The sequence below is a fragment of the Escherichia sp. MOD1-EC6842 genome (genome assembly GCF_002965705.1).
In the GTDB taxonomy this organism is placed as follows: Bacteria; Pseudomonadota; Gammaproteobacteria; order Enterobacterales; family Enterobacteriaceae; genus Escherichia; species Escherichia ruysiae.
Genome location: NZ_PTRF01000002.1, coordinates 1 through 57,671 on the forward strand (window position 1 = coordinate 1; position 57,671 = coordinate 57,671).

Consider the following 57,671-nt stretch of genomic DNA (forward strand, 5'->3'; position numbering starts at 1 on the left):
GTAATGAACGTTTCACCACTTTTGAGGTGGCGGAACTGGTTATGCCGCGCGTTGTAAAAAGCAACGACGTGCGCGAACCGTTTAATGAAGAGAAATTGCGCAGCGGAATGTTGCGGGCGCTGGAAAAACGTCCGGTAAGTTCCGACGACGTCGAAATGGCGATCAACCATATAAAGTCACAGCTACGTGCCACCGGTGAGCGTGAAGTGCCGAGCAAGATGATTGGCAATCTGGTGATGGAACAATTGAAAAAACTCGATAAAGTCGCCTATATCCGTTTTGCCTCTGTCTATCGCAGTTTCGAAGATATCAAAGAATTTGGCGAAGAGATCGCGCGCCTGGAGGATTAAACCGTGCAGGACGAGTATTACATGGCGCGGGCGCTAAAGCTGGCGCAACGAGGACGTTTCACTACTCACCCAAACCCAAATGTTGGGTGTGTCATTGTGAAAGATGGTGAAATTGTCGGCGAAGGTTACCATCACCGTGCGGGTGAACCACATGCCGAAGTACACGCGTTGCGTATGGCGGGTGAAAAAGCCAAAGGTGCGACCGCCTATGTCACACTCGAACCTTGCAGTCATCATGGTCGAACGCCGCCGTGCTGTGACGCACTCATCGCCGCTGGCGTAGCGCGCGTGGTCGCTGCGATGCAGGATCCGAACCCGCAGGTCGCTGGACGTGGACTTTACCGTCTGCAACAGGCTGGCATTGACGTCAGCCACGGGCTGATGATGAGTGAAGCCGAGCAATTGAATAAAGGCTTTCTCAAGCGGATGCGCACTGGCTTTCCTTATATCCAGTTAAAACTTGGCGCATCGCTTGATGGTCGCACGGCGATGGCGAGCGGTGAGAGCCAGTGGATCACTTCGCCTCAGGCGCGGCGCGATGTACAACGTCTGCGTGCGCAAAGTCATGCCATTTTAACCAGTAGCGCCACGGTGCTGGCGGACGATCCGGCCTTAACGGTGCGTTGGTCTGAACTGGATGAACAAACTCAGGCGCTCTATCCGCAACAAAATCTCCGCCAGCCGGTACGCATCGTCATTGACAGTCAGAATCGCGTGACGCCGGAACACCGCATCGTGCAGCAGCCAGGCGAGACCTGGTTTGCCCGAACGCAGGATGACACCCGCGAGTGGCCGGAAACAGTGCGCACTTTGCTGATCCCGGAACATAAAGGTTATCTGGATTTGGTTGTGCTGATGATGCAACTGGGCAAGCAACAAATTAATAGTGTGTGGGTAGAGGCGGGGCCAACGCTCGCTGGCGCATTGCTGCAGGCGGGTTTAGTCGATGAGCTGATTGTCTATATCGCACCTAAACTATTAGGCAGCGACGCCCGTGGATTATGCTCGCTGCCAGGGCTTGAGAAATTAGCTGACGCCCCCCAATTTAAATTCAAAGAGATACGTCATGTAGGCCCGGATGTTTGCCTGCATTTAGTGGGTGCATGATCTCCCGGCTCGAAAGGGAAGCAGCGCACGAAATATTATGCTAAAATCCGCCCCCCTGCGGGGCCATACTCGAACCCGAAGGAAAAAAATGAACATTATTGAAGCTAACGTTGCTACCCCGGACGCTCGCGTCGCCATCACCATTGCGCGTTTCAACAACTTTATCAATGACAGCCTGCTGGAAGGTGCGATTGACGCACTGAAACGTATTGGTCAGGTAAAAGATGAAAACATTACCGTTGTTTGGGTGCCAGGTGCCTATGAGCTGCCGCTGGCGGCTGGTGCACTGGCTAAAACCGGTAAATACGATGCGGTGATCGCGCTGGGTACGGTTATTCGTGGTGGCACTGCCCACTTTGAATACGTCGCTGGTGGTGCAAGCAACGGCCTGGCGCATGTTGCCCAGGACAGCGAAATTCCGGTTGCTTTTGGGGTTCTGACCACTGAAAGCATTGAACAAGCGATCGAACGTGCTGGCACCAAAGCTGGTAACAAAGGTGCAGAAGCTGCACTGACCGCGCTTGAAATGATTAATGTATTGAAAGCCATCAAGGCCTGAAATTAGTAAGGGGAAATCCGTGAAACCTGCTGCTCGTCGCCGCGCTCGTGAGTGTGCCGTCCAGGCGCTCTACTCCTGGCAGTTGTCCCAGAACGACATCGCTGATGTTGAATACCAGTTCCTGGCTGAACAGGATGTAAAAGACGTTGACGTCCTGTACTTCCGTGAGCTACTGGCCGGGGTGGCGACTAACACCGCATACCTCGACGGACTGATGAAGCCATATCTTTCGCGCCTGCTGGAAGAGCTGGGCCAGGTAGAAAAAGCAGTACTACGCATTGCGCTGTACGAGCTGTCTAAACGTAGCGATGTGCCGTATAAAGTGGCCATTAACGAAGCGATCGAACTGGCGAAATCGTTCGGCGCAGAAGACAGCCATAAGTTCGTCAACGGCGTACTCGATAAAGCAGCACCAGTGATTCGCCCTAACAAAAAGTGATATCCAGGCCGGCAGAGTAACGGAAAGCATTTCCGTACTCTCCGGCCTTTTCTTTTTTACCTGCTGAGGCATAACGTATGGCATGTGGCGAGTTCTCCCTGATTGCCCGTTATTTTGACCGTGTAAGAAGCTCTCGTCTTGATGTCGAACTTGGCATCGGTGACGATTGTGCACTTCTCAATATCCCCGAGAAACAGACCCTGGCGATCAGTACTGATACGCTGGTGGCGGGCAACCACTTCCTCCCTGATATCGATCCTGCGGATCTGGCGTATAAAGCACTGGCAGTAAACTTAAGCGATCTGGCGGCGATGGGCGCTGATCCGGCCTGGTTGACGCTGGCATTGACTTTACCGAACGTAGACGAAGCGTGGCTTGAATCTTTCAGCGACAGTCTTTTCGATCTGCTTAATTATTACGATATGCAACTCATTGGCGGCGATACCACGCGTGGGCCATTATCAATGACGTTGGGTATCCACGGCTTTGTTCCGATGGGTCGAGCCTTAACTCGCTCTGGGGCGAAACCGGGTGACTGGATCTATGTGACCGGTACGCCGGGCGATAGCGCCGCCGGGCTGGCGATTTTGCAAAATCGTTTGCAGGTTGCCGATGCTAAAGATGCGGAGTATTTAATCAAACGTCATCTCCGTCCGTCGCCGCGTATTTTACAGGGGCAGGCACTGCGCGATCTGGCAAATTCAGCTATCGATCTCTCTGACGGTCTGATTTCCGATCTCGGGCATATCGTGAAAGCCAGCGACTGCGGCGCACGTATTGACCTGGCATTGCTGCCGTTTTCTGATGCGCTTTCTCACCATGTTGAACCTGAACAGGCGCTGCGTTGGGCGCTGTCTGGCGGTGAAGATTACGAGTTGTGTTTCACTGTACCAGAACTTAACCGAGGCGCGCTGGATGTGGCTTTGGGACATCTTGGCGTACCGTTTACCTGTATCGGGCAAATGACCGCCGATATCGAAGGGCTTTGTTTTGTTCGTGACGGCGAACCTGTCACGTTAGACTGGAAAGGATATGACCATTTTGCCACGCCATAAAGATGTCGCGAAAAGTCGCCTGAAAATGAGTAACCCGTGGCACTTATTGGCTACGGGGTTCGGGAGTGGGTTAAGTCCGATTGTCCCTGGTACGATGGGCTCGCTGGCGGCGATTCCGTTCTGGTATCTGATGACCTTTTTGCCCTGGCAGCTCTATTCGCTGGTGGTGATGCTGGGGATCTGTATCGGTGTCTATCTTTGCCATCAGACGGCGAAAGATATGGGCGTGCACGATCACGGCAGTATCGTCTGGGACGAATTTATTGGCATGTGGATTACCCTGATGGCGCTGCCGACCAATGACTGGCAGTGGGTTGCCGCCGGGTTTGTGATTTTCCGTATTCTGGATATGTGGAAACCGTGGCCGATCCGCTGGTTTGATCGCAATGTGCATGGCGGCATGGGGATCATGATCGATGATATTGTCGCTGGGGTGATTTCCGCTGGAATACTCTATTTTATCGGCCATCACTGGCCGATGGGTATTCTGTCGTAGGCCGAATAAGGCGTTCACGCCGCATCCGGCGGTTGCGCACCGATGCCTGATACGACGTGAACGCCTTATCAGGCCTGGATATCTATTTAAATCCTACTATCGGATGGGGTTTATACGGCGTTTCCAGTTCGGCAATCTGCTCTGGTTTTAGCGTGATATCCACCGCGTTCAGCAACTCATCAAGCTGTTCTTCCCGCGAAGTTCCGATAATCGGCGCGGCAATGCCCGGTTTGCTCAATAGCCACGCCAGCGCCACTTGTGCTCGCGTAGCCCCCAATTCTTCACTCACGCCCGTTAATCGTTCTGCAATCTGCGCGTCATTTTCGTCGCTTTCGTTGTAGAGATTTTTTCCTACTTCATCGGAAACTAATCGTGCGGTGGTTTCTCCCCACGGACGAGTCAGACGTCCCCGCGCCAGCGGGCTCCACGGGATCACCGCGACGCCCTCCTGATAACATAGCGGCAGCATCTCGCGTTCTTCTTCGCGATAAATCAGATTGTAGTGATCCTGCATACTGACAAACTGCGCCCAGCCGTGCTGTTTTTGCAGCTCCAGAGCCTGAGCAAACTGCGAGGCGTGCATGGATGACGCACCGATATAACGCGCTTTCCCGGCTTTTACCACATCGTTCAGGGCTTCAAGAGTCTCTTCGATCGGCGTGTTGTAATCCCAGCGATGAATTTGCAGGATATCAACATAATCCATGCCGAGACGGCGCAGGCTGTCGTCAATAGAGCGCAGAATTTGCGCACGAGATAAACCTTCCGGTAAATCACCAACGCGATGGAACACTTTGGTGGCAACGACCACGTCTTCACGACGGGCGAAATCCCGTAGTGCGCGACCGACGATCTCTTCGCTGCTGCCGTCAGAATAGCTGTTGGCGGTATCAAAGAAATTTATGCCGCCTTCCAGCGCACGTTTGATGATTGGACGGCTGCTCTCTTCCGGCAGTGTCCATGCGTGATTACCGCGATCTGGCTCGCCAAAGGTCATACAGCCAAGGCAAAGTCGGGAAACGCGAAGGTCGGTTTTTCCTAAGGGGTTGTATTGCATGCTGCCACTCCTGCCATGAATAATTTCTTAAGCATAGCAGGAGTGGAGTAGGGATTATGCCAGCCAGGCCTTGATTTTGGCTTCCATTCCGGCGGCATCGAGGCCGAGCTCGGCGCGCATTTCTTCCTGAGTTCCTTGCGGAATAAAGAAGTCCGGCAGGCCAATGTTCAGTACCGGCACCGGTTTACGATGAGCCATCAGCACTTCGTTCACGCCACTGCCCGCGCCGCCCATAATGGCGTTTTCTTCAACGGTGACCAGCGCCTCATGGCTGGCGGCCATTTCCAGAATTAACGCTTCATCAAGCGGCTTCACAAAACGCATATCGACCAGCGTAGCGTTCAGCGATTCGGCGACTTTCGCCGCTTCTGGCATTAGCGTACCAAAGTTGAGGATCGCTAGCTTTTCACCACGACGCTTCACGATGCCTTTGCCAATCGGCAGTTTTTCCAGCGGCGTCAGCTCCACGCCGACGGCATTGCCGCGCGGGTAGCGCACCGCTGACGGCCCCTCGTTATAGTGATAGCCGGTATGGAGCATTTGGCGACATTCGTTTTCATCGCTCGGGGTCATAATGACCATTTCCGGTATGCAGCGCAGGTAAGAGAGATCAAAAGCGCCCTGGTGGGTTTGACCGTCAGCACCAACAATGCCCGCGCGGTCGATGGCGAACAGGACCGGAAGCTTTTGAATTGCCACGTCATGCAGCACCTGATCATAGGCGCGTTGCAGGAAGGTGGAGTAGATCGCGACAATGGGTTTGTACCCCCCAATCGCCAGACCCGCAGCAAAGGTCACTGCGTGTTGCTCAGCGATTGCCACATCAAAATAGCGATCCGGGAATTTACGTGAGAATTCGACCATGCCAGAACCTTCACGCATCGCCGGAGTAATCGCCATCAGCTTGTTGTCTTTCGCTGCGGTTTCGCACAACCAGTCGCCAAAGATTTTTGAATAGCTCGGCAAACCGCCGCTACTTTTCGGCAAACAACCGCTGGAGGGATCAAATTTAGGCACGGCGTGGAAGGTGATAGGGTCTTTTTCTGCCGGTTCATAACCACGACCTTTTTTAGTCATGATATGCAGGAACTGTGGGCCTTTCAGGTCGCGCATGTTCTTAAGCGTAGTGATTAGCCCCAGCACATCGTGACCGTCAACCGGGCCGATGTAGTTAAAGCCCAGCTCTTCAAACAACGTGCCAGGCACTACCATGCCTTTAATATGTTCTTCGGTACGTTTGAGCAGCTCTTTAATGGGTGGCACGCCAGAGAAAACTTTTTTCCCGCCTTCGCGCAGTGAAGAGTAAAGCTTACCGGAAAGCAGCTGCGCCAGATGGTTGTTGAGCGCGCCGACATTTTCGGAAATCGACATTTCATTGTCGTTAAGGACAACCAGCATATCAGGACGGATATCACCCGCATGGTTCATTGCTTCAAACGCCATGCCAGCGGTAATCGCGCCATCGCCAATGACACAGACGGTGCGGCGATTTTTGCCTTCTTTCTCGGCAGCAACCGCAATACCAATTCCGGCACTGATGGAGGTTGATGAATGCCCGACGCTTAATACGTCATATTCGCTTTCGCCGCGCCACGGGAACGGATGCAGGCCGCCTTTCTGACGGATGGTGCCGATTTTGTCGCGGCGTCCGGTCAAAATTTTATGCGGATAAGCCTGATGCCCCACATCCCAAATCAATTGGTCAAAAGGAGTGTTGTAGACATAGTGCAGCGCCACGGTCAGTTCGACCGTGCCCAGCCCGGAGGCGAAGTGCCCGCTGGAACGGCTCACGCTGTCGAGTAAATAGCGGCGCAGTTCGTCGCAGAGTTTCGGTAAACTCTCTTTCGGCAACAGTCGTAACTCCTGGGTGGAGTCGACCAGTGCCAGGGTCGGGTATTTGGCAATATCAAAACTCATCAGGGGCCTATTAATACTTATTGTTTATTTATTACGCTGGATGATGTAGTCCGCTAGCGCTTCCAGTGCCGAGGTATCGAGTGACTGTTCAGCCAGTTGTTTCAGCGACTGACGGGCATCGTCGATCAGATCCCGGGCTTTCTTCCGGGCTTGCTCAAGACCCAGAAGTGCAGGGTAGGTACTTTTACCAAGTTGCTGATCGGCACCCTGGCGTTTTCCCAACGTTGCAGTATCTCCTACCACATCCAGGATGTCATCCTGAACCTGGAAGGCAAGGCCGATGCTCTCTGCGTACTTGTCGAGTACAGGCAGAGCACGACGTCCTTTATCTCCGGCGCTTAATGCACCAAGGCGAACGGCGGCGCGAATCAATGCGCCGGTTTTATGACGATGAATACGCTCAAGCGCCTCCAGAGGTACGTGTTTGCCTTCCGCGTCTAAATCTAATGCCTGACCACCGCACATTCCGGCAATACCGCTGGCGCTCGCCAGTTCTGAAATCATCGAAATTCTGTCGCGGTCCGACACTTCCGGCATATCAGCATCGCTTAAAATCGAGAACGCCAGCGTTTGTAAAGCATCGCCAGCGAGAATCGCGTTCGCTTCGCCAAACTTCACATGGCAGGTCGGCAAACCGCGACGCAGATCGTCATCATCCATCGCCGGTAAATCATCATGAATTAATGAGTAAGCGTGGATACACTCTACGGCAGCAGCGGGTGCGTCCAGCGTGTTTGTGCTAACGCCAAACATATGACCGGTGGCATAAACCAGGAAAGGTCGCAGACGCTTACCACCTAATAATGCGCCATACTGCATGGTTTCGACCACGGGAGTGTTCTGAAAGGGCAGTGGGGCGATAAAACGGCTCAGCGCCTGGTTGGCCTGCTTAACACAGGCTTCGAGTTGCTGCGGAAAGTCCATTACTCATTGTCCGGTGTAAAAGGTGTAGGAGAGGCGTCTTCGTTGTCAGACAGCAGGATTTGTACGCGCTGTTCGGCTTGTTGTAATTTGGCCTGCCCTTGACGTGCCAGCTGCACGCCACGTTCGAACTCGTTCAGTGCCTCTTCCAGCGGCAGGTCGCCACTTTCCAGACGGGTCACAATCTGTTCCAGCTCGCTTAGCGCCTTTTCAAAGCTGGCGGGCGCCTCATTTTTCTTCGGCATAATGAATGTCTGACTCTCAATATTTTACGCCCCGCCATGGTAACGGACTCAGGGCAAATAGCAAATAACGCGCAATGGTAAGGTGATGTGCGCAGCAAAGCGATGTTAGTGGTATACTTCCGCGCCTGGATGCAGCCGCAGGTGTGGGCTGCTGTATTTTTCCCTATACAAGTCGCTTAAGACTTGCCAACGAACCATTGCCGCCATGAAGTTTATCATTAAATTGTTCCCGGAAATCACCATCAAGAGCCAATCTGTGCGCTTGCGCTTTATAAAAATCCTTACCGGGAATATTCGTAACGTTTTAAAGCACTATGATGAGACGCTCGCTGTCGTCCGCCACTGGGATAACATCGAAGTTCGCGCAAAAGATGAAAATCAGCGTCTGGCCATTCGCGATGCCCTGACCCGTATTCCGGGTATCCACCATATTCTCGAAGTCGAAGACGTGCCGTTTACTGACATGCACGATATTTTTGAGAAAGCGTTGGTTCAGTATCGCGATCAGCTGGAAGGTAAAACCTTCTGTGTACGCGTGAAGCGCCGTGGCAAACATGATTTTAGCTCGATTGATGTGGAACGTTACGTCGGCGGCGGTTTAAATCAGCATATTGAGTCCGCGCGCGTGAAGCTGACCAATCCGGATGTGACTGTCCATCTGGAAGTTGAGGACGATCGTCTCCTGCTGATCAAAGGCCGCTACGAAGGTATTGGTGGTTTCCCGATCGGCACCCAGGAAGATGTACTGTCGCTCATTTCCGGCGGTTTCGACTCCGGTGTTTCCAGTTATATGTTGATGCGTCGCGGCTGCCGCGTGCATTACTGCTTCTTTAACCTCGGCGGCGCGGCGCATGAAATCGGCGTGCGCCAGGTGGCGCATTATCTGTGGAACCGCTTTGGCAGCTCGCACCGCGTGCGTTTTGTCGCTATTAATTTCGAACCGGTCGTCGGGGAAATTCTCGAGAAAATCGACGACGGTCAGATGGGCGTTATCCTCAAACGTATGATGGTGCGTGCAGCATCTAAAGTGGCTGAACGTTACGGCGTACAGGCGCTGGTCACCGGCGAAGCACTGGGCCAGGTGTCCAGTCAGACGCTGACTAACCTGCGCCTGATTGATAACGTCTCCGATACGCTGATCCTGCGTCCGCTGATCTCTTACGACAAAGAGCACATCATCAACCTGGCGCGCCAGATTGGCACCGAAGACTTTGCCCGTACTATGCCGGAATATTGCGGTGTGATCTCCAAAAGCCCGACGGTGAAAGCGGTTAAATCGAAGATTGAAGCGGAAGAAGAGAAGTTCGACTTCAGCATTCTCGATAAAGTGGTTGAGGAAGCGAATAACGTTGATATCCGCGAAATCGCCCAGCAGGCCGAGCAGGAAGTGGTGGAAGTGGAAACCGTCAATGGCTTCGGCCCGAATGACGTTATCCTCGATATTCGTTCAGTTGACGAACAGGAAGATAAGCCACTGAAAGTTGAAGGTATCGACGTGGTTTCTCTACCGTTCTATAAACTGAGCACCAAATTTGGCGATCTCGACCAGAACAAAACCTGGCTGTTGTGGTGTGAGCGCGGGGTGATGAGCCGACTGCAGGCGCTCTATCTGCGCGAGCAGGGCTTTAACAATGTGAAGGTATATCGCCCGTAATTTGTTGTTTTTACGTCGCATCTGGTCAGATGCGACGTTTACCGCATCCGACATTACTCGTAATAATTATAAATCCCTGCCGCCATCACCAGTTGTGATGCCACTTCATGGGCTTTTTCACGCCCAACCAGCAGGTCGATAATTTTCAGACCAAAGTCGATAGCTGTACCCGGCCCCTGGCTGGTCAGCAATTTTACCCGTGCATCCCAGACGACGCGCTTGTCCTGCCATTGTTCGGCGGGAATTTTGTCTTTCAGCGTCGGGAAGCCGGTCATATTGCCAATCGGGAAGATATCGTGCGGGACCAGCACGGTGGCTGGCGCGGCGCAAATAGCCGCGACAATACGCCCGGAACGGTGGAACTGTTTAACGGTTTCAACCAGCAGGGTGCTATCGCGAAAACATTCCGCGCCTTTAATGCCACCAGGCAGCACGATCACGTCATATTCGCCATCAGCAACTTCGACCAGCGGCGCATCCGCCAGCAGCTTCACGCCGCGCGAGCAAGTAATCGCCAGGTTACCATCGCTGGCGACGCTGGCAGTGGTGACTTTGATTCCGCCGCGAACCAGCAGATCGATAGTGGTGACCGCTTCGGTTTCTTCACTACCAGGGGCGAGGCAGACCAGTGCTGATGCGCTCATATTCACTCTCCTTTCTTTTTACCATTTCAAACAGGCGGGTGTTTTCCGGTACAGCAATCCCATGCGCGCGGGCGCGGCGTAAGAGAAAACCATTGATATAGTCGATTTCTGTATGGCGCATTGCGCGGATGTCCTGCAACATCGACGAAATATTTTCTGCTGTGGCATCAATCACCTGCATCACGTAATCACGTAAATCTTCCGCTGAAGTATGATGCCCTTCGCGTTCGATCACCGCCGCGACTTCTTCGCATATCTGCATAATCTCTTGCGGGTGATGACGTAATTCACCGTTCGGGCAATTCCAGATGGCAGTGAGCGGATTAATCACACAGTTTACCGCCAGCTTGCGCCACAGCTCGGCGCGAATATTGTTATGCCAGGCAACGTCAGGCAACACGGTTTGCAAAATATCCGCCAGATAACTGTAATCACCGTCCTGTTGCCGTGCCGGGCCGATATGTGTGATACCGTTTGCCACGTGAATGATGACGTTGCCGTCGCGGCGCGCTGCATGGGTGGTCGTGCCCATCAGTAACGGTTGCCCGATGTTCTGTAACTCTTCAATGGTGCCCATGCCGTTGTGGATCAGCAGAATTGGCGTGGTTACAGGTAGCGTCGACGCCAGGCTTTTGACGGCATCAGATACCTGCCAGGCTTTCAGCGTCACCAGGAGTAGATCGCTGGTGGCCAGAAAATCAGGATCATTGGCGGTCAGCGATTCGTTAAATATCGAACCATCTGTCTCCACCAGATTCACGTTACAATAAGGTTGCGGTACGCGCAGCCAGCCCTGAACCTCGTGACCTTGTTTGCAAAATGCTGTAAGCCATAATTGCCCTAAGGCACCGCATCCCAATACGGTAATTTTCATTGTTCCTCCTCACCCGCAACCACACCGGGTGTTCAATAAGGCTATCCCTTAATTGTGCATGGTGTTGTGACTATGCACAATTAAGGGATACGTCCTGGCGCAGGACTGTCTGTTATTTAACTTTGCAGGTATTATGCTTCGCATCAAAAATGAAGGGAGAGAAAAAGATGCCATCTTTCGATATTGTCTCTGAAGTTGATCTTCAGGAAGCGCGTAACGCGGTCGATAACGCGAGTCGCGAAGTAGAGTCTCGTTTTGACTTCCGTAACGTTGAAGCGTCGTTTGAGCTGAACGACGCTAACAAAACTATCAAAGTGCTGAGTGAGTCCGATTTCCAGGTCAATCAGTTGCTGGATATTCTGCGTGCCAAACTGCTGAAACGCGGCATTGAAGGCAGTTCGCTGGATGTACCGGAAAATATCGTTCATAGCGGTAAAACCTGGTTTGTGGAAGCGAAGCTGAAGCAGGGCATTGAGAGTGCGACCCAGAAGAAAATCGTCAAGATGATCAAAGACAGCAAACTGAAAGTGCAGGCGCAAATTCAGGGCGATGAGATCCGTGTGACCGGTAAATCCCGTGATGATTTGCAGGCTGTTATGGCGATGGTACGCGGTGGCGATCTCGGCCAGCCGTTCCAGTTCAAAAACTTCCGCGATTAATCTCGATAACGTGCGCTCTGTTCATGCCGGATGCGGCATGATCGCCTTAACTGGCCTGCAAAAGTTTGTGATTTCAAAAGATTACAGCAACTTTGTAGGCCTGATAAGCGTAGCGCATCAGGCAATTTAGCCTCGTTTTTATGCCTGGCGAATTGCCTGTTCAACCTCAAAGCGATTCGTCACTTTGCTGTCGATTTTCACGTAAGCCGAATGTTCTTCTTCTGCAATCAACACTTCTTTGACGCCAGCCGTTTCCAGTAAACGAACTTTTAACAAATCATTTGCGGCAACTTCAGCCGGGATTTCAATGCGCAAGCTGCTGACATACGGCGGTTCTTTCATCGTACTGGCGACCGCCAGCCACACCGCCGCCAGTATTGCACCTGCCAGAAAAACCCCCTGACCGTCAAACATGCCGTCAATCCAGCCGCCCAGAGAACCGCCAATCGCCACGCCAAGAAACTGGCTGGTGGAGTAAACGCCCATCGCCGTGCCTTTGTAACCTGCTGGCGACTCTTTACTGATAAGTGAAGGCAGGAGGGCTTCCATCAGGTTAAACGCCACAAAGAAAAGCTGCACGCCGACCACTAACTGCCAGAACTGCGTTTGTGCGTTCCACAACACGATTTCCGCAATGACGATCAGCCCGACGCAGAAGATAAAGACCTGTTTCATTTTGCGCTTAACTTCGGCGTAGATAATGAAAGGCACAACCGAGCCAAAGGCGATTAACATCGTCGCCAGATAGACCTTCCAGTGTTCAGCTGCCGGAAAACCCGCGCCAGCCAGTTGCCCTGGCAGGGCAACAAACGTCGACATCAGCAACATGTGCAGACACATAATGCCGAAGTTGAGTTTCAGCAGGCGTGGTTCCGCCAGCACTTTACTGAAACTACCTTTCACCATTCCTGACTCACGATTAAGTACGTGCGTGCGGCTGTTAGGCACAACCCAAATGGTCAACGCAATGCCGGTCGTTGCCAGAATAGCGATCATCCAGAACAGCGCATGTAGCCCAAGTTTGTGAGTGATGATCGGACCAAGCACCATCGCAATGGCGAAGGTAATGCCAAAACTGACGCCGATAAATGCCATCGCTTTGGTACGGTTTTGTTCGCGAGTCAGATCAGAAAGTAGCGCCATAACGGCTGCGGCTATGGCGCCAGAACCTTGTAACGCACGACCCAGAATGATCCCCCAGATGGAGTCGGAAAGCGCGGCAATCACGCTACCCGCGACGAACACAGCTAACCCGCCAACGATAAGCGGTTTGCGGCCTATGCGGTCGGAAAGCAGGCCAAATGGAATCTGAAAAACGGCCTGAGTCAGACCATAAATGCCAATCGCAATACCGATCAACGCTTCACTGGCGCCTTGCAGAGCCATGCCGTACGTGGTCAGAACCGGCAGAACCATAAACATGCCCAGCATACGCAATGAAAATACGGTTCCTAAACCCCAGGTCGCGCGCCGCTCGCCTGGCGTCATTTTATAATCGTTCATTACCACCTCTGTTTTAAATTCGCGACTAGTGTAAAGCGGCAAACGAATGGGGTAAACATGCGGATTTTTTAGTAAATATTTCGTGAGGGATATGTTTCTAATGCTAAGAAAAAAGGTGCCGTAGCACCTTTTTTAACAGGGAAGTCGCAGTTACCAAACGCCAGCCAGCAGCGTATGCGAGTCTGGCACCATAAAATCAACTGACATCATTACCGAGAGGGCAGTGATGGCGATGATAGAGAAGCCGAATAGCTTGCGCGCCCAGATTCGGTCATCAGCAACTTTATAACCACGCAGAGCCATACCTAACCACCAGACGCTGACTGCCGCAGCGACCACCAGATATTTGTATCCAGCGTAACCGCCAAGAGAGAGCATCAGCGTGGCAACAGCAAAGGCGATGATATACAGCGTGATATGGTTCTTCGCCACTGAAATGCCTTTCACCACCGGCAGTACCGGAATGTTCGCCGCCTGATAATCCTTGAAGCGGAAAATGGCGATGGCATAAGAGTGGGGCATTTGCCACAGGCTGAAGATAGCCAGCAGGATTGCAGCGCCGCTATCGAAGTCGCCTGTCACTGCACAGTAGCCAATCACCGGCGGCGCTGCGCCGGAGAGAGAACCAATCAACGTGCCGTAGACAGAGTGGCGTTTCATGTACAGGCTATAAATGCCAACATACACCACAAAGCCCATCACCCCCAGCCAGCAGGCCAGCGGATTCGCGCCAAACCACAGCAGCATAAAGCCAGCAATACCCAGCACGGTGGCGTACACCAGCGAGACAGCAGGAGAGATCAGGCCTTTAACCAGCACCCGATTCTTCGTCCTTTCCATCTTTCTGTCGATATCCCTGTCGATGTAGTTGTTAAACACACAACCCGACGCCACAACCAGTGACACTCCAACCAACGTGTAGATAAACAGGGGATAATCAATGCTGCCCTTTGAGGCCAGCAGGAATCCCCCAATCACCGAGATCAGGTTGCCAAAGATGATGCCTGGTTTCGTTACTTGCAGGTATTGCTTAAACATCATAACCGCCGCTCTTAGTGCATCATCATGTTGTAGTTGAGGTTCCACATGATCCAGATGGAGCCTACAACCAGAATCGCGATGATTAGCACGGTGAAGACAAACGCCGTCATGTTCCAGCCTTCATCTGATTTAGTATTCATGTGCAGGAAGCACACCAGATGCACCAGAACCTGTACCACTGCCATTGCCAGGATTGTTCCCAGAATTACGGCCGGAGAGGCAGAACCTGACATCACCATCCAGAACGGAATCACCGTCAGAATGATCGACAGGATAAAGCCTGTCATATAGGTTTTTACGCTGCCATGGGATGCGCCGCCGCTCACGTTAGAATGACTCATTACATCGCCCCCATCAGATAAACAACAGTGAACACACAGATCCACACCACATCCAGGAAGTGCCAGAACAGGCTCAGACACATGATGCGGGTACGGTTAGTGCTGGTCAGGCCGCGACGGGCGATTTGCACCATCAGCACCGCCATCCAGATAAGACCGGAAGTGACGTGCAGACCGTGTGTCCCGACCAGCGCAAAGAACGCTGACAGGAAGCCGCTGCGATCCGGGCCCATGTCGTTAACAATCAGGTGATGGAATTCATAGAGTTCCATCCCGATAAATCCGGCACCAAACAACCAGGTCAACGCCAGCCAGGAGATAACCTGGCTTTTGTTGTTTTTGTACATGGCGATAGCCGCCATGCCGTAGGTGATGGAGCTGAACAACAGCAAGAAGGTTTCAACCAGAACGAACGGCAGTTCGAAAATGTCCTTACCTGTCGGGCCGCCTGCGGTGCCGTTCACCAGAACGGCATAGGTAGCAAACAAGATGGAGAACAGAATGCAGTCGCTCATCAGGTAGATCCAGAATCCGAAGATTTTGGTTCCGCCTGCATCGTGGTGCCCGTGTTCGTGCGCGTGGGCAGTCGCGTGCGTCAAAGTATCAGTTGCCATTTTTCAGCCCTGCCTTAGTAATCTCATCGAAATGCTGGTTTTCCAGTTTTTCGATTTCTGCCACCGGCACGTAGTAATCCACGTCCTCGTCGAAGCTTTTCACGATCCAGGTGATGATCATGCCTGCGAAGCCAACAATCGCCAGCCACCAGATATGCCAGATCATGGCGAAACCGAAGATGGTGGAGAAAGCCGCAATGACAATACCGGCGCCGCTGTTTTTCGGCATATGAATTTCTTCATAGTGGTCAGGCTTTTTGTACGCTTCGCCTTTCTCTTTCATTTCCCAGAATGCATCACGCTCGTGAACGTGCGGCACAACGGCAAAGTTATAGAACGGAGGCGGGGAAGAGGTTGCCCACTCCAGCGTACGGCCACCCCACGGGTCGCCAGTCAGATCACGGTTCTGGTCGCGGTCGCGAATAGAAACGTACATCTGAATCACGAGGCAGAGAATACCCAGCGCAATCAGTACCGCACCGCTGGCTGCAATCATCAGCATAGTGTGGAACTGCGGGTCAATCTGCTGGCTCAAACGACGGGTCATACCCATAAAGCCCAGCGCATACAGCGGCATAAAGGCAACGAAGAAGCCGATGATCCAGAACCAGAACGCGCGTTTACCCCAGGTTTCGTTCAGTTTGAAACCGAACGCTTTAGGCCACCAGTAGGTCATCCCTGCGAAGCAGCCGAAGACCACGCCGCCGATGATCACGTTATGGAAGTGCGCAATCAGGAACAGGCTGTTATGCAGAACGAAGTCCGCGCCCGGTACTGCCAGCAGCACGCCAGTCATACCGCCCACCGAGAAGGTGACGATAAAACCGATGGTCCACAGCATCGCGGAATGGAACACGATGCGACCCTGATACATGGTGAACAGCCAGTTGAAGATCTTCACCCCGGTCGGGATGGCGATAATCATTGTGGTGATACCAAAGAAGGCGTTTACGTTCGCGCCCGCACCCATCGTAAAGAAGTGGTGCAGCCAGACGATGAACGACAGCACGGTGATACAGACGGTTGCCCATACCAGCGAGGTATAACCAAACAGACGTTTACGCGAGAAGGTTGCCGCAATTTCGGAGAACACACCGAAAACAGGCAGGATCAGGATGTAAACTTCCGGATGTCCCCATGCCCAAATCAGGTTGATGTACATCATCATGTTGCCACCCATATCGTTGGTAAAGAAATGGGTGCCCAGATAGCGATCCAGGGTCAACAACGCGACGGTAACCGTCAGAATTGGGAAGGAAGCAATAATCAGAATGTTTGCGCACAGTGATGCCCAGGTAAATACTGGCATCTTGAACATGGTCATGCCCGGTGCGCGCATCTTCAGAATGGTAACGAAGAAGTTGATACCAGTTAGCGTCGTACCAATACCGGATAGCTGGAGACTCCATATCCAGTAATCGACACCGACCCCCGGACTGTACTCTATTCCCGATAGCGGTGGATAGGCCAGCCAGCCGGTCTGCGCAAACTCGCCCACGCCGAGAGAAACGTTAACCAGAATCACACCAACAACGGTAAACCAGAAGCTTAAGTTGTTGAGGAACGGGAACGCAACGTCACGCGCGCCGATCTGCAGCGGAACCACCAGGTTCATCAGACCGATAACGAAAGGCATCGCCACGAAGAAGATCATAATCACGCCGTGCGCGGTGAAGATCTGATCGTAGTGGTGAGGCGGCAGGAAGCCCGCTTCGCCCGCTGAGGCAAGAGCCTGCTGGCTACGCATCATAATGGCGTCAGCAAAACCACGCAGCAGCATCACAATTGCCACGATGATATACATGATACCAAGGCGTTTATGGTCGACGGAGGTCAGCCACTCTTTCCACAGGTAGGTCCACTTACCGAAGTAAGTGATCAGGCCAACGAGCGCCAGACCTCCCAAAATAATGGCAGCGATCGTAACCATGACGATAGGTTCATGGAACGGGACTGCATCAAGTGATAATTTTCCGAACATCTTTATTCTTCCTCAACCCCTTTAATGGGCGGATTCCGCGTGGCTCATGTCCATGCCTTCCATACCTTCGTGTGCGCTGTGCTCACCTTCTGGCTGGGTCATGTCCATGCTCTTACCGTGAGCCATAAACTTGTTAATCACATCGGCAAACAAATCTGGTTTCACGTTGGAGAAATATTCCACCTGGTTGTATTCGCTAGGCGCGGCCAGTTTTTCGAACGCAGCCATGTCAGACATGGTGTTCGGCGACTGTTTGGCTTTTGCGACCCATTGGTCGAATGCGGCACGATCCGGTGTTGCGATAGCTTTGAACTTCATACCTGAGAAGCCCGGGCCGCTGTAGCTGGCGGAGATACCGTCATAAGTACCGGGTTCGTTGGCGATCAGATGCAGGCGAGTCTGCATACCGGCCATGGCATAAATCTGGCTACCCAGACGCGGAATAAAGAAGGAGTTCATCACGGAGTTGGAGGTCACTTTGAAGTACACCGGAGTGTTCGCCGGGAAAGCGATTTCATTCACGGTTGCAATGCCCTGTTCCGGGTAGATGAAGAACCATTTCCAGTCCATGGAAACCACTTCGATGGTAATGGGCTTCTCGTCGTGTGCCAGCGGCTTGCTAGGCTCAAGAGCGTGAGTGGTTTTCCAGGTTAGTACCGCAAGGAAGATGATGATTAAGATAGGCACCGTCCAGACCACAGCTTCCACTTTATTGGAGTGTGACCAGTTCGGGCTGTACTTGGCATCTTTATTGCTCGCACGGTACTTCCAGGCGAAACCAACAGCCATCAAGATTGCGGGAATAACGACAATCAACATCAGGCCAAATGCCGTCAGTATCAGTGAACGTTGCTCCAGACCAATCTGTCCTTTGGGATCTAACAGCGCAGAATTACAACCACTGAGCAATACAGTGCCTGCAAATAATGACAACCATCCCAAACTTTTATTGTATTTCCTGAGTCTCATTTAACGACCTCAATTCCACGGGATCTGGTGGCGTTTAAAGTGTGTGGGCATTTTACGGGAAGGTTACATTACTGTAAACATGATTAAATTCCTGTTACTTGGATTTGGCTGTCAGGTCACATATGTTGCAAAACATATCAGGTTGATTTTAAGAAGCTGTTACAAAAGGGCGTTATAACGAAAGGGGACTACAGAAGGGGGTGGGGATGGCAATTGGTATAACCAATCTCAAAATAAAACAATTATTTAACAAATAATTATCATTGAGGTGACAAATCAGGCGTAGGGAAATAAAGAGTCATTAGCTGAATCGTGTAAAAAAATAAAACATATAGATTCAGTCAATAATTTCAGAAATCTAAGCCGCACAAAAGAACAAATATTATTAAGCAATGCTGATGTTTATTTAGCTGTAATAATTACGCCGGGTGATTACTACAGCTAAATTATATTCACAGATTACGTCAGATGCGTTTTTCGTAGCGCCAGATAATCCAGAAAACCACCAAGCACGACGCCGCCCAGGGCGACTAAAACGCCGACTTCCAACAGCGCAGGCAGGAAAGAGAAGTGGGTCAAATCCAGCGCATCCATTGTCAACAGCAGTAACCACACGGCTAACAGACCGACGCCCGCCGCCAGTGTCCACATGGCAAAAGCATAACCTGACGGATATTCGGTTCGTGGGATAAAGTTGTCGTTGACCCGTGTATATTCAAGCGTCTGGCGACAAACCAGCAGCAAAATAAGCCCTGGTACAGCGGCCGCAACAGAGAACAGATAAAACGTCGGCCAGCCGTGTGATTCAACAAACCAGCCCGCCACGGGGCCGACATATACCCGTCCGACAGCGGAAAGCGCCGAGAGCAGGGCAAACTGAGTAGCGGAAAATGACTTATTACACAGCGTCATTAACAGCGCCACAAATGCCGATGTGCCCATCCCGCCACACAGGTTTTCGAAAAAGACGGCTGCGCCCATGCTGTAGAGATGCTTATCAGTCACCGAAAGCAGCCAGTAACCGGCGTTGGACGCACCTTGTAAAAGGCCGAAAATCAGTAGTGCACGGAACAGCGAAAGACGCTGCATCAGAATACCACCGTACAACGCGCCGACGATGGTCGCCAGCAGACCGAGCGTTTTGTTAACCACGCCCACTTCACCGGCATCAAACCCGACGCCGCGAATCAAAAAGGTGGTAGTCAGACTCATGGCGAAAGCATCGCCCAGCTTATACAGCACGATTAAAAGCAGAATCAGCCATGCGTTATTGCGACCGAAGAAATCACGTAACGGTGCTACAACGGCTTGTTCTAGTGTTTTGGGAACAGGAATAGTGTCGGTTGGTTCTGGCGCAAGCAACGTTGCGATAATACAGGGGATCAGCAGAGCCGCCATCAACCAGTACATGCCTTGCCAGCCCAGCCATTTATCTGCCAGCCATAAGGCTAAACCACCAGAAACCAGCATCCCTAAACGGTAACCCAGCACGCTGATTGCTGCACCTGCGCCACGTTCTTCCGCAGGAAGCACATCCGTTTTCCATGCATCAAAGACGATATCCTGAGAAGCGGAGCAAAAAGCGATAACCACCGCCAGTGCCGCCATCCAACGAAGTTGAGTACCCGGTTCGAGAAACCCCATCGCCGCAATCGCCAGTAACAGCAACGCTTGCGTAGCGAGCAGCCAGCCGCGTCGACGACCGAGGAACGGCGGGGTATAGCGGTCCATCAGCGGCGACCAGAGGAATTTAAAGACGTATGCCTGACCCACCAGAGAGAAGAAACCAATGGTTTTAAGATCGATATTCTCGACGGTCATCCACGCCTGTAAGGTGCCGGATGTCAGGGCGAGCGGCAGCCCGGAAGCAAAACCCAGGATCAGCAAAATAGCTGAACGTGGCTGTTGGAAAATACGTAAATATTGACTGGACATGGGCGTCTACAGGCCCGATTTACACCGGGCCAGAGGGCAGAAATTAACGTGCGTTCTGCTTGATAAATTCGTGGATGCTGGTGTCCTGAGACATATCAGCAATGGTGTCGGTCAGCACACTGTTAACCGCATCGGCAATGTTTTTGTTGGAGGCCTGGAATGCACCTTCAACGTTGTAGCTGGCACGATAGTTTTTAGTCATTTTGTTGCCATTCTGCGCGGTGGCAATGATGGCGATATCTGCTTTAGTAGCAATGTTGTAGCGCACGTTGCCCTGGGACACGTCGGCATACAGTTGGCTAACGATGATTTGCAGATTAACCGGGCCATTCGGGCCAACCATATAACCGCGAGCGGTCATCTGTTTTTCCAGCACTTCTTGCAGCAGGAAACGCAGATCGCGGGAAGCGGTCAGGGTAACGATTTGATTATCGCGGGTGACTTTTGCCAGCGCCTGATCGGTACGCTGATCGGCACCATTAATGCTAACGGTGATGCCCATCAGACTAGGATCTTGCTGTGGCAGCGTCATCGTCGGAGAAACTTCAATGGTTGTTGGCGGTTTTGCACATCCTGCAAGCATAAACAGAGCAACTAACGGGAAGAGGATTTTTTTGAACATGTTCTGGCTCTCAGAGACTTTTTAGCGTGTTTGGTAAAGATTCCCGCCATCATAACATCGCCAACGACGAGGGGAAGTGGGTAAGACATGTAAATTCATTATGTTGACGAAATAATCGCCTTGGGTAAAAGAAACACCGATGTGAAGCCGGTGAATCAATCTTTAAATCAGTAAACTTCATACGCTTGACAGAAAAAATAGGATGAAAGCTAATTATTTGTTGTTAAGCTGTAATGGAAACGGTTAAAGCGGCTAGTATTTAAAGGGATGGGTGACATCTCAGCGTTGTCGGAGGAGATATTTCATGATGATACGTGAGCGGATAGAAGAAAAATTAAGGACGGCGTTCCAACCCGTATTCCTCGAAGTTGTGGATGAAAGCTATCGTCACAATGTCCCAGCCGGCTCTGAAAGCCATTTTAAAGTTGTGCTGGTCAGCGATCGTTTTATGGGTGAACGTTTTCTGAATCGTCATCGAATGATTTACAGTACTTTAGCGGAGGAACTCTCTACTACCGTTCATGCGCTGGCTCTGCATACTTATACCATTAAAGAGTGGGAAGGATTGCAGGATACCATCTTTGCTTCTCCTCCCTGTCGTGGAGCTGGAAGCATTGCCTAAACGCATTTGCAACAGTTAGCGTTTTTCCAGTATGTTGTTAAAGATTTTATGAAAAACGGCCTGCGGGCCGTTTTGTTTTGTCTGGATTTTGCGCTTTTTGCCCAGCATTCAGACGAAAATTACCTGAGAATTGTGAAAAAATACGCGGCAGCGCGCAATAACCGTTCTCGACTCATAAAAGTGATGCCGCTATAATGCCGCGTCCTATTTGAATGCTTTCGGGATGATTCTGGTAACAGGGAATGTGATTGATTATAAGAACATCCCGGTTCCGCGAAGCCAACAACCTGTGCTTGCGGGGTAAGAGTTGACCGAGCACTGTGATTTTTTGAGGTAACAAGATGCAAGTTTCAGTTGAAACCACTCAAGGCCTTGGCCGCCGTGTAACGATTACTATCGCTGCTGACAGCATCGAGACCGCTGTTAAAAGCGAGCTGGTCAACGTTGCGAAAAAAGTACGTATTGACGGCTTCCGCAAAGGCAAAGTGCCAATGAATATCGTTGCTCAGCGTTATGGCGCGTCTGTACGCCAGGACGTTCTGGGCGACCTGATGAGCCGTAACTTCATTGACGCCATCATTAAAGAAAAAATCAATCCGGCTGGCGCACCGACTTACGTTCCGGGCGAATACAAGCTGGGTGAAGACTTCACCTACTCTGTAGAGTTTGAAGTTTATCCGGAAGTTGAACTGCAGGGTCTGGAAGCGATTGAAGTTGAAAAACCGATCGTTGAAGTGACCGACGCTGACGTTGACGGTATGTTAGATACTCTGCGTAAACAGCAGGCGACCTGGAAAGAAAAAGACGGCGCTGTTGAAGCAGAAGACCGTGTGACCATCGACTTCACTGGTTCTGTAGACGGCGAAGAGTTCGAAGGCGGTAAAGCGTCTGATTTCGTACTGGCGATGGGCCAGGGTCGTATGATTCCGGGCTTTGAAGACGGTATCAAAGGCCACAAAGCGGGCGAAGAGTTCACCATCGACGTGACCTTCCCGGAAGAGTACCACGCAGAAAACCTGAAAGGTAAAGCAGCGAAATTTGCTATCAACCTGAAGAAAGTTGAAGAGCGTGAACTGCCGGAACTGACTGCTGAATTCATCAAACGTTTCGGCGTTGAAGATGGTTCCGTAGAAGGTCTGCGCGCTGAAGTGCGTAAAAACATGGAGCGCGAGCTGAAGAGCGCCATCCGTAACCGCGTTAAGTCTCAGGCGATCGAAGGTCTGGTAAAAGCTAACGACATCGACGTACCGGCTGCGCTGATCGATAGCGAAATCGACGTTCTGCGTCGCCAGGCTGCACAGCGTTTCGGTGGCAACGAAAAACAAGCTCTGGAACTGCCGCGCGAACTGTTCGAAGAACAGGCTAAACGCCGCGTAGTTGTTGGCCTGCTGCTGGGCGAAGTTATTCGCGCCAACGAGCTGAAAGCTGACGAAGAGCGCGTGAAAGGCCTGATCGAAGAGATGGCTTCTGCGTACGAAGATCCGAAAGAAGTTATCGAATTCTACAGCAAAAACAAAGAACTGATGGACAACATGCGCAATGTTGCTCTGGAAGAACAGGCTGTTGAAGCTGTACTGGCGAAAGCGAAAGTGACTGAAAAAGAAACCACTTTCAACGAGCTGATGAACCAGCAGGCGTAATTTACGCAGCATAACGCGCTAAATTCGCACAAAGGCCCGTCACCGCCAGGTGGTGGGCTTTTTTTTTGTCATGAATTTTGCATGGAACCGTGCGAAAAGCCTCTTTCGGTGTTAGCGTAACAACAAAAGATTGTTATGCTTGAAATATGGTGATGCCGTACCCATAACACAGGGACTAGCTGATAATCCGTCCATAAGGTTACAATCGGTACAGCAGGTTTTTTCAATTTTATCCAGGAGACGGAAATGTCATACAGCGGCGAACGAGATAACTTTGCACCCCATATGGCGCTGGTGCCGATGGTCATTGAACAGACCTCACGCGGTGAGCGCTCTTTTGATATCTATTCTCGTCTACTTAAGGAACGCGTCATTTTTCTGACTGGCCAGGTTGAAGACCACATGGCTAACCTGATTGTGGCGCAGATGCTGTTCCTGGAAGCAGAAAATCCAGAAAAAGATATCTATCTGTACATTAACTCCCCAGGCGGGGTGATCACTGCCGGGATGTCTATCTATGACACCATGCAGTTTATCAAGCCTGATGTCAGCACCATTTGTATGGGCCAGGCGGCCTCGATGGGCGCTTTCTTGCTGACCGCAGGGGCAAAAGGTAAACGTTTCTGCCTGCCGAATTCGCGCGTGATGATTCACCAGCCGTTGGGCGGCTATCAGGGCCAGGCGACCGATATCGAAATTCATGCCCGTGAAATTCTGAAAGTTAAAGGGCGCATGAATGAACTTATGGCGCTTCATACGGGTCAATCATTAGAACAGATTGAACGTGATACCGAGCGCGATCGCTTCCTTTCCGCCCCTGAAGCGGTGGAATACGGTCTGGTCGATTCGATTCTGACCCATCGTAATTGATGCCAGAGGCGCAACTGTGCCGCTATACTTATCCAGGGCGGCACAACGCTGTAAGCGGCTTGCGCCTGAGAATGGCATTTGCGTCGTCGTGTGCGGCACAAAGAACAAAGAAGAGGTTTTGACCCATGACAGATAAACGCAAAGATGGCTCAGGCAAATTGCTGTATTGCTCTTTTTGCGGCAAAAGCCAGCATGAAGTGCGCAAGCTGATTGCCGGTCCATCCGTGTATATCTGCGACGAATGTGTTGATTTATGTAATGACATCATTCGCGAAGAGATTAAAGAAGTTGCACCGCATCGTGAACGCAGTGCGCTACCGACGCCGCATGAAATTCGCAACCACCTGGACGATTACGTTATCGGTCAGGAACAGGCGAAAAAAGTGCTGGCGGTCGCGGTATACAACCACTACAAACGTCTGCGCAACGGCGATACCAGCAATGGCGTCGAGTTGGGCAAAAGTAACATTCTGCTGATCGGTCCGACGGGTTCCGGTAAAACGCTGCTGGCCGAAACTCTGGCGCGTCTGCTGGACGTCCCATTCACCATGGCCGACGCGACCACGCTGACCGAAGCCGGTTATGTGGGCGAAGACGTTGAAAACATCATTCAGAAGCTGTTGCAAAAGTGCGATTACGACGTACAGAAAGCACAGCGTGGGATTGTCTACATCGATGAAATCGACAAGATTTCTCGTAAGTCGGACAATCCTTCTATTACCCGAGACGTTTCCGGTGAAGGCGTACAGCAGGCACTGTTGAAACTGATCGAAGGTACGGTTGCCGCCGTCCCACCGCAGGGGGGACGTAAGCATCCGCAGCAGGAATTCTTGCAGGTAGATACCTCTAAGATCCTGTTTATCTGTGGTGGTGCGTTCGCTGGTCTGGATAAAGTCATTTCCCATCGTGTAGAAACCGGCTCCGGCATTGGTTTTGGCGCGACGGTAAAAGCGAAATCTGACAAAGCAAGCGAAGGTGAACTGCTGGCGCAGGTTGAACCAGAAGATCTGATTAAGTTTGGTCTGATCCCTGAGTTCATCGGTCGTCTGCCAGTTGTCGCAACGCTGAATGAACTGAGCGAAGAAGCCCTGATTCAGATCCTCAAAGAGCCGAAAAACGCCCTGACCAAGCAGTATCAGGCGCTGTTTAATCTTGAGGGCGTGGATCTGGAATTCCGTGACGAGGCGCTGGATGCTATCGCTAAGAAAGCGATGGCGCGTAAAACCGGTGCTCGTGGTCTGCGCTCCATCGTAGAAGCTGCGCTGCTCGATACCATGTACGATCTGCCGTCCATGGAAGATGTCGAAAAAGTGGTTATCGACGAGTCGGTAATTGATGGGCAAAGCAAACCGTTGCTGATTTATGGCAAGCCGGAAGCTCAGCAGGCATCTGGTGAATAATTAACCATTCCCATACAATTAGTTAACCAAAAAGGGGGGATTTTATCTCCCCTTTAATTTTTCCTCTATTCTCGGCGTTGAATGTGGGGGAAACATCCCCATATACTGACGTACATGTTAATAGATGGCGTGAAGCACAGTCGTGTCATCTGATTACCTGGCGGAAATTAAACTAAGAGAGAGCTCTATGAATCCTGAGCGTTCTGAACGCATTGAAATCCCCGTATTGCCGCTGCGCGATGTGGTGGTTTATCCGCACATGGTCATCCCCTTATTTGTTGGGCGGGAAAAGTCTATCCGTTGTCTGGAAGCGGCGATGGACCATGATAAAAAAATTATGCTGGTCGCGCAGAAAGAAGCTTCAACGGATGAGCCGGGTGTAAACGATCTTTTCACTGTCGGGACCGTGGCCTCTATATTGCAGATGCTGAAACTGCCTGACGGCACCGTCAAAGTGCTGGTTGAGGGGTTACAGCGCGCGCGTATTTCTGCGCTCTCTGACAATGGCGAACACTTTTCTGCGAAGGCGGAGTATCTGGAGTCGCCGACCATTGATGAGCGGGAACAGGAAGTGCTGGTGCGTACCGCAATCAGCCAGTTCGAAGGCTACATCAAGCTGAACAAAAAAATCCCACCAGAAGTGCTGACGTCGCTGAACAGCATCGACGATCCGGCGCGGCTGGCGGATACTATTGCCGCGCATATGCCGCTGAAACTGGCTGACAAACAGTCCGTTCTTGAGATGTCCGACGTTAACGAACGTCTGGAATATTTGATGGCGATGATGGAATCGGAAATCGATCTGCTGCAGGTTGAGAAACGCATTCGCAACCGCGTCAAAAAGCAGATGGAGAAATCCCAGCGTGAGTACTATCTGAACGAGCAAATGAAAGCTATTCAGAAAGAACTCGGCGAAATGGACGATGCGCCGGACGAAAACGAAGCCCTGAAGCGCAAAATCGACGCGGCGAAAATGCCGAAAGAGGCAAAAGAGAAAGCGGAAGCAGAACTGCAGAAGCTGAAAATGATGTCTCCGATGTCGGCAGAAGCGACCGTGGTGCGTGGCTATATCGACTGGATGGTGCAGGTGCCGTGGAATGCGCGTAGCAAGGTCAAAAAAGACCTGCGTCAGGCGCAAGAAATCCTTGATACCGACCATTATGGTCTGGAGCGCGTGAAAGATCGCATCCTTGAGTATCTTGCGGTTCAAAGTCGTGTCAACAAAATCAAGGGGCCGATCCTTTGCCTGGTTGGGCCGCCGGGGGTAGGTAAAACTTCTCTGGGGCAGTCCATCGCCAAAGCTACCGGACGTAAATATGTCCGTATGGCGCTAGGCGGCGTGCGTGATGAAGCGGAAATCCGTGGTCACCGCCGTACTTACATCGGTTCTATGCCGGGTAAATTGATCCAGAAAATGGCGAAAGTGGGCGTTAAAAACCCGCTGTTCCTGCTCGATGAGATCGACAAAATGTCTTCTGACATGCGTGGCGATCCGGCCTCCGCACTGCTTGAAGTGCTGGATCCAGAGCAGAACGTAGCGTTCAGCGACCACTACCTGGAAGTGGATTACGACCTTAGCGACGTGATGTTTGTCGCGACGTCGAACTCCATGAACATTCCGGCACCGCTGTTGGATCGTATGGAAGTGATTCGCCTCTCCGGTTATACCGAAGATGAAAAACTGAACATCGCCAAACGTCACCTGCTGCCGAAGCAGATTGAACGTAATGCGCTGAAAAAAGGTGAGTTGACCGTCGACGATAGCGCCATTATCGGCATTATTCGTTACTACACCCGTGAGGCGGGCGTGCGTGGTCTGGAGCGTGAAATCTCCAAACTGTGCCGTAAAGCGGTTAAGCAGTTACTGCTCGATAAGTCTCTAAAACATATCGAAATTAACGGCGATAACCTGCATGACTACCTCGGTGTTCAGCGTTTCGACTATGGTCGCGCGGATAACGAAAACCGTGTCGGTCAGGTAACGGGTCTGGCGTGGACGGAAGTGGGCGGTGACTTGCTGACCATCGAAACCGCGTGTGTACCGGGCAAAGGTAAACTGACCTATACCGGTTCGCTGGGTGAAGTCATGCAGGAGTCCATTCAGGCGGCGTTAACGGTGGTTCGTGCGCGTGCGGAAAAACTGGGGATCAACCCTGATTTTTACGAAAAACGCGACATCCACGTGCACGTACCGGAAGGTGCGACGCCAAAAGATGGTCCGAGTGCCGGTATTGCCATGTGCACCGCGCTGGTTTCTTGCCTGACCGGTAACCCGGTTCGTGCCGATGTGGCGATGACTGGCGAGATTACTCTGCGTGGTCAGGTGTTGCCAATCGGTGGTTTGAAAGAAAAACTGCTGGCGGCACATCGCGGCGGGATTAAAACAGTGTTAATTCCGTTCGAAAATAAACGCGATCTGGAAGAGATTCCGGACAACGTGATTGCCGATCTGGACATTCATCCTGTGAAGCGCATTGAGGAAGTTCTGACTCTGGCGCTGCAAAATGAACCGTCTGGTATGCAGGTTGTGACTGCAAAATAGTGACCTTGCGCAAATTGCACTAATAAAAAGAGGGCTGGCGGGCCAATTCGGACTTGCCAGCCTTTTTTTGTCTCGTTAAGTTAGAGGGCGGATTAGGCTTGCCCTTATTAAGGGGTGTTGTAAGGGGATGGCTGGCCTGATATAACTGCTGCGCGTTCGCACGTTGAAGGATTCAAGTGCGGGATAAATTATAAAGAGGAAGAGAAGAGTGAATAAATCTCAATTGATTGACAAGATTGCTGCAGGGGCTGATATCTCTAAAGCTGCGGCTGGCCGTGCGTTAGATGCTATTATTGCTTCCGTAACTGAATCCCTGAAAGAAGGGGATGATGTAGCACTGGTAGGTTTTGGTACTTTTGCCGTTAAAGAGCGTGCCGCCCGTACTGGTCGCAACCCGCAGACCGGTAAAGAGATCACCATCGCTGCAGCTAAAGTACCGAGCTTCCGTGCAGGTAAAGCACTGAAAGACGCGGTAAACTAAGGATTATCCCCATTGGGGATGTGACGAAGTTCAAGGGCGCATCTACTGATGTGCCTTTTTTATTTGTATTGCGTGACTTTCTGCGAGTTGTGGGCTGACAATTGCCCCCGTTTCTTGTCACAATAGGCCTTTGCGCGCAGCGATATGTTGCGTGAGGTACACAGTCATCTACAGCGGAGTGTTGTTACACCATGATGGACAGCTTACGCACGGCTGCAAACAGTCTCGTGCTCAAGATTATTTTCGGTATCATTATCGTGTCGTTCATATTGACCGGCGTGAGTGGTTACCTGATTGGCGCAGGCAATAACTACGCCGCAAAAGTGAATGACCAGGAAATCAGCCGTGGGCAGTTCGAGAACGCCTTCAACAGCGAGCGTAATCGTATGCAGCAACAGTTGGGCGATCAATACTCTGAGCTGGCGGCGAACGAAGGCTATATGAAAACCCTGCGTCAACAGGTGCTGAATCGTCTGATCGACGAGGCGCTGCTGGATCAGTACGCTCGCGAACTAAAACTGAGTATCAGCGATGAGCAGGTTAAACAGGCGATTTTCGCAACCCCAGCGTTTCAGGTTGACGGCAAGTTCGATAACAGCCGCTATAACGGTATCCTCAACCAGATGGGGATGAGTGCCGATCAGTACGCGCAGGCACTGCGTAATCAGCTCACTACCCAGCAGCTGATTAACGGCGTTGCGGGCACCGATTTTATGCTGAAAGGTGAAACCGACGAACTGGCTGCGCTGGTCGCTCAACAACGTGTAGTGCGTGAAGCGACTATCGATGTTAACGCGCTGGCGGCTAAACAAGCTGTGACCGAACCAGAAATCGCCAGCTACTACGAGCAAAATAAAAACAATTTCATGACTCCGGAACAATTCCGCGTGAGCTACATCAAGCTGGATGCCGCAACGATGCAGCAACCAGTTAGCGATGCGGATATCCAGAGCTACTACGATCAGCATCAGGATCAATTCACCCAGCCACAGCGTACTCGCTACAGCATCATCCAGACTAAAACTGAAGATGAAGCGAAAGCAGTACTTGAGGAGCTGAATAAAGGTGGTGATTTTGCTGCGTTAGCCAAAGAAAAATCTGCCGATATTATCTCTGCCCGTAACGGCGGCGATATGGGGTGGTTAGAAGATGCCACTATCCCGGATGAACTGAAAAATGCCGGTCTGAAAGAAAAAGGCCAACTGTCTGGCGTCATCAAATCTTCGGTCGGTTTCCTGATTGTGCGTCTGGATGATATTCAGCCGGCAAAAGTGAAGTCGTTAGACGAAGTGCGTGACGATATCGCGGCGAAAGTGAAACACGAAAAAGCCCTCGATGCATATTACGCGCTGCAGCAGAAAGTGAGCGATGCGGCAAGCAATGACACCGAATCTCTGGCTGGCGCAGAGCAGGCTGCGGGCGTTAAAGCTACCCAGACTGGCTGGTTCAGCAAAGATAACCTGCCGGAAGAGTTGAACTTCAAGCCGGTTGCAGATGCTATCTTTAACGGCGGTCTGGTAGGTGAAAACGGCGCGCCGGGCATCAACTCTGACATTATCACCGTAGACGGCGATCGCGCATTCGTGTTGCGCATCAGCGAGCACAAACCGGAAGCGGTGAAACCGTTGGCAGATGTTCAGGAACAAGTTAAGGCACTGGTTCAGCACAACAAAGCTGAGCAACAGGCGAAAGTGGATGCTGAAAAACTGCTGGTTGAGCTGAAAGCGGGCAAAGGTGCGGAAGCTATGCAGGCTGCCGGTCTGAAATTTGGCGAGCCGAAAACCTTAAGCCGTTCCGGTCGTGACCCGATTAGCCAGGCGGCGTTTGCACTGCCACTGCCAGCGAAAGACAAACCAAGCTACGGTATGGCGACCGATATGCAAGGTAATGTGGTTCTGCTGGCGCTGGACGAAGTGAAACAAGGTTCTATGCCGGAAGATCAGAAAAAAGCGATGGTGCAGGGCATCACCCAGAACAACGCACAAATCGTCTTTGAAGCTCTGATGAGTAACCTGCGTAAAGAGGCGAAAATCAAAATTGGCGATGCGCTGGAACAGCAATAATCCGGAAGCCGCCTCGCAAAAAAATGCTTTGCAGCTGTAACAAGAAAAGGTCGCTTTCGCGGCCTTTTCCATTTCTGAACATTGCCATTTGTTTACTGTTTTCGCTGCCGTTAAGGTGATTCCACTGTTAACAAACAAGGAGAAAACAGTATGAAACACGGAATTAAAGCACTGCTCATCACCCTGTCTCTGGCCTGTGCCGGAATGTCTCATAGCGCGCTGGCGGCAGCTCCTGCGGTGAAACCGGCAGCGGTAGAAACCAAAGCGGAAGCTCCTGCAGCACAAAGCAAAGCGGCAGTACCGGCGAAAGCCAGTGACGAAGAAGGCACCAGGGTCAGCATTAATAATGCCAGCGCGGAAGAGCTAGCCCGCGCGATGAATGGCGTTGGTCTGAAGAAAGCGCAGGCAATTGTCAGTTATCGCGAAGAGTACGGCCCGTTTAAAACGGTGGAGGATTTAAAACAGGTGCCGGGAATGGGCAATTCGCTGGTGGAACGTAATCTGGCGGTATTAACCCTGTAATTAATTTGCATAGTGGCAATTTTTTGCCAGACTGAAGAGGTCATACCAGTTATGGCCTCTGTACTTATAACAACAACGTAAGGTTATTGCGCTATGCAAACACAAATCAAAGTTCGTGGATATCATCTCGACGTCTACCAGCACGTCAACAACGCCCGTTACCTTGAGTTTCTCGAAGAAGCCCGCTGGGATGGGCTGGAAAATAGCGACAGCTTTCAATGGATGACCGCCCATAACATCGCCTTCGTCGTGGTCAATATCAATATTAACTATCGTCGCCCGGCGGTATTAAACGACCTGTTAACCATTACCAGTCAGTTGCAGCAATTAAACGGTAAAAGCGGCATCTTAAGTCAGGTCATCACTCTTGAGCCGGAAGGGCAGGTGGTGGCGGATGCACTTATCACGTTTGTTTGTATCGATCTCAAAACGCAGAAAGCATTAGCTCTGGAAGGGGAACTGCGCGAAAAACTGGATCTGATGGTTCAGTAAACGTTTTGTTGGCCGGATGCTCAAGCCGCATCCGGCGACACCACGAATAATTACTTCAATCCGGTTTTCTGCTTCATCGCTGCCATCACCGTCGGTTTGTCGGCCAGATAATGATTCAATCCGTTAGCGCGCAGATTACATGCAGCACAATGACCACAACCATCGCCTTTAATGCCGTTATAACAGGTCAGCGTTTCGTTACGCACTAAATCCAGTTTGCCGTAATAATCCGCGAGCGCCCAGGTTTCCGCTTTATCAATCCACATCAGCGGCGTTTCAAATCGAATATCTTTCGCCATGCCCAGACTGACGGCATGGTTCAGTGCTTTCACAAACTCATCGCGACAATCCGGGTAACCGGAGAAATCCGTTTCGCAGACGCCGGTGATCACTGCTTCTGCTTTAACCTGATACGCATATATCGCCGCCAGCGTCAGGAACAGAATATTACGCCCCGGGACAAACGTATTCGGGATACCATCGGCTTCAGGTTCATAATCAGGCACCGGAATGCTGTCACGCGTCAGGCTGCTGACCGCCAGCTCGTTGAGTAGCGTCACATCCAGCACCTTATGCGCGCGTGCACCCAGTTTCAATGCCAGTTCGCGTGCCACGTCAATCTCTGCGCGATGGCGCTGACCGTAATCGAACGTCACGCAATGGACTTCATCATATTGCTGCAATGCCTGTACCAGACAGGTGGTGGAATCCTGACCTCCACTAAACACAACGACGGCACGTTTCATAGATAATCCTGCTAAATCGATAAAAGCGTTATGGTAACGCCTGCGGTTAACCCCGACCAGTGCTTCATTGCGATGGCGCGGGAAGCCAGGCTTCGGTAAATTCAAACCAGCCGCGCGGTGTTAGCCGCACACCGTTCACTCCGGGCGGGGCGCTAATGCGATAGTGATAATTGAACAGCGGCGTCAGCGTTGCATCTTCCATTAACTGGCTAAACACAGTTTTCAGCGCGTTATTCCGCTTTTCCTCATCAGCCATCAACTGCACGGTATCCAGTGTCGATTGCAGATGTGCATATGCTGAAGCGTCGAAAACATATGACCAGAGTGGATCGCAACGCAGCCATTGCTCCAGAGTATATTCCGGCGCTTCGCCAATTAGCCTGTCGCCCATCATCAAATCTGCCTGTGCCAGCGGGGTCGTGTCGTCCCAGTTTTTCGCGTTATGAAAAACAATCGTTAATTCGCAACCTTCTGCTGCCAGCGTCGTTCGTAATTGTTCTGCCATTGCATGAAGTTCCACTGGCAGGTGATAAACCAACGTCAGGGTTTCCGGTAATTTGACCTCATCCGGTACATCCCATTGTGGAATAGCCCAGCCAGGCAGCAATGCATTACTGGCAGTGATCAGGTTTTCTCCGACTTCTAACGTTTGTAGTAAACCGGATTGATGGATAATGGAAATCACTTTTCGCGCCTGCCAGAGGGAAAGGCGGGGGCTTTTGCGCAACGTTAAATAGCAAAAACCTAAACTGATGCCGCTACTGACCTGGCTGACCCGTGGCAACTCTTCAGGTTTACCGATGGTGATTTGTACTGGATGCTGACAACTGGTTCCCAAATCTTTTTCAAAAAGTGGTGGGGTTATCCAGTACTCAACCGCTTTTAGCAGTGGGTGACGTAAATGGTAATAATCATGGCTTTCGAGTCGCACCAGTTCTGTTGTGAATTTTGTTAAGCGAAAAGGACCGGTTCCCACCAGCGATAATTGCGGATGCGCCAGATGACTACAATAGCTCGCCAGCCTGTGTGCCAGCCAATAATCAGGGCGATGTAAAAAGAAGGTCAGACACTGCGGATGGGTGACTTCAATACGCTTCACGCTAGTCAATAATTTCCCCAACGCTGGCAGTTGTAGCAGCATCAATAATCGCTGGTGTAGTTGCGTTGCTTTTACCACATCGCCGTTATGCCAGTGCAGCGTTGAACGAAGATAAAAATCCCAGCGTAGCCCGTCAGCAGAGATTTCCCAGTGATGTGCTAAATCGCCAATCGGGCGTTGGGTATTATTGTCGAAGCGGGTCAGACCGGAAAATATCTGCCCGGCGAGATGCTGCTCGGCACGACCGGGTAAAAAGCCCGGTTGTAGCGGTTCGAGCGGGCGATAATAGGGAATACGCAACGTTGGCGTATCGTTTTGCCATTGCCCGCCCATAAACGGTTGTAACAGAGTGCGCAGCTCTCCTGGGGCCAGTTGCGCCAGCTCCAGCACATCTTGCTGCTTTCCTGTTTCCAGTGCCTGTTCCATCATCGCGTTGCGCAGGGATCCCGGTGTCACCAGAAAACGCAGGTGCCCGCGTTTTCCGCGTCCTGATTGCGCCTGCCACTCCAGCCATCCCGACTCCTGAGCCTGACGTAACAGGGTGCGCACGTGGCGTTCGCTGCAAAAACAGCGTTCGGCCAGTTCGCTGACGGTGACGGATTGCGGCTCTCCGGCAGAAGGTTGCCACAGACGTTGATACTGGTTAAGACGGTTTAGCAGTCGCATATAAACCCGGAACAATATTATTTAACTATTCACTATTACTTCCGTATATATCAGGTAATACTCAATCACCATTAACCGTGTCACAGAGTGGAGAAAGAAATGGCTCGTCTGGCAGCATTTGATATGGACGGCACTTTATTGATGCCTGATCACCATTTAGGTGAGAAAACCCTCTCGACTCTGGCGCGTCTGCGTGAACGCGATATTACCCTCACTTTTGCTACGGGGCGCCATGCGCTGGAGATGCAGCATATTATCGGGGTGCTATCGCTGGATGCGTATTTAATTACCGGCAACGGTACGCGTGTGCACTCTCTGGAAGGCGAACTTTTACATCGTGATGATTTGCCTGCGGACGTGGCGGAATTAGTGCTGTACCAGAAATGGGATACCCAGGCCAGTATGCATATCTTCAATGACAATGGCTGGTTTACCGGGCAAGAGATCCCAGCATTGTTGCAGGCATTTGTGTATAGCGGTTTCCGTTATCAGATTATCGATGTCAAAAAAATGCCACTCGGCAGCGTCACCAAGATCTGTTTCTGTGGCGATCACGACGATCTTATGCGCTTGCATATCCAACTAAACGAAGCATTAGGCGAGCGCGCACATTTGTGTTTTTCTGCGATTAATTGCCTGGAAGTGCTGCCAGTGGGGTGTAATAAAGGCGCGGCGTTGGCGGTGCTGACCCAACATTTAGGTTTTTCACTGCACGACTGCATGGCCTTTGGTGATGCGATGAACGATCGCGAAATGTTAGGCAGCGTCGGTAGCGGTTTTATCATGGGCAATGCGATGCCGCAACTGCGCGCGGAACTCCCTCATTTACCGGTGATTGGACATTGCCGAAATCAGGCGGTCTCTCACTATTTGACGCACTGGCTGGACAATCCACATCTACCTTATTCCCCCGAATAACGAGATCTCTTCCAGCGCCGGGCAATCGCCCGGTTTTTTTTACTTTGAATTTGTCATTTTGTGCAGTGGCGTTTAAACCGCACAGAATAAATTGTCGGTATTTCGTCTTTAAAATAGAATTAAAAGAGAAAAAAATTCTCTGCGGATTGGCTATGTTAGATAAAATTGACCGTAAGCTGCTGGCCTTACTACAGCAGGATTGCACCCTCTCTTTGCAGGCACTGGCAGAAGCCGTTAATCTGACAACCACGCCTTGCTGGAAGCGTCTGAAACGGCTGGAGGATGACGGTATCCTTATCGGCAAAGTCGCCCTGCTGGACCCGGAAAAAATTGGCCTCGGGCTGACTGCTTTTGTGTTGATTAAAACGCAACATCACAGCAGCGAATGGTATTGCCGCTTTGTCACGGTGGTTACCGAAATGCCAGAAGTGCTGGGGTTCTGGCGCATGGCCGGTGAATACGATTATCTGATGCGCGTCCAGGTTGCCGACATGAAACGCTACGACGAGTTTTATAAGCGTCTGGTAAACAGCGTGCCGGGGCTGTCGGACGTCACTTCCAGCTTCGCGATGGAACAGATTAAATACACCACTTCTTTACCCATCGAATAAATATCCAGAATCAGGTCAGGACACAACGCGTGCGATTATTTGCTCAATTAAGCTGGTATTTCCGTCGGGAATGGCGTCGCTATCTCGGGGCTGTCGCCTTGCTTGTCATTATCGCGATGCTGCAACTGGTTCCGCCAAAAGTGGTTGGTATTGTTGTCGATGGCGTGACAGAACAACACTTTACTACCGGGCAGATCCTGATGTGGATCGCCACCATGGTGCTGATTGCCGTTGTGGTTTATCTCCTGCGTTACGTCTGGCGCGTATTGCTGTTTGGTGCGTCTTATCAACTGGCTGTTGAACTGCGTGAAGATTATTACCGTCAGCTAAGCCGGCAGCATCCTGAGTTTTACCTGCGTCATCGCACGGGTGACCTCATGGCTCGTGCGACCAATGACGTCGATCGCGTCGTGTTTGCCGCCGGAGAAGGGGTGCTGACGCTGGTGGATTCACTGGTAATGGGCTGCGCTGTGTTGATTATGATGTCTACGCAAATTAGCTGGCAGTTGACCTTATTTGCCCTGTTGCCGATGCCAGTGATGGCGATCATGATTAAGCGCAACGGCGATGCCTTGCATGAACGCTTTAAGCTGGCGCAGGCGGCGTTTTCCAGTCTTAATGACCGCACCCAGGAAAGCCTCACCAGTATCCGCATGATCAAAGCTTTTGGTCTGGAAGATCGCCAGTCGGCGTTATTTGCTGCGGATGCCGAAGATACCGGCAAAAAAAACATGCGGGTGGCGCGTATTGATGCTCGTTTCGACCCGACCATCTATATCGCGATTGGTATGGCGAACTTGCTGGCGATTGGCGGCGGTAGTTGGATGGTGGTGCAGGGCAGTTTAACGCTGGGCCAGCTCACCAGTTTTATGATGTATTTAGGTCTGATGATTTGGCCAATGCTGGCGCTGGCATGGATGTTTAACATTGTGGAACGTGGTAGTGCTGCGTACAGCCGTATTCGCGCGATGCTGGCGGAAGCACCGGTGGTGAACGATGGTAGCGAACCCGTGCCGGAAGGGCGTGGCGAACTGGATGTAAATATTCACCAGTTCACGTATCCGCAGACTGACCATCCTGCGCTGGAAAACGTCAATTTCGCCCTGAAACCCGGTCAGATGCTAGGTATTTGCGGGCCGACTGGTTCCGGCAAAAGTACTCTGCTGTCACTCATTCAGCGTCATTTCGACGTCAGCGAGGGGGATATCCGCTTTCATGATATTCCTCTGACGAAGTTACAACTCGATAGCTGGCGTAGCCGCCTGGCGGTAGTTAGCCAGACACCGTTCCTTTTTTCCGACACCGTAGCGAACAACATCGCGTTGGGTTGCCCGAATGCCACCCAGCAAGAGATTGAGCATGTCGCGCGGTTAGCCAGCGTGCATGACGATATTTTGCGTTTACCGCAAGGTTACGATACAGAAGTGGGCGAGCGCGGCGTGATGCTTTCCGGTGGGCAAAAACAGCGTATCTCTATTGCTCGTGCGTTATTAGTCAACGCAGAAATCCTTATCCTTGATGATGCGCTTTCGGCGGTGGACGGACGCACAGAGCATCAGATCCTGCATAACCTGCGCCAGTGGGGGCAGGGAAGAACAGTAATCATCAGTGCCCATCGCCTTTCTGCGCTGACGGAGGCCAGTGAGATTATTGTGATGCAGCACGGACATATCGCCCAGCGTGGCAATCATGATGCGCTGGCGCAACAAAGCGGCTGGTATCGCGATATGTATCGCTATCAACAACTGGAGGCGGCGCTTGACGATGCTCCGGAAATTCGTGAGGAGGCCGTCGATGCGTAGTTTTAGCCAACTCTGGCCGACTCTCAAACGCCTGTTAGCGTATGGTTCGCCGTGGCGTAAACCACTAGGGATTGCGGTTCTGATGATGTGGGTTGCGGCAGCGGCAGAAGTCAGTGGACCGCTACTCATCAGCTATTTCATCGATAATATGGTGGCGAAAAATAATCTGCCGTTGAAAGTGGTTGCCGGTCTGGCGGCGGCGTATGTTGGGCTGCAACTGTTTGCCGCTGGACTGCACTACGCACAGTCGCTGCTGTTTAATCGGGCGGCAGTTGGCGTTGTACAACAGTTGCGTACCGATGTAATGGATGCTGCGCTACGCCAGCCATTAAGCGAGTTTGATATCCAGCCTGTCGGGCAGGTGATTTCCCGCGTCACTAATGATACTGAAGTGATCCGCGACCTCTACGTTACTGTGGTTGCGACCGTTCTGCGTAGCGCCGCACTGGTGGGCGCGATGCTGGTAGCGATGTTCAGCCTCGACTGGCGGATGGCGCTGGTGGCGATAATGATTTTTCCGGTCGTGCTGGTGGTGATGGTGATATACCAGCGTTACAGTACGCCGATTGTCCGCCGTGTGCGCGCCTATCTGGCGGATATCAACGACGGCTTTAACGAAATCATCAACGGTATGAGCGTCATCCAGCAGTTCCGTCAGCAGGCACGATTTGGTGAACGCATGGGTGAGGCCAGTCGGTCGCACTATATGGCGAGGATGCAAACCCTGCGCCTCGACGGTTTTTTACTGCGGCCATTACTGAGTCTTTTTTCGTCGCTTATCCTTTGTGGCTTGTTGATGCTGTTTGGCTTCTCCGCCAGCGGCACCATTGAAGTGGGCGTGCTGTATGCGTTTATCAGCTATCTTGGGCGGCTTAACGAACCATTAATCGAACTGACCACGCAACAGGCGATGCTGCAACAGGCTGTTGTTGCTGGTGAGCGCGTGTTTGAGCTGATGGACGGACCGCGCCAGCAATATGGCAATGATGATCGCCCGTTACAGAGCGGCACCATCGAAGTCGATAATGTGTCGTTTGCTTATCGCGACAACAATCTGGTACTGAAGAACATTAATCTCTCTGTGCCTTCGCGTAACTTTGTGGCGCTGGTCGGGCATACCGGCAGTGGCAAAAGCACCCTTGCAAGTTTATTGATGGGCTATTACCCGCTAACGGAAGGTGAGATTCATCTCGACGGTCGTCCATTAAATTCGCTAAGTCACAGCGCATTACGTCAGGGCGTGGCGATGGTGCAGCAAGATCCGGTGGTGCTGGCGGATACTTTCCTCGCCAACGTGACGCTGGGGCGTGATATCTCCGAAGAGCGTGTCTGGCAGGCACTGGAAACCGTGCAACTGGCGGAGCTGGCGCGCAGCATGAGCGACGGTATTTATACGCCGCTGGGCGAGCAGGGGAATAATCTTTCGGTCGGGCAAAAGCAACTGCTGGCGCTGGCGCGCGTGCTGGTGGAGACGCCGCAAATCCTGATCCTTGATGAGGCAACCGCCAGCATTGATTCCGGTACTGAACAGGCGATTCAACATGCTCTGGCGGCGGTGCGTGAACATACCACGCTGGTCGTGATTGCTCACCGCTTATCGACTATTGTTGATGCCGACACCATTCTGGTGCTTCATCGTGGGCAAGCCGTGGAGCAGGGCACTCACCAGCAACTGCTGGCGGCCCAGGGACGCTACTGGCAGATGTATCAACTGCAACTTGCGGGCGAAGAGCTGGCAGCCAGCGTGCGTGAAGAGGAATCATTGAGCGCCTGAATAGCGCAATATTTCATCGTTGGTGCAAAAATGTAACGCACTGTGCACTGTCATAGTGCGTTTTCATTTTCAATCTTCTTACCTTCCTGCTCTCTTTCTCGTTTTTCATTTCTGGCACACCGCTTGCAATACCTTCTTCGTGTAGCAGAACCATTACCGAATTCTGACCGGAGGGGATCTATGAAGCTGGTGACCGTGATAATCAAACCATTCAAGCTGGAAGACGTTCGTGAAGCGTTATCTTCCATTGGTATTCAGGGGCTGACCGTCACCGAAGTGAAAGGTTTCGGGCGTCAGAAAGGACATGCTGAGCTGTACCGGGGGGCGGAATACAGCGTCAACTTCCTGCCAAAAGTAAAAATTGATGTGGCGATTGCTGATGACCAACTCGATGAAGTGATCGATATCGTCAGCAAGGCTGCCTACACCGGAAAAATTGGCGACGGCAAAATCTTCGTCGCTGAATTGCAACGCGTCATTCGAATTCGTACCGGCGAAGCCGACGAAGCGGCGCTGTAATCTCTGGCACACAGCAACAGGAACGAAAAATGAAGATAGCGACGATAAAAACTGGGCTTGTTTCACTGGCGATGCTGCCGGGACTGGTAACGGCTGCACCTGCGGTGGCCGATAAAGCCGACAATGCGTTTATGATGATTTGTACTGCGCTGGTGCTGTTTATGACTATTCCGGGAATTGCCCTGTTTTACGGTGGGTTGATTCGCGGCAAAAACGTGCTGTCGATGCTGACGCAGGTGACCGTGACGTTTGCACTGGTCTGTATTCTCTGGGTGGTTTACGGCTACTCGCTGGCGTTTGGTGAAGGCAACAATTTCTTTGGCAACATTAACTGGTTAATGCTGAAAAACATCGAATTGACGGCGGTGATGGGCAGCATTTATCAGTATATCCACGTGGCGTTTCAGGGATCGTTTGCCTGCATTACCGTAGGCTTGATCGTTGGGGCGCTGGCGGAACGAATCCGCTTCTCAGCTGTGTTGATCTTCGTGGTAGTGTGGCTGACGCTCTCTTACATTCCGATTGCGCATATGGTCTGGGGCGGCGGTTTGCTGGCTTCTCACGGTGCGCTGGATTTCGCGGGCGGCACGGTGGTGCACATTAACGCCGCAATTGCCGGTCTGGTGGGCGCATATCTGATAGGCAAACGCGTGGGCTTCGGCAAAGAGGCGTTTAAACCGCACAACCTGCCGATGGTCTTTACCGGGACTGCCATTCTCTATATCGGTTGGTTTGGCTTTAACGCCGGGTCAGCGGGCACGGCGAATGAAATCGCGGCACTGGCATTTGTGAATACTGTGGTCGCAACGGCAGCGGCAATTCTTGGCTGGATCTTCGGTGAATGGGCGCTGCGTGGTAAGCCTTCACTGCTGGGAGCGTGTTCTGGCGCGATTGCCGGTCTGGTCGGCGTGACGCCAGCCTGTGGCTATATTGGGGTTGGCGGTGCGTTGATTATCGGCGTGGTAGCTGGTCTGGCGGGCTTGTGGGGCGTTACCATGTTGAAACGCCTGTTGCGGGTGGATGATCCCTGCGATGTCTTCGGGGTACACGGTGTTTGTGGCATTGTCGGCTGTATCATGACCGGGATTTTTGCCGCCAGTTCGCTGGGTGGTGTGGGCTTCGCCGAAGGTGTGACGATGGGACATCAGCTGTTGGTACAGCTGGAAAGCATCGCCATTACGATTGTCTGGTCTGGTGTGGTGGCATTTATTGGCTACAAACTGGCGGATTTGACAGTTGGCCTGCGCGTGCCGGAAGAGCAGGAGCGCGAAGGACTGGACGTCAACAGCCACGGTGAAAATGCCTATAACGCGTAACAGGCACTGCAAAAAATAGCCGGACGGTTTTCACCTCCGGCTGTTTTTTTAATTGTGATTACGCATTACCCCTTCCTGAACGGTCGAGGCAACCAGCACGCCATCCTGGGTATAAAACTCCCCGCGCACAAAGCCGCGTGCGCTGGACGCCGAGGTGCTCTCCACGCTATACAACAGCCATTCGTTCAAATTAAACGGGCGATGGAACCACATGGAATGGTCAATGGTGGCAATCTGAATCCCCGGTTCAAGAAAACCGATGCCGTGAGGCTGTAAAGCAACCGGCAGGAAGTTAAGGTCAGAAGCGTAACCGAGCAGATACTGATGAACGCGCAGATCATCTGGCACGCTACCATTTGCGCGGATCCATACCTGACGATTCGGTTCTGCAACGTGCCCTTTCAGCGGGTTATGAAACTCTACCGGACGAACCTCCAGTGGACGATCGCAGATGAATTTATCTTTTAGCACCGGCGGCAGCAGGTGCGCCAGCGATTGGGCGATTTGCGTTTCCGAAGGCAGGCCATCAGGCGCTGGCGCGGGCGGCATCTCTTTTTGGTGCTCGAATCCAGCCTCTGGCGCCTGGAAAGAGGCCGTCATATAGAAAATCGGTTTACCGTTTTGAATAGCAGCAACCCGGCGGGCGCTGAAGCTGTTGCCGTCGCGTAGCGTTTCTACATCATAAATAATGGGTTTTTTGCTATCGCCAGGGCGAAGAAAGTAGCTATGAAACGAATGCACCAGACGCTCTTCCGGGACCGTCTCTTTTGCTGCATATAGCGCCTGACCAACAACCTGGCCGCCAAAGACCTGGCGTAAACCTAAATCCTCACTCTGGCCGCGAAAGAGTCCTTCCTCAATTTTTTCCAGATTTAACAATGTCAGTAAATTTTTTAGCGCCTGACTCATATAACTCTCCAGTAACAAAGCTGCCGCAGCAAGCCAAAGTGAGTTGAGTATAACGCAATTTTGGTACTGGTCCGATGGGTGCAATGGTCTGAATTACGGGCTAAATGCAGGCGTTAATACGTGACATGTGCCACACTTATTGACGTTACTATTTTGTTAACCACTCTTCCGGCGAGGAAAGTTAGCCCGCTGGTGCATTGATAATAAGGAGAAGTGAATGAAACTCGTGCACATGGTCAGTGGTTTAGCGGTTGCAATTGCGTTGGCAGCTTGCGCGGATAAAAGCGCGGATATCCAGACGCCAGCACCGGCTGCAAATACGTCTATTGCAGCGACACAGCAACCTGCTATACAACAACCGAATGTTTCCGGTACGGTCTGGATCCGTCAGAAAGTCGCACTGCCGCCTGATGCTGTGCTGACCGTGACACTTTCTGACGCGTCGTTAGCCGATGCGCCTTCTAAAGTTCTGGCGCAGAAAGCAGTACGTACCGAAGGTAAACAGTCACCGTTCAGTTTTGTTCTGCCATTTAACCCGGCAGACGTTCAGCCGAACGCACGTATCCTGTTGAGTGCGGCGGTTACCGTGAACGACAAATTGGTGTTTATCACCGATACCGTTCAACCGGTGATCAATCAGGGCGGAACCAAAGCTGACCTGACATTAGTGCCGGTTCAGCAAACCGCTGTACCGGTTCAGGCCAGCGGTGGCGCAACGACCACCGTACCTTCGACTTCACCAACCCAGGTGAATCCGTCTTCGGCAGTTCCAGCCCCTACGCAATACTAAGCGCCACTAACCCTCTCCGCTGGAGAGGGTTAGTAAATCCAGCGATAACGCTGTAAGTCGATTTGCCCGCTTCCCGACACCATCACTCCTTCTGCCAGTAATGCCTGCCGTTGACGCTGCAAATCCGGGCCGGTTAACGAGATTGTGCCGTGGCGATTAACCACCCGATGCCAGGGGAGGGTGCTGCCTTCGGGTAGACGCTTTAACACACCGCCCACCTGGCGCGCAGCACGGGGTGATCCTGCCAGTTTTGCGACGTCGCCGTAAGTGGTGACGTAGCCTTCGGGAATAGCGGCTACGATTTGCCAGACGCGTTGGGGAAATGAATCTTCTTTTTCCATCTTTTCTTCCTGAGGTAATTTTTCAGCATAATCTGGAAAAACCTCTGAGTGAAGCCGCATTGCGCAAGAAACCAGCATCCGGCACGCAATGGGTTGCAATTAGCCGGGGCAGCAGTGATAATGCGCCTGCGCGTTGTTTCTCAACGCTCTCAATGGGGGCTCTGTTGGTTCTCCCGCAACGCTACTCTGTTTACCAGGTCAGGTCCGGAAGGAAGCAGCCAAGGCAGATGACGCGTGTGCCGGGATGTAGCTGGCAGGGCCCCCACCCATTTCTGCTCCTGCCGTTTCGTCAAAAAATCCCAATGTGGCTAAACTTTAACCACGACTGACGCCGCAAGAATTGTCTGGCTGCGCAGTACGCTTCGGAGGTATTTCTGATGAAGTATGTTGATGGTTTTGTGGTTGCTGTTCCTGCCGAAAATAAAGATGCCTATCGAGAAATGGCCGCAAAGGCCGCGCCATTGTTTAAAGAGTTCGGCGCGCTTCGTATTGTTGAATGTTGGGCCAGCGATGTGCCAAACGGCAAAGTGACCGATTTTCGCATGGCAGTGAAAGCGGAAGAGAATGAGGAAGTGGTGTTTAGCTGGATTGAATACCCTTCAAAAGAGGTCCGCGACGCTGCCAATCAAAAAATGATGTCTGACCCACGAATGAAAGAGTTCGGCGAATCAATGCCGTTTGATGGCAAACGGATGATTTACGGCGGGTTTGAGTCAATCATCGACGAGTAGCGTGACGGGCTGTGCGGCGTGCCGCCAGCCCCCAAAATTTACAGATGGTATTCTGCCCAGCGTATGAAATCTTCTTTTGGCAACGCTTTGCTGTACAGCCAGCCCTGACCGTAATGCACGCCATGCTGATGTAGCCACTCTTCCTGTTTACCCGTTTCGATCCCTTCCGCCACCATTTTCAGTTTCAACGTTTTTGCCATTTCGATGATATGCGGTGTGACATTTTTATATTCCAACGCATCAACGAAGGATTTATCGATCTTCAGAATGTCGACATCCAGATCCTGTAAATAACTTAAACTTGAATACCCCGTACCAAAATCATCCAGGTAAATATCATGACCCGCTTCCCGGTAGCGCGAAATTATCGGGGCGCTGGTTTTCGGATCGGCAAATTCGCGCTCTGTGAGTTCAAGAGCGATCTGTTTGGGGTTAACCTGGTAGTGATTGATCATGTCTCGCAGCAGTTGCGGAATTTTTTCCGAGGCGAGCACGGTGGATTCAAGATTGATGGAAATATGTTGTTCCGGGTGTTGTCGCAGCCAGTCGCCCATATCTTCAAACACGTTTCTTATAATCAGCAGCGTCAGTGGCTCAGAAAGACCCGTTTGCTGTGCCAGCGGAATAAAACTATCTGGCGACAACCAACTACCGTCTGTCTGCGGCCAGCGCGCCAGTGCTTCGGCACCGACAATTTTGCCATTGGCTAAGGAGACAATCGGCTGATAGTGCACACAAATATCACGATTTTCGATGGCATCCTGCAAGCGATGATGCGGAGACTGGATACGACGCAAAATACGCAGCACAAACATGGCTGCCAGCAGGCCAATTAACAACCCTACAGGTAACCAGATAAAGACCTGCCGATGCCAGCCTTTTTGCAACGTTTTCGTTGAAGCCCAGGTGATGATGGAAATATTCATCTCTGGTAAGGGCAGAATGTCGTAAATGATCCCATTATTTTCGATGTGCTCACCGGGTGTTTTTTGCAATTGGGTAATAATACCCCGGGCAATTTCGTCGCTGCTGGTTATGACTATATTACGGGCATTGCCAATAATAGCGGCATCAATTTGCCATGAGCTATAAGGAATCACGTCGATAAAGGAGGCGGGGTCGATCATCACTACGTAATGTGCGGTTCCCATAGCAACCATGTAACGGGTAATACCTAAGTCATTGTGTGAGGTTAACCAGACCCGATAACCATCTTTTGAAATCTTCCCCGGCTCCGGAAAGGTATCCGGTGGGCTTTCGTGTTCCAGAGAAGAGCATTGGGGAACGTTGTTATCGATATAAACCACTTCCTGAATATAGCGATAGCTGTATGAAACCCGCCGCATTTCCATGAGATGCTCTTCACTACAGGCTCCGCCTTGCCATCTTTCCAGCTCTTGTAGTGCATCTTTCCCTTGCGTCGCCACTTTATTGGCTCGAATAGCGACGCGGGAGGAATAGGTATTCAGCTCTTCAACAAACGACGCTTCTACCTGCTGATGAGCCAGCCAGATGCTTAAGCCGACAGGCAGTAGTACTGAAAGTATAAGCACTCCCGAAATCAGGCCGACCAGATGTCGTGTTCTCACCAACATGTCCTTATCAACACAATGTAGGGAAAGTATATCTGATTGTGGAAAAAGGCTGGCAGGAGATAAGTGGGTAAGGTCAGTATTTCATGAAATGATGGGTGGCAACGATCATTGTCAATTGACCAGGCGCAGAGCTTACGCCTGGTGTGACAGTCTGACTTAAGTTGTTGATTCGGCGCGAGCGAGAGTGAAAATATCGTAAAAAGACAGCTCGCCTTTACGGGTGATCATTTTTTGCAGTTGTTCTTTATGAACATCTGCGACACGCGGCGAGTTCAGTATGGTTTCAACCAGCGCGGCAGGGACAAAGCGCGTGTTATACCATTCGCCGTTATAGCAAACTCGAAAATCCAGCACGTCGATGTCTTCGTAGCGGTAGCGTGGGTAGACATCGAAAAAGAAGAAACCGTTGAGCAGGATGAATAGCACGACAAGGAGCCAGACTGAACCTGATAGCGTTTCGGACTGCAACATCACTGCCAGCGTAGCAAAAAAAGCAACATACATGCCAATAAACAGCCCCGGATGTTTGCGGATAAAACTGATACTAAAGCGGGGCTTGTTGTCGCGTTTTTCGCGCGTATTCAGAGATTCAATTGTTTCGGTTAGTAGGCGTTGTATTTCGGTCATCTTTTGCCTTCGTGGTATCTGCAACTCTCCAGGGAACACCCTATTTTAACGTGGGAATGACATGAGAAAAGTAACAGATTAACTACAATTTTGCATAACAGTTGCAAATTGTAGTTACAGTTTTTTAATGACTCTGGCTGGGTTACCGCCTACGACAACATTATCAGGGACATCTTTGGTGACGACGGCACCTGATGCCACTACGACGTTATCGCCAATGGTAACGCCCGGGTTAATGATGGCACGACCACCAATCCAGACGTTGTTACCGATAGTCACCGGTTTCCCCAGTTCAACACCGCTATTACGTGCTACAGGGTCGATGGGATGTGTTGCCGTGTAGATATGGACACCAGGCGCCAGCATACAATTATCGCCGATATGAATAGGGCAGACATCAAGCATCACGCAATCGAAGTTCGCGTAAAACCCTTTACCGAGAAAAATGTTATAGCCATAGTCGCAGCGAAAGGAGGGCTCAATATACGCATCCGCAACCTGACCGAGTAAATCGGCGAGGATTTTTTGGCGTAAGGATTGATCTTCCGGCGAGGAATGATTGTATTGGTGAATAAGCTGACGAGCGCGCAGGCGATCGCGAGATAAAGTCTCATCTGCCGATCGATACAACTCACCAGCAATCATCTTTTCTTTTTCTGTGCTCATTACTGACGACCCGGTTGCTGGAAATGGGGCAACACAGTAATACGAAATGTCAGTGATGAGAACGTTCCCGTCACCTCTGTGTGACAGAAGTCACACGCGGCATGTCGTCATAGTAAAAATAAAATATATCTAATAAACAGATGGTTATAGTCCAGTGCTTATACTGTTTAATTATCGAATAAATTTCCACACCGAGGAAGGGATCTTGTCGTAAAGCTTATTCATGGTCAATTCTGCAAGACGGTGATCTGCGGCTGAGTAAAATACCGCCAGTTCATTATCTGATAATTCGTATTTATTTTTCTCGATAACACGTTCCAGCGTGTCAATTGTCTGACAACGACGCAAACGCATCAAATAATCGGTTTTCGTTAAAGGCTTATCGGACATACTTCTACCCATGGTTGTAATAATTAGAACAAGATAAACTCGCAGGATTCTCTTTAGTGGCGTTCACAAAACAACGGAACAGTCGGTTACCTGACTTCCGCCATTTCTGGAGATCCTGCATATTAATACCATAACTACTGAACAACATAAAGGTGTCGTCCAGATATTCATCTATCTGCTCAATGAGCTTATTGTCTTCATTATACTTAATTTTGTAATTAAGTGCGAAGGTCGCAATATGCTCAATGAGTTCATTAAGCTGCAGATTGATAGCCGAGGTAGGGTCGTTAACCCAACCATGGTTACTTTCTTCAAGGTTTGCAAGACAGTCATGATACAGGGTTTCGCAGAGAAATTTAAGCTGTGCAATATCATGTCTTTTTGGTGAGTATTCATCCATAACGCGTCCCCTTCTTAGTGGTTGAACTAACGGACACCTTTCGGGGTGGGAAAACTTACTGACCTGGACTTGCCCTCACAGTTGTTAGATTAACTATAATCCACTCTATGAAGGTTTTCATCGCATTATTACGAAAAATTACAATTAGTGGGAGGAGAGGGAAAAGGCTTACTTTTTCACCCTGCATCAACCACGTAAAGGCTAAAGCAGTTTGTTTGATGCTATTCATAACGTAATCAGGATCCTTGCGTCGAGGGTGATAAAATGAGACGGGAATTTGTCACACTAATACCCAGGATTACTCTGATTATGATGTAATTGATATGAATAAATAAAGGATTGCCGCAAATAATTAAGAATAGCCTCTAGATGTCTATGGGTTATTATACCTATTATTACCACTTAATATAAATTAACTAACAATAAGCATTTTTTATGAATTTTATGTAGCGTTAAAACTAACTTCCGTTTGCGAGCTTAGCTGTAAACATTGTTATTTTAAGATTATACGTATTAAAAAGGCCGCTTGCGCGGCCTTAGTGATTACGAGATCTATCAATGATGATCGACAGTATGGTTATGTTCGATATCTTCATTCTTGCGACTAAAGCGGCGGCGAACCACCACAAAGAACACCGGAACGAAGAAGATTGCCAGTACTGTTGCCGTCACCATCCCACCCATTACGCCAGTACCTACCGCATTTTGTGCGCCAGAGCCAGCACCAGTGCTGATAACCAACGGCATAACACCGAGGATAAACGCCAGTGAGGTCATCAGGATTGGACGTAAACGCATACGCACAGCGTCCAGAGTTGCTTCAATCAGACCTTTACCTTCTTTATCCATCAAGTCTTTGGCGAATTCGACGATAAGTATCGCGTTCTTCGCCGACAACCCAATGGTTGTAAGCAGGCCCACCTGGAAGTATACGTCATTGGTTAAGCCACGGAAGGTGGCTGCCAGCAACGCACCGATAACCCCTAGCGGAACAACCAGCATAACGGAGAACGGAATCGACCAGCTCTCATACAGCGCCGCCAGACACAGGAACACCACAATCAACGAAATTGCGTACAGCGAAGGCGCCTGGTTGCCGGAGAGACGTTCCTGATAGGACATCCCCGTCCAGTCGTAGCCAACCCCCGTAGGCAGTTTGCTCGCCAGTTGCTCCATCAACGCCATTGCTTCACCGGTACTCTTGCCTGGTGCTGCCTGGCCTAAGATCTCCATGGATGGCAGACCGTTGTAACGTTCCAGACGCGGCGAACCGTATTCCCAACGAGAAGAGGAGAACGCCGAGAATGGCACCATCTGACCATTAGCCGCGCGGACATACCAGTTACCGATATCCTCCGGCAACATGCGGTATTTCGCTTCTGACATCACGTAAACTTTCTTCACGCGACCACGGTCGATAAAGTCGTTCACGTAGCTGCCGCCCCATGCAGCACCCAGAGTGGTGTTAATGTCGTTGATAGAAACACCCAGCGCCTGAGCTTTTTCTTGGTCGATATCAATTTTAAACTGCGGCGTGTCTTCCAGACCGTTCGGACGCACGCTGGTCAGCATATCAGGATGCTTCGCCGCTTCGCCCAGCAACTGGTTACGTGCCTGAGTCAGTTTTTCGTGACCGAGGCCGGCCTGGTCAATCAACTCAAAGTCAAAACCGGTTGCCGTACCCAGTTCTACAATCGCTGGCAGGTTAAAGGCGAACACCATCGCATCTTTAATCTGCGAGAAAGCGCGCGTTGCACGCGTGGTAATTGCTTCAACTTTGTTCTCATCACCCGGACGGTCAGCCCAGTCCTTCAACGAAACGAACGCAATACCCGTGTTCTGACCACGTCCTGCAAAACCGAAGCCGTTAACGGCGAACACCGATTCAACGTTGTTCTTTTCTTTGGTCAGATAGTAATTCGTCACTTCGTTGAGCACTTTCTGCGTGCGTTCCTGCGTTGCACCTGCAGGCAGCTGAACCATGGTCATAAATACGCCCTGGTCTTCATCTGGCAAGAAGGAGCTTGGCAGACGCACGAACAGATAGGCCATGCCGACCACGATGATCAGATACAGCACCAGATAACGCCCCGTACTGCGCAGAATTCCGCCTACGCTGTCGGTGTAGTGGTGCGTGCTCTTCTCGAACATGCGGTTAAACCAGCCGAAGAAGCCTTTCTTGCCTTCCCCGTGATCGCCTTTGGCAATCGGTTTCAGCATGGTCGCACAAAGCGCCGGAGTCAGGATCAATGCCACCAGTACCGACAGTGCCATTGCCGAAACAATGGTAATGGAGAACTGACGATAGATTGCACCAGTCGAACCGCCGAAGAAGGCCATTGGTACGAATACCGCAGACAGCACCATCGCGATACCCACCAGTGCGCCCTGAATCTGCCCCATCGATTTACGTGTAGCTTCTTTCGGCGGCAAACCTTCTTCCGCCATCACACGTTCCACGTTTTCTACTACAACGATGGCGTCATCCACCAACAGGCCGATAGCGAGCACCATCCCGAACATCGTTAGCGTGTTTATCGAGAAGCCAAAGGCAGCAAGAACCGCAAAGGTTCCCAGCAATACCACCGGTACGGCAATGGTCGGAATCAACGTCGCGCGGAAGTTCTGCAAGAACAGATACATGACCAGGAACACGAGGATGATCGCTTCAACCAGCGTTTTAACCACTTCGTGAATGGAGATTTTCACGAACGGCGTAGTGTCGTATGGATAAACGATTTTCAGACCCGATGGGAAGAACGGCTCCATCTTCGCCAGTTCAGCACGGATTGCCGCAGCCGTATCCAGCGCGTTCGCACCGGTCGCCAGTTTGATACCCAGACCAGAAGCGGGTTGTCCGTTAAACTCTGCGATGATGTCGTAGTTCTCACCACCCAGCTCAATTTTCGCCACATCACGCAGCAGTACGCGGGAACCATCCTGATTCACTTTCAGCAGAATTTTGCCGAACTCTTCAGTGGAGGTCAGACGCGTCTGAGCAATAATAGAGGCGTTAAGCTGCTGGCCTTTCACCGGCGGCGTACCACCGAGCTGACCGGCCGCGACCTGGGCGTTTTGTGCTTTGATAGCGGTAATGACATCAACCGGCGTTAACTGGTATTTGTTCAGCTCATTCGGGTTCATCCAGATACGCATCGCATACTGTGAACCGAACAGCTGAACGTCACCGACGCCTGATGTACGGCTGATGGCATCTTTCATATTCGCCGCTACATAGTCGGAGATATCCTCCTGCGTCATGGAGCCATCGGTGTTGATAACGCCGACAACCATCAGGAAGCTACTGGAGGATTTCTCAACGCTCACCCCTTGCTGCTGTACTTCCTGCGGCAGTAATGGCATCGCCAGTTGCAGTTTGTTCTGCACCTGAACCTGCGCAATATCCGCATCAGTACCAGACTCAAAGGTCAGGGTGATCTGTACAGTACCCGTGGAGTCACTGTTGGAGGACATGTACATCAGGTTATCGATACCGTTCATATTCTGTTCGATAACCTGTGTAACAGTGTCCTGCACCGTTTTTGCATCAGCGCCAGGATAGGAAGCGGAGATCGTTACTGCCGGCGGTGCAATCGTAGGATATTGCGCCACCGGCAGTTTGAGGATCGCCAGCCCCCCTGCCAACATGATGATGATGGCGATCACCCACGCAAAAATCGGGCGATCAATAAAGAAATTAGGCATGTCTTAACGGCTCCTGTTTAAGTTAAGACTTGGACTGTTCAGGCTGAGCACCGCTTGCGTCTTGCTGGTTGTTATCAGCGGTTATCTCTTGTGCTTTCACCTGGACACCAGGACGCACTTTCTGCAGTCCACTTACTACTACTCGTTCGCCTGCTTTCAGACCCTCAGTCACCAGCCACTTATCGCCAATGGCCTGGCTTGCGACGATCGGACGAGTTTCCACTTTGTCATCCGCGCCAACTACCAGAACGGTAGCTTCGCCGCGTGGTGTACGAGTTACACCTTGTTGTGGAACTAAAATGGCGGTTGGATTAAGCCCTTCTTCCAGACGTGCGCGCACGAACATACCCGGCAGCAGGGTGTGATCCGGGTTCGGGAAGATAGCGCGTAAAGTGATAGAACCGGTGGTCTGATCAACGGTAACGTCAGAGAACTCCAGCGTACCGTCCTGCGGGAACTTAATACCGTCACTGGTGATTAGCGAGACTTTGGCTTTACCGTTCTCTTGCTTCAGTGTGCCGTTGGCGAGTTCTTGTTTCAGACGCAGGAAATCGTTACTGGACTGAGTAACATCAACGTAGATCGGATCAAGTTGCTGTACGGTCGCCAGCGCAGTCGCCTGGCCGTTTTGCACCAATGCGCCTTCCGTCACGTTCGATTTACCAATACGGCCGGTAATCGGAGAGGTGACTTTGGTGTAAGCCAGATTGATGCGCGCGGTTTCAACAGCCGCTTTCGCCGCAGTAACAGCCGCATTTGCCTGTTGCGCATCAGCCAGCGCCTGATCGTACTCTTGCTTACTGATGTACTGAGTACCCAGCAGCTTCTGGTAACGATTAACAGTCAACTGCGCGATATTGGCTGCTGCCTGCGCTTTAGCCAGATCGCCTTTTGCACTGTCGTACGCTGCCTGATAGGTCGCAGGATCAATCTGATAGAGAGAGACACCTGCTTCGATGTCGCTACCTTCTTTGAAATTACGCTTCAGGATAATCCCGCTAACTTGAGGACGAACTTCTGCGATCCGGTAGGCACTGGTGCGACCCGGAAGCTCGGTTGTGATCTGCAGAGGTTCAGTTTTGACTGTTACTACCCCAACAGCGGGCATCTGCTGGCCACCTTGTTGGGCCTGTTTGTCGTCACATCCTGTAAGCGCTAAGCTGCCTGAGAGCATCAGAACGATCGCCAGAGGCGTAAACCCTCTGTTTTTGTTCATATGTAAACCTCGAGTGTCCGATTTCAAATTGGTCAATGGTCAAAAGTCGATAAACCCATTGCTGCGTTTATATTATCGTCGTGCTATGGTACATACATTCATAAATGTATGTAAATCTAACGCCTGTAAATTCACGAACATATGGCACGAAAAACCAAACAAGAAGCGCAAGAAACGCGTCAACACATCCTCGATGTGGCTTTACGTCTTTTCTCACAGCAGGGGGTATCATCCACCTCACTGGGAGAGATTGCAAAAGCAGCAGGCGTTACGCGTGGTGCAATCTACTGGCATTTTAAAGATAAGTCGGATTTGTTCAGTGAGATCTGGGAGCTGTCAGAATCCAATATTGGTGAACTAGAGCTTGAGTATCAGGCAAAATTCCCTGACGATCCACTCTCAGTATTAAGAGAAATACTAATTCATGTTCTTGAATCGACGGTGACTGAAGAGCGGCGGCGATTATTGATGGAGATTATTTTCCACAAATGCGAATTTGTCGGAGAAATGGCTGTTGTTCAACAGGCACAACGTAATCTCTGTCTGGAAAGTTATGACCGTATAGAACAAACGTTAAGACATTGTATTGAAGCGAAAATGCTGCCCGCAGATTTAATGACGCGTCGCGCAGCCATTATTATGCGCGGCTATATTTCCGGCTTAATGGAAAATTGGCTCTTTGCCCCGCAATCTTTTGACCTCAAAAAAGAAGCCCGCGATTACGTTGCCATATTGTTGGAAATGTATCTTCTTTGCCCTACGCTTCGTACACCTGTCACCAACGAAAAATCCTGAATCAGACTCCAGGATTTTTCCTGGACATTTTCTCTGTTGCTATTCTGGCTCTCTACGGCGTGCTATTCTAGCCGCTTGACTATTTCAGGTCGTCCTTCAGGTTCAGAAACCTTCATTCATCATGACTATGTTCCAGTATTACAAACGATCACGGCATTTTGTTTTTTCAGCATTTATTGCTTTTGTTTTGGTCTTGTTATGCCAGAACACGGCCTTTGCGCGGGCGTCATCAAATGGTGACTTACCGACGAAAGCGGATCTACAGGCACAGCTTGACTCGCTTAATAAACAAAAAGATCTTTCTGCTCAGGACAAACTGGTTCAGCAGGATCTGACAGACACATTAGCCACTCTCGATAAAATCGATCGCGTAAAAGAAGAGACGGTTCAGTTACGACAAAAAGTGGCTGAAGCGCCAGAAAAAATGCGCCAGGCGACCGCAGCGTTAACCGCACTTAGCGATGTGGACAACGACGACGAAACGCGCAAAATTCTGAGCACGCTTTCGTTGCGCCAACTGGAAACTCGCGTTGCCCAGGCGCTGGACGATTTGCAAAACGCACAAAACGATCTGGCGTCTTATAACAGCCAGTTAGTTTCTTTACAGACGCAGCCTGAACGCGTGCAAAATGCGATGTATACCGCCTCACAGCAGCTGCAACAAATTCGCAGCCGCCTGGATGGCACGGAAGTCGGTGAGACAGCCTTACGTCCCAGCCAGAAAGTGCTGATGCAGGCGCAGCAGGCTTTGTTGAATGCCGAGATTGACCAGCAACGTAAAAGCCTGGAAGGGAACACCGTCTTACAGGATACCCTGCAAAAGCAACGCGATTATGTGACGGCGAACAGCACTCGTCTGGAACATGAGCTGCAACTATTGCAGGAGGCGGTTAACAGCAAGCGTCTGACATTAACTGAAAAAACGGCGCAGGAAGCGGTAACGCCGGACGAAGCTGCGCGTATTCAGGCTAATCCGCTGGTGAAACAAGAGCTGGAAATTAACCAGCAGTTAAGTCAGCGTCTGATTAGCGCCACTGAAAACGGCAATTTGCTGATGCAGCAAAACATAAAAGTCAAAAACTGGCTGGAGCGGGCGCTGCAATCGGAACGCAATATCAAAGAGCAGATTTCTGTCCTGAAGGGCAGTCTGCTGCTGTCACGTATTCTTTATCAGCAACAACAAACGCTGCCCTCGGCGGACGAACTGGAAAATATGACCAACCGCATTGCGGATTTGCGTCTCGAACAGTTCGAAGTGAACCAGCAGCGTGACGCACTCTTCCAGAGCGATGCTTATGTCGCCAAACTGGAAGAGGGTCATGCGAATGAAGTCAACGACGAAGTCCGTGACGCATTGTTGCAAGTAGTTGATATGCGTCGCGAATTGCTGGATCAGCTTAACAAACAGTTGGGCAACCAACTCATGATGGCCATTAACCTGCAAATCAACCAGCAACAGTTAATGAGCGTATCGAAAAACCTGAAATCCATCCTGACCCAGCAGATTTTCTGGGTGAACAGTAACCGCCCGATGGACTGGGACTGGATTAAAGCGTTCCCACAAACGCTGCAGGATGAATTCAAGTCGATGAAAATTACGGTGAACTGGGAAAAAGCCTGGCCTGCCGTCTTTATCGCTTTCCTCGCTGGTTTGCCGCTGCTGCTCATCGCCGGGTTGATTCACTGGCGTCTGGGATGGCTGAAAGCGTATCAACAAAAACTGGCTTCCGCCGTAGGTTCCCTGCGTAACGACAGCCAGCTCAACACACCAAAAGCGATCCTTATCGATCTGATCCGCGCGCTGCCGGTGTGTCTGATTATTCTTGCCGTCGGTTTGATTCTGCTCACCATGCAGCTCAACATCAGTGAATTACTGTGGTCGTTCAGCAAAAAACTGGCGATTTTCTGGCTGGTGTTTGGCCTGTGCTGGAAGGTGCTGGAGAAAAATGGCGTTGCTGTTCGTCACTTTGGTATGCCGGAACAGCAGACCAGCCACTGGCGTCGGCAAATTGTCCGCATCAGCCTCGCGTTGCTGCCAATCCATTTCTGGTCTGTGGTGGCAGAACTTTCCCCGCTGCATCTGATGGATGATGTGCTGGGGCAGGCGATGATTTTCTTCAACCTGCTGCTGATTGCCTTCCTGGTATGGCCGATGTGCCGCGAAAGCTGGCGCGATAAAGAGTCGCACACCATGCGACTGGTCACCATTACCGTGCTGTCGATTATCCCGATTGCGTTGATGGTGCTGACCGCCACAGGTTATTTCTACACCACGCTGCGCCTCTCCGGGCGTTGGATTGAAACCGTTTATCTGGTGATTATCTGGAACCTGCTGTACCAGACGGTATTGCGCGGCTTAAGCGTAGCGGCGCGGCGTATCGCCTGGCGTCGTGCGCTGGCGCGTCGGCAGAATCTGGTGAAAGAGGGCGCAGAAGGTGCCGAACCGCCGGAAGAACCCACCATTGCACTGGAGCAGGTTAACCAGCAGACGCTGCGTATTACCATGTTGCTGATGTTTGCGCTGTTCGGTGTCATGTTCTGGGCAATTTGGTCCGATTTGATCACCGTGTTCAGCTATCTCGACAGCATCACGCTCTGGCATTACAACGGCACTGAAGCCGGGGTTGCGGTGGTGAAAAGCGTCACTATGGGCAGTCTGTTGTTTGCGATTATCGCATCGATGGTTGCCTGGGCGCTGATCCGCAACCTGCCTGGTTTGCTGGAAGTGCTGGTGCTCTCGCGACTGAATATGCGCCAGGGCGCGTCGTATGCCATTACTACCATCCTTAACTACATCATCATTGCCGTTGGTGCGATGACGGTGTTCGGATCGCTTGGTGTGTCGTGGGATAAACTCCAGTGGCTGGCAGCGGCATTATCTGTAGGTCTGGGTTTTGGTTTACAAGAGATCTTCGGTAACTTCGTTTCTGGTTTGATCATCCTGTTCGAACGTCCGGTGCGCATTGGCGATACGGTAACCATCGGTACTTTCTCCGGAACAGTCAGTAAGATTCGTATTCGTGCAACGACTATTACGGACTTCGATCGCAAAGAAGTGATCATCCCGAACAAAGCGTTCGTAACCGAGCGTCTGATCAACTGGTCGTTAACCGATACCACCACTCGTCTGGTGATCCGCCTGGGTGTGGCTTACGGTTCTGATCTGGAAAAAGTACGCAGAGTCCTGCTTCAGGCAGCGACTGAGCATCCAAGGGTGATGCACGAACCGATGCCGGAAGTCTTCTTTACTGCGTTTGGCGCCAGCACCCTGGATCACGAGCTGCGCCTGTACGTTCGTGAACTGCGCGACCGTAGCCGTACTGTCGATGAACTGAACCGTACCATTGATCAGCTGTGCCGTGAAAACGACATCAACATTGCCTTTAACCAGCTTGAAGTGCATCTGCACAACGAGAAGGGCGATGAGGTGACGGAAGTAAAACGCGACTACAAAGGCGACGACCCGACGCCAGCGGTAGGGTAATAACGAAAGGGGGCGACATTTATCCGCCCCTGAGATTGCTGACAAAGCCCGGCATATGCACGGACGATCCCCTCGCCCCATCGGGGAGAGGGCTAGGGTGAGGGGGGCAGGCCAGCGCCTGTGCGAATAATACCCTCACCCCGACCCTCTCTCTAAAAGGGCGAGGGGGAAAGCCGTGCCCGTTTTGACCCGTAAGCGAGTTTGTCAGCAATCGCAGGGACGGCATCTAGCCACCCCATTTATTTTTCGCTTTGCGCCTCATCATCGCGCGTTAATTTCTTTTCATAATCACGTTTTACAATATCAAGGGCGCGCAGCACGGTACTGGCAGGGATCTGATTTTCCTCCAGCAGCACAATCAAATCGACGGCCAGTTTGACATCGTCAGGGGCATTTTCCAGTGACATACTCTCTCCATTGTTAGCGGGTTAAACGCGCTAACCTGTTTTCGATTTTTTCCAGCGCATGGCGACACCGCGCCAGACGCGCTTCATAGGCTTCTACTTCACGATGCAGCGTTTGCTGCTCTACGAGATCGGTTGCCTGCGCCAGACGGGATTTACGTTCCGCTACCATCTCACGTAATCGCCGTTCAAAATCCTGATGTTGAATCCTTTTTCGTTGCCAGCGGGCAATTTTTGGTGGCGCGCTGTCCCACTCGCGCAGTGACCAGGATGCCGCTTCACGGGCAATCGCTTCCAGTTGGGCGACCAGGTGTTCTGCCAGCCAGGCTACTTGCGGCAGCTGCTGCTGTTCGACTGCGTGACGAAGCGCAGCCATGTTATCGCCCGCCTCATCAAGACAAGCCTGTAACGTTGTCGCGCGAGTCTGAAAAAGATGCCTGTCGAAACGGGCGCTTAACGTGCTGAACTGCGCCACCGGGACACAACGCTGGCGCAGCGTGGCGAGCTGACCTTCCAGTTTTTCCAGCAGCAAGGTAGTTTTCACGATAAGAC

General features: G+C 51.3%; 54 protein-coding genes and 1 other RNA gene. 28 read left to right on the plus strand and 27 right to left on the minus strand.

Features of this window, described 5'->3' with window-relative positions:
* The 6 genes from nrdR to pgpA all read left to right on the plus strand — a co-directional run.
* Nucleotides 1–350: transcriptional regulator NrdR (gene nrdR, locus A7Z29_RS03040; RefSeq protein WP_097363765.1), on the plus strand; the 350-nt coding region annotated here is incomplete at its 5' end.
* Between the two features lie 3 nt (nucleotides 351–353).
* Nucleotides 354–1,457, plus strand: a complete 1,104-nt coding sequence (gene ribD, locus A7Z29_RS03045) for a bifunctional diaminohydroxyphosphoribosylaminopyrimidine deaminase/5-amino-6-(5-phosphoribosylamino)uracil reductase RibD (RefSeq protein ID WP_105289768.1) — start codon at nucleotides 354–356, stop codon at nucleotides 1,455–1,457.
* Between the two features lie 88 nt (nucleotides 1,458–1,545).
* Nucleotides 1,546–2,016, plus strand: a complete 471-nt coding sequence (gene ribH / locus A7Z29_RS03050) for a 6,7-dimethyl-8-ribityllumazine synthase (protein WP_001021161.1) — start codon at nucleotides 1,546–1,548, stop codon at nucleotides 2,014–2,016.
* A gap of 19 nt (nucleotides 2,017–2,035) precedes the next feature.
* The gene (gene nusB / locus A7Z29_RS03055) at nucleotides 2,036–2,455 is read left to right on the plus strand and encodes a transcription antitermination factor NusB (protein WP_000801125.1); all 420 of its coding nucleotides are present in this window, start codon (nucleotides 2,036–2,038) and stop codon (nucleotides 2,453–2,455) included.
* A gap of 77 nt (nucleotides 2,456–2,532) precedes the next feature.
* Nucleotides 2,533–3,510: a thiamine-phosphate kinase gene (gene thiL / locus A7Z29_RS03060; RefSeq protein ID WP_105289769.1), complete on the plus strand. Its 978-nt coding sequence runs from the start codon at nucleotides 2,533–2,535 to the stop codon at nucleotides 3,508–3,510.
* Nucleotides 3,488–4,006, plus strand: coding sequence for a phosphatidylglycerophosphatase A (gene pgpA, locus A7Z29_RS03065; protein ID WP_000154038.1), 519 nt, complete (start codon nucleotides 3,488–3,490; stop codon nucleotides 4,004–4,006). The genes thiL and pgpA overlap by 23 nt, the downstream gene beginning before the upstream one ends.
* Nucleotides 4,007–4,088: 82 nt before the next feature.
* Here the strand turns inward: pgpA and yajO are convergent, their stop codons facing one another.
* From yajO to xseB, 4 genes are read right to left on the minus strand one after another with little or no spacing between them, the layout of a single operon-like run.
* Entirely contained in the window at nucleotides 4,089–5,063 is a 975-nt protein-coding gene (gene yajO, locus A7Z29_RS03070; protein WP_001199803.1) for a 1-deoxyxylulose-5-phosphate synthase YajO, read from the minus strand.
* Nucleotides 5,064–5,117: 54 nt separating this feature from the next.
* Complete coding sequence (gene dxs / locus A7Z29_RS03075; protein ID WP_000006803.1) at nucleotides 5,118–6,980, minus strand: 1-deoxy-D-xylulose-5-phosphate synthase; 1,863 nt, start codon at nucleotides 6,978–6,980, stop codon at nucleotides 5,118–5,120.
* Between the two features lie 24 nt (nucleotides 6,981–7,004).
* On the minus strand, nucleotides 7,005–7,904 hold the full coding sequence (gene ispA, locus A7Z29_RS03080; RefSeq protein ID WP_000347223.1) for a (2E,6E)-farnesyl diphosphate synthase: 900 nt from the start codon (nucleotides 7,902–7,904) through the stop codon (nucleotides 7,005–7,007).
* Nucleotides 7,904–8,146: an exodeoxyribonuclease VII small subunit gene (xseB, locus tag A7Z29_RS03085; protein WP_001124936.1), complete on the minus strand. Its 243-nt coding sequence runs from the start codon at nucleotides 8,144–8,146 to the stop codon at nucleotides 7,904–7,906. The genes ispA and xseB overlap by 1 nt, the downstream gene beginning before the upstream one ends.
* 205 nt (nucleotides 8,147–8,351) lie before the next feature.
* Between xseB and thiI the strand changes: the two genes are divergently transcribed.
* Entirely contained in the window at nucleotides 8,352–9,800 is a 1,449-nt protein-coding gene (thiI, locus tag A7Z29_RS03090; protein WP_105289770.1) for a tRNA uracil 4-sulfurtransferase ThiI, read from the plus strand.
* A 53-nt stretch (nucleotides 9,801–9,853) separates the two neighbouring features.
* Here thiI and yajL read toward each other — a convergent pair whose 3' ends face one another.
* Nucleotides 9,854–10,444: a protein deglycase YajL gene (gene yajL / locus A7Z29_RS03095; RefSeq protein WP_001276309.1), complete on the minus strand. Its 591-nt coding sequence runs from the start codon at nucleotides 10,442–10,444 to the stop codon at nucleotides 9,854–9,856.
* Nucleotides 10,407–11,318, minus strand: coding sequence for a 2-dehydropantoate 2-reductase (gene panE / locus A7Z29_RS03100; RefSeq protein WP_105289771.1), 912 nt, complete (start codon nucleotides 11,316–11,318; stop codon nucleotides 10,407–10,409). Before panE ends, yajL begins: the two co-directional genes overlap by 38 nt.
* A 167-nt stretch (nucleotides 11,319–11,485) precedes the next feature.
* Between panE and yajQ the strand changes: the two genes are divergently transcribed.
* Entirely contained in the window at nucleotides 11,486–11,977 is a 492-nt protein-coding gene (gene yajQ, locus A7Z29_RS03105; protein ID WP_001138897.1) for a nucleotide binding protein YajQ, read from the plus strand.
* A gap of 138 nt (nucleotides 11,978–12,115) precedes the next feature.
* Here yajQ and A7Z29_RS03110 read toward each other — a convergent pair whose 3' ends face one another.
* The 8 genes from A7Z29_RS03110 to A7Z29_RS03145 form a co-directional block, all read right to left on the minus strand.
* Nucleotides 12,116–13,480, minus strand: coding sequence for an MFS transporter (locus tag A7Z29_RS03110; RefSeq protein ID WP_001000994.1), 1,365 nt, complete (start codon nucleotides 13,478–13,480; stop codon nucleotides 12,116–12,118).
* Between the two features lie 150 nt (nucleotides 13,481–13,630).
* Nucleotides 13,631–14,521, minus strand: a complete 891-nt coding sequence (cyoE, locus tag A7Z29_RS03115; protein WP_105289772.1) for a heme o synthase — start codon at nucleotides 14,519–14,521, stop codon at nucleotides 13,631–13,633.
* Between the two features lie 11 nt (nucleotides 14,522–14,532).
* Nucleotides 14,533–14,862 carry a cytochrome o ubiquinol oxidase subunit IV gene (locus A7Z29_RS03120; RefSeq protein WP_000019801.1) on the minus strand — a complete coding sequence of 110 codons (330 nt, stop codon included), beginning with the start codon at nucleotides 14,860–14,862 and terminating at the stop codon, nucleotides 14,533–14,535.
* Nucleotides 14,862–15,476, minus strand: a complete 615-nt coding sequence (locus A7Z29_RS03125) for a cytochrome o ubiquinol oxidase subunit III (RefSeq protein WP_000179822.1) — start codon at nucleotides 15,474–15,476, stop codon at nucleotides 14,862–14,864. The genes A7Z29_RS03120 and A7Z29_RS03125 overlap by 1 nt, the downstream gene beginning before the upstream one ends.
* Nucleotides 15,466–17,457 carry a cytochrome o ubiquinol oxidase subunit I gene (gene cyoB, locus A7Z29_RS03130; protein ID WP_000467154.1) on the minus strand — a complete coding sequence of 664 codons (1,992 nt, stop codon included), beginning with the start codon at nucleotides 17,455–17,457 and terminating at the stop codon, nucleotides 15,466–15,468. The genes A7Z29_RS03125 and cyoB overlap by 11 nt, the downstream gene beginning before the upstream one ends.
* A 21-nt stretch (nucleotides 17,458–17,478) precedes the next feature.
* Nucleotides 17,479–18,426, minus strand: a complete 948-nt coding sequence (cyoA, locus tag A7Z29_RS03135) for a cytochrome o ubiquinol oxidase subunit II (RefSeq protein ID WP_001239436.1) — start codon at nucleotides 18,424–18,426, stop codon at nucleotides 17,479–17,481.
* A 459-nt stretch (nucleotides 18,427–18,885) separates the two neighbouring features.
* Nucleotides 18,886–20,361 carry a muropeptide MFS transporter AmpG gene (gene ampG, locus A7Z29_RS03140; RefSeq protein WP_000098459.1) on the minus strand — a complete coding sequence of 492 codons (1,476 nt, stop codon included), beginning with the start codon at nucleotides 20,359–20,361 and terminating at the stop codon, nucleotides 18,886–18,888.
* A gap of 43 nt (nucleotides 20,362–20,404) precedes the next feature.
* Nucleotides 20,405–20,983, minus strand: coding sequence for a lipoprotein (locus A7Z29_RS03145; protein ID WP_000473500.1), 579 nt, complete (start codon nucleotides 20,981–20,983; stop codon nucleotides 20,405–20,407).
* 304 nt (nucleotides 20,984–21,287) lie between these two features.
* Between A7Z29_RS03145 and bolA the strand changes: the two genes are divergently transcribed.
* From bolA to fadM, 9 genes are all read left to right on the plus strand, one after another.
* Entirely contained in the window at nucleotides 21,288–21,605 is a 318-nt protein-coding gene (bolA, locus tag A7Z29_RS03155) for a transcriptional regulator BolA (protein WP_000973458.1), read from the plus strand.
* 341 nt (nucleotides 21,606–21,946) lie between these two features.
* Entirely contained in the window at nucleotides 21,947–23,245 is a 1,299-nt protein-coding gene (gene tig, locus A7Z29_RS03165) for a trigger factor (RefSeq protein ID WP_001198383.1), read from the plus strand.
* Nucleotides 23,246–23,491: 246 nt separating this feature from the next.
* A complete protein-coding gene (gene clpP / locus A7Z29_RS03170; protein ID WP_000122253.1) occupies nucleotides 23,492–24,115 on the plus strand; it encodes an ATP-dependent Clp endopeptidase proteolytic subunit ClpP in 624 nt (207 codons plus the stop codon).
* Between the two features lie 125 nt (nucleotides 24,116–24,240).
* On the plus strand, nucleotides 24,241–25,515 hold the full coding sequence (gene clpX, locus A7Z29_RS03175; protein ID WP_000130305.1) for an ATP-dependent protease ATP-binding subunit ClpX: 1,275 nt from the start codon (nucleotides 24,241–24,243) through the stop codon (nucleotides 25,513–25,515).
* A gap of 187 nt (nucleotides 25,516–25,702) precedes the next feature.
* Nucleotides 25,703–28,057, plus strand: coding sequence for an endopeptidase La (gene lon / locus A7Z29_RS03180; protein WP_001295325.1), 2,355 nt, complete (start codon nucleotides 25,703–25,705; stop codon nucleotides 28,055–28,057).
* A gap of 190 nt (nucleotides 28,058–28,247) precedes the next feature.
* Complete coding sequence (gene hupB / locus A7Z29_RS03185) at nucleotides 28,248–28,538, plus strand: nucleoid-associated protein HU-beta (RefSeq protein ID WP_254892905.1); 291 nt, start codon at nucleotides 28,248–28,250, stop codon at nucleotides 28,536–28,538.
* A gap of 191 nt (nucleotides 28,539–28,729) precedes the next feature.
* A complete protein-coding gene (gene ppiD, locus A7Z29_RS03190) occupies nucleotides 28,730–30,601 on the plus strand; it encodes a peptidylprolyl isomerase (RefSeq protein WP_000969350.1) in 1,872 nt (623 codons plus the stop codon).
* A gap of 150 nt (nucleotides 30,602–30,751) precedes the next feature.
* On the plus strand, nucleotides 30,752–31,123 hold the full coding sequence (locus tag A7Z29_RS03195; RefSeq protein WP_000680302.1) for a helix-hairpin-helix domain-containing protein: 372 nt from the start codon (nucleotides 30,752–30,754) through the stop codon (nucleotides 31,121–31,123).
* Nucleotides 31,124–31,216: 93 nt separating this feature from the next.
* Nucleotides 31,217–31,615 (plus strand): long-chain acyl-CoA thioesterase FadM, encoded by a 399-nt coding sequence (gene fadM / locus A7Z29_RS03200; protein ID WP_105289773.1) that lies wholly within the window; start codon nucleotides 31,217–31,219, stop codon nucleotides 31,613–31,615.
* 50 nt (nucleotides 31,616–31,665) lie between these two features.
* Here fadM and queC read toward each other — a convergent pair whose 3' ends face one another.
* Together queC and A7Z29_RS03210 are read right to left on the minus strand one after the other, a co-directional pair.
* A complete protein-coding gene (queC, locus tag A7Z29_RS03205; protein ID WP_000817227.1) occupies nucleotides 31,666–32,361 on the minus strand; it encodes a 7-cyano-7-deazaguanine synthase QueC in 696 nt (231 codons plus the stop codon).
* A 64-nt stretch (nucleotides 32,362–32,425) separates the two neighbouring features.
* On the minus strand, nucleotides 32,426–34,126 hold the full coding sequence (locus A7Z29_RS03210; RefSeq protein WP_105289774.1) for an SgrR family transcriptional regulator: 1,701 nt from the start codon (nucleotides 34,124–34,126) through the stop codon (nucleotides 32,426–32,428).
* Nucleotides 34,127–34,225: 99 nt separating this feature from the next.
* On the opposite strand from A7Z29_RS03210, the gene cof reads away from it, so the two are divergent.
* From cof to amtB, 6 genes are all read left to right on the plus strand, one after another.
* Nucleotides 34,226–35,044, plus strand: a complete 819-nt coding sequence (cof, locus tag A7Z29_RS03215; protein ID WP_024212548.1) for an HMP-PP phosphatase — start codon at nucleotides 34,226–34,228, stop codon at nucleotides 35,042–35,044.
* Between the two features lie 152 nt (nucleotides 35,045–35,196).
* Nucleotides 35,197–35,655 (plus strand): DNA-binding transcriptional regulator DecR, encoded by a 459-nt coding sequence (decR, locus tag A7Z29_RS03220; protein ID WP_000884589.1) that lies wholly within the window; start codon nucleotides 35,197–35,199, stop codon nucleotides 35,653–35,655.
* Nucleotides 35,656–35,684: 29 nt separating this feature from the next.
* Nucleotides 35,685–37,457 (plus strand): SmdA family multidrug ABC transporter permease/ATP-binding protein, encoded by a 1,773-nt coding sequence (locus A7Z29_RS03225; RefSeq protein ID WP_105289775.1) that lies wholly within the window; start codon nucleotides 35,685–35,687, stop codon nucleotides 37,455–37,457.
* Nucleotides 37,450–39,231: a SmdB family multidrug efflux ABC transporter permease/ATP-binding protein gene (locus A7Z29_RS03230; RefSeq protein ID WP_001256189.1), complete on the plus strand. Its 1,782-nt coding sequence runs from the start codon at nucleotides 37,450–37,452 to the stop codon at nucleotides 39,229–39,231. Before A7Z29_RS03225 ends, A7Z29_RS03230 begins: the two co-directional genes overlap by 8 nt.
* A 180-nt stretch (nucleotides 39,232–39,411) precedes the next feature.
* On the plus strand, nucleotides 39,412–39,750 hold the full coding sequence (gene glnK, locus A7Z29_RS03235) for a P-II family nitrogen regulator (protein ID WP_000780338.1): 339 nt from the start codon (nucleotides 39,412–39,414) through the stop codon (nucleotides 39,748–39,750).
* 29 nt (nucleotides 39,751–39,779) lie between these two features.
* Nucleotides 39,780–41,066: an ammonium transporter AmtB gene (amtB, locus tag A7Z29_RS03240; RefSeq protein ID WP_105289776.1), complete on the plus strand. Its 1,287-nt coding sequence runs from the start codon at nucleotides 39,780–39,782 to the stop codon at nucleotides 41,064–41,066.
* Between the two features lie 48 nt (nucleotides 41,067–41,114).
* Here the strand turns inward: amtB and tesB are convergent, their stop codons facing one another.
* Entirely contained in the window at nucleotides 41,115–41,975 is an 861-nt protein-coding gene (gene tesB / locus A7Z29_RS03245; protein ID WP_032224784.1) for an acyl-CoA thioesterase II, read from the minus strand.
* Nucleotides 41,976–42,192: 217 nt separating this feature from the next.
* Between tesB and A7Z29_RS03250 the strand changes: the two genes are divergently transcribed.
* Nucleotides 42,193–42,765 carry a YbaY family lipoprotein gene (locus tag A7Z29_RS03250; RefSeq protein ID WP_016248421.1) on the plus strand — a complete coding sequence of 191 codons (573 nt, stop codon included), beginning with the start codon at nucleotides 42,193–42,195 and terminating at the stop codon, nucleotides 42,763–42,765.
* 29 nt (nucleotides 42,766–42,794) lie between these two features.
* On the opposite strand, the gene A7Z29_RS03255 is transcribed toward A7Z29_RS03250, so the two are convergent.
* The gene (locus A7Z29_RS03255) at nucleotides 42,795–43,106 is read right to left on the minus strand and encodes an MGMT family protein (RefSeq protein WP_000409910.1); all 312 of its coding nucleotides are present in this window, start codon (nucleotides 43,104–43,106) and stop codon (nucleotides 42,795–42,797) included.
* Nucleotides 43,107–43,268: 162 nt separating this feature from the next.
* Here A7Z29_RS03255 and ffs point away from each other — a divergent pair.
* Both ffs and A7Z29_RS03265 read left to right on the plus strand, forming a co-directional pair.
* Nucleotides 43,269–43,365: signal recognition particle sRNA small type (gene ffs, locus A7Z29_RS03260), an RNA gene on the plus strand.
* 118 nt (nucleotides 43,366–43,483) lie between these two features.
* Nucleotides 43,484–43,837 (plus strand): DUF1428 domain-containing protein, encoded by a 354-nt coding sequence (locus A7Z29_RS03265; RefSeq protein WP_000878149.1) that lies wholly within the window; start codon nucleotides 43,484–43,486, stop codon nucleotides 43,835–43,837.
* Between the two features lie 38 nt (nucleotides 43,838–43,875).
* Here the strand turns inward: A7Z29_RS03265 and pdeB are convergent, their stop codons facing one another.
* The 7 genes from pdeB to acrA form a co-directional block, all read right to left on the minus strand.
* Nucleotides 43,876–45,426 carry a cyclic-guanylate-specific phosphodiesterase PdeB gene (gene pdeB, locus A7Z29_RS03270; protein WP_105289777.1) on the minus strand — a complete coding sequence of 517 codons (1,551 nt, stop codon included), beginning with the start codon at nucleotides 45,424–45,426 and terminating at the stop codon, nucleotides 43,876–43,878.
* Nucleotides 45,427–45,588: 162 nt separating this feature from the next.
* Nucleotides 45,589–46,059, minus strand: coding sequence for a YlaC family protein (locus A7Z29_RS03275; RefSeq protein WP_105289778.1), 471 nt, complete (start codon nucleotides 46,057–46,059; stop codon nucleotides 45,589–45,591).
* Between the two features lie 114 nt (nucleotides 46,060–46,173).
* Nucleotides 46,174–46,725 (minus strand): maltose O-acetyltransferase, encoded by a 552-nt coding sequence (maa, locus tag A7Z29_RS03280; protein WP_000102550.1) that lies wholly within the window; start codon nucleotides 46,723–46,725, stop codon nucleotides 46,174–46,176.
* A 171-nt stretch (nucleotides 46,726–46,896) separates the two neighbouring features.
* Nucleotides 46,897–47,115, minus strand: a complete 219-nt coding sequence (locus A7Z29_RS03285) for an HHA domain-containing protein (protein WP_001280991.1) — start codon at nucleotides 47,113–47,115, stop codon at nucleotides 46,897–46,899.
* Between the two features lie 4 nt (nucleotides 47,116–47,119).
* Nucleotides 47,120–47,515, minus strand: coding sequence for an Hha toxicity modulator TomB (tomB, locus tag A7Z29_RS03290; protein ID WP_000344801.1), 396 nt, complete (start codon nucleotides 47,513–47,515; stop codon nucleotides 47,120–47,122).
* A gap of 555 nt (nucleotides 47,516–48,070) precedes the next feature.
* Nucleotides 48,071–51,220, minus strand: coding sequence for an efflux RND transporter permease AcrB (gene acrB / locus A7Z29_RS03295; RefSeq protein ID WP_001132459.1), 3,150 nt, complete (start codon nucleotides 51,218–51,220; stop codon nucleotides 48,071–48,073).
* A gap of 22 nt (nucleotides 51,221–51,242) precedes the next feature.
* Entirely contained in the window at nucleotides 51,243–52,436 is a 1,194-nt protein-coding gene (gene acrA, locus A7Z29_RS03300) for a multidrug efflux RND transporter periplasmic adaptor subunit AcrA (protein WP_010347661.1), read from the minus strand.
* Nucleotides 52,437–52,577: 141 nt separating this feature from the next.
* Here acrA and acrR point away from each other — a divergent pair, with 141 nt between their 5' ends.
* Both acrR and mscK read left to right on the plus strand, forming a co-directional pair.
* Nucleotides 52,578–53,231: a multidrug efflux transporter transcriptional repressor AcrR gene (gene acrR, locus A7Z29_RS03305; protein WP_032224794.1), complete on the plus strand. Its 654-nt coding sequence runs from the start codon at nucleotides 52,578–52,580 to the stop codon at nucleotides 53,229–53,231.
* 121 nt (nucleotides 53,232–53,352) lie between these two features.
* A complete protein-coding gene (gene mscK / locus A7Z29_RS03315; RefSeq protein ID WP_032224796.1) occupies nucleotides 53,353–56,715 on the plus strand; it encodes a mechanosensitive channel MscK in 3,363 nt (1,120 codons plus the stop codon).
* 239 nt (nucleotides 56,716–56,954) lie between these two features.
* Here the strand turns inward: mscK and rsmS are convergent, their stop codons facing one another.
* Both rsmS and priC read right to left on the minus strand, forming a co-directional pair.
* Nucleotides 56,955–57,122 (minus strand): pleiotropic regulatory protein RsmS, encoded by a 168-nt coding sequence (gene rsmS, locus A7Z29_RS03320; RefSeq protein WP_000051156.1) that lies wholly within the window; start codon nucleotides 57,120–57,122, stop codon nucleotides 56,955–56,957.
* Between the two features lie 13 nt (nucleotides 57,123–57,135).
* Nucleotides 57,136–57,663, minus strand: a complete 528-nt coding sequence (gene priC / locus A7Z29_RS03325; RefSeq protein ID WP_032224799.1) for a primosomal replication protein N'' — start codon at nucleotides 57,661–57,663, stop codon at nucleotides 57,136–57,138.
* Nucleotides 57,664–57,671: the final 8 nt, after the last annotated feature.

Excerpts from the sequence above, each read along its gene's own strand:
- ribH (WP_001021161.1), top strand. The coding sequence starts at position 1,546 with ATGAACATTATTGAAGCTAACGTTGCTACCCCGGACGCTCGCGTCGCC.
- thiL (WP_105289769.1), top strand. The coding sequence starts at position 2,533 with ATGGCATGTGGCGAGTTCTCCCTGATTGCCCGTTATTTTGACCGTGTA.
- pgpA (WP_000154038.1), top strand. The coding sequence starts at position 3,488 with ATGACCATTTTGCCACGCCATAAAGATGTCGCGAAAAGTCGCCTGAAA.
- yajO (WP_001199803.1), bottom strand. The coding sequence starts at position 5,063 with ATGCAATACAACCCCTTAGGAAAAACCGACCTTCGCGTTTCCCGACTT.
- dxs (WP_000006803.1), bottom strand. The coding sequence starts at position 6,980 with ATGAGTTTTGATATTGCCAAATACCCGACCCTGGCACTGGTCGACTCC.
- ispA (WP_000347223.1), bottom strand. The coding sequence starts at position 7,904 with ATGGACTTTCCGCAGCAACTCGAAGCCTGTGTTAAGCAGGCCAACCAG.
- xseB (WP_001124936.1), bottom strand. The coding sequence starts at position 8,146 with ATGCCGAAGAAAAATGAGGCGCCCGCCAGCTTTGAAAAGGCGCTAAGC.
- thiI (WP_105289770.1), top strand. The coding sequence starts at position 8,352 with ATGAAGTTTATCATTAAATTGTTCCCGGAAATCACCATCAAGAGCCAA.
- yajL (WP_001276309.1), bottom strand. The coding sequence starts at position 10,444 with ATGAGCGCATCAGCACTGGTCTGCCTCGCCCCTGGTAGTGAAGAAACC.
- panE (WP_105289771.1), bottom strand. The coding sequence starts at position 11,318 with ATGAAAATTACCGTATTGGGATGCGGTGCCTTAGGGCAATTATGGCTT.
- yajQ (WP_001138897.1), top strand. The coding sequence starts at position 11,486 with ATGCCATCTTTCGATATTGTCTCTGAAGTTGATCTTCAGGAAGCGCGT.
- A7Z29_RS03110 (WP_001000994.1), bottom strand. The coding sequence starts at position 13,480 with ATGAACGATTATAAAATGACGCCAGGCGAGCGGCGCGCGACCTGGGGT.
- cyoE (WP_105289772.1), bottom strand. The coding sequence starts at position 14,521 with ATGATGTTTAAGCAATACCTGCAAGTAACGAAACCAGGCATCATCTTT.
- A7Z29_RS03120 (WP_000019801.1), bottom strand. The coding sequence starts at position 14,862 with ATGAGTCATTCTAACGTGAGCGGCGGCGCATCCCATGGCAGCGTAAAA.
- A7Z29_RS03125 (WP_000179822.1), bottom strand. The coding sequence starts at position 15,476 with ATGGCAACTGATACTTTGACGCACGCGACTGCCCACGCGCACGAACAC.
- cyoB (WP_000467154.1), bottom strand. The coding sequence starts at position 17,457 with ATGTTCGGAAAATTATCACTTGATGCAGTCCCGTTCCATGAACCTATC.
- cyoA (WP_001239436.1), bottom strand. The coding sequence starts at position 18,426 with ATGAGACTCAGGAAATACAATAAAAGTTTGGGATGGTTGTCATTATTT.
- ampG (WP_000098459.1), bottom strand. The coding sequence starts at position 20,361 with ATGTCCAGTCAATATTTACGTATTTTCCAACAGCCACGTTCAGCTATT.
- A7Z29_RS03145 (WP_000473500.1), bottom strand. The coding sequence starts at position 20,983 with ATGTTCAAAAAAATCCTCTTCCCGTTAGTTGCTCTGTTTATGCTTGCA.
- bolA (WP_000973458.1), top strand. The coding sequence starts at position 21,288 with ATGATGATACGTGAGCGGATAGAAGAAAAATTAAGGACGGCGTTCCAA.
- tig (WP_001198383.1), top strand. The coding sequence starts at position 21,947 with ATGCAAGTTTCAGTTGAAACCACTCAAGGCCTTGGCCGCCGTGTAACG.
- clpP (WP_000122253.1), top strand. The coding sequence starts at position 23,492 with ATGTCATACAGCGGCGAACGAGATAACTTTGCACCCCATATGGCGCTG.
- clpX (WP_000130305.1), top strand. The coding sequence starts at position 24,241 with ATGACAGATAAACGCAAAGATGGCTCAGGCAAATTGCTGTATTGCTCT.
- lon (WP_001295325.1), top strand. The coding sequence starts at position 25,703 with ATGAATCCTGAGCGTTCTGAACGCATTGAAATCCCCGTATTGCCGCTG.
- ppiD (WP_000969350.1), top strand. The coding sequence starts at position 28,730 with ATGATGGACAGCTTACGCACGGCTGCAAACAGTCTCGTGCTCAAGATT.
- A7Z29_RS03195 (WP_000680302.1), top strand. The coding sequence starts at position 30,752 with ATGAAACACGGAATTAAAGCACTGCTCATCACCCTGTCTCTGGCCTGT.
- fadM (WP_105289773.1), top strand. The coding sequence starts at position 31,217 with ATGCAAACACAAATCAAAGTTCGTGGATATCATCTCGACGTCTACCAG.
- queC (WP_000817227.1), bottom strand. The coding sequence starts at position 32,361 with ATGAAACGTGCCGTCGTTGTGTTTAGTGGAGGTCAGGATTCCACCACC.
- A7Z29_RS03210 (WP_105289774.1), bottom strand. The coding sequence starts at position 34,126 with ATGCGACTGCTAAACCGTCTTAACCAGTATCAACGTCTGTGGCAACCT.
- cof (WP_024212548.1), top strand. The coding sequence starts at position 34,226 with ATGGCTCGTCTGGCAGCATTTGATATGGACGGCACTTTATTGATGCCT.
- decR (WP_000884589.1), top strand. The coding sequence starts at position 35,197 with ATGTTAGATAAAATTGACCGTAAGCTGCTGGCCTTACTACAGCAGGAT.
- A7Z29_RS03230 (WP_001256189.1), top strand. The coding sequence starts at position 37,450 with ATGCGTAGTTTTAGCCAACTCTGGCCGACTCTCAAACGCCTGTTAGCG.
- glnK (WP_000780338.1), top strand. The coding sequence starts at position 39,412 with ATGAAGCTGGTGACCGTGATAATCAAACCATTCAAGCTGGAAGACGTT.
- amtB (WP_105289776.1), top strand. The coding sequence starts at position 39,780 with ATGAAGATAGCGACGATAAAAACTGGGCTTGTTTCACTGGCGATGCTG.
- tesB (WP_032224784.1), bottom strand. The coding sequence starts at position 41,975 with ATGAGTCAGGCGCTAAAAAATTTACTGACATTGTTAAATCTGGAAAAA.
- A7Z29_RS03250 (WP_016248421.1), top strand. The coding sequence starts at position 42,193 with ATGAAACTCGTGCACATGGTCAGTGGTTTAGCGGTTGCAATTGCGTTG.
- A7Z29_RS03255 (WP_000409910.1), bottom strand. The coding sequence starts at position 43,106 with ATGGAAAAAGAAGATTCATTTCCCCAACGCGTCTGGCAAATCGTAGCC.
- A7Z29_RS03265 (WP_000878149.1), top strand. The coding sequence starts at position 43,484 with ATGAAGTATGTTGATGGTTTTGTGGTTGCTGTTCCTGCCGAAAATAAA.
- A7Z29_RS03275 (WP_105289778.1), bottom strand. The coding sequence starts at position 46,059 with ATGACCGAAATACAACGCCTACTAACCGAAACAATTGAATCTCTGAAT.
- maa (WP_000102550.1), bottom strand. The coding sequence starts at position 46,725 with ATGAGCACAGAAAAAGAAAAGATGATTGCTGGTGAGTTGTATCGATCG.
- A7Z29_RS03285 (WP_001280991.1), bottom strand. The coding sequence starts at position 47,115 with ATGTCCGATAAGCCTTTAACGAAAACCGATTATTTGATGCGTTTGCGT.
- tomB (WP_000344801.1), bottom strand. The coding sequence starts at position 47,515 with ATGGATGAATACTCACCAAAAAGACATGATATTGCACAGCTTAAATTT.
- acrB (WP_001132459.1), bottom strand. The coding sequence starts at position 51,220 with ATGCCTAATTTCTTTATTGATCGCCCGATTTTTGCGTGGGTGATCGCC.
- acrA (WP_010347661.1), bottom strand. The coding sequence starts at position 52,436 with ATGAACAAAAACAGAGGGTTTACGCCTCTGGCGATCGTTCTGATGCTC.
- acrR (WP_032224794.1), top strand. The coding sequence starts at position 52,578 with ATGGCACGAAAAACCAAACAAGAAGCGCAAGAAACGCGTCAACACATC.
- mscK (WP_032224796.1), top strand. The coding sequence starts at position 53,353 with ATGACTATGTTCCAGTATTACAAACGATCACGGCATTTTGTTTTTTCA.
- rsmS (WP_000051156.1), bottom strand. The coding sequence starts at position 57,122 with ATGTCACTGGAAAATGCCCCTGACGATGTCAAACTGGCCGTCGATTTG.